The 46,157-nt window shown below is 65.4% G+C and carries 47 protein-coding genes and 2 pseudogenes; 25 read left to right on the forward strand and 24 right to left on the reverse strand.

What is annotated here, in order from left to right:
• Window positions 1–123 precede the first annotated feature (123 nt).
• The 4 genes and pseudogenes from RQI43_RS23445 to RQI43_RS23460 all read left to right on the forward strand — a co-directional run.
• Window positions 124–267 (forward strand): annotated as a pseudogene (locus RQI43_RS23445) (recombinase family protein); the annotation flags it as partial.
• 582 nt (window positions 268–849) lie between these two features.
• Window positions 850–1,539: a ParA family protein gene (locus RQI43_RS23450; protein WP_227440582.1), complete on the forward strand. Its 690-nt coding sequence runs from the start codon at window positions 850–852 to the stop codon at window positions 1,537–1,539.
• A 999-nt stretch (window positions 1,540–2,538) separates the two neighbouring features.
• Window positions 2,539–3,330, forward strand: a complete 792-nt coding sequence (locus RQI43_RS23455; protein ID WP_227440580.1) for a hypothetical protein — start codon at window positions 2,539–2,541, stop codon at window positions 3,328–3,330.
• 444 nt (window positions 3,331–3,774) lie between these two features.
• Window positions 3,775–4,326 (forward strand): hypothetical protein, encoded by a 552-nt coding sequence (locus tag RQI43_RS23460; RefSeq protein WP_227440578.1) that lies wholly within the window; start codon window positions 3,775–3,777, stop codon window positions 4,324–4,326.
• Window positions 4,327–4,382: 56 nt separating this feature from the next.
• Here the strand turns inward: RQI43_RS23460 and mobF are convergent, their stop codons facing one another.
• Both mobF and RQI43_RS23470 read right to left on the reverse strand, forming a co-directional pair.
• Complete coding sequence (gene mobF / locus RQI43_RS23465) at window positions 4,383–7,766, reverse strand: MobF family relaxase (RefSeq protein WP_227440576.1); 3,384 nt, start codon at window positions 7,764–7,766, stop codon at window positions 4,383–4,385.
• Window positions 7,767–7,775: 9 nt separating this feature from the next.
• Window positions 7,776–8,042 carry a hypothetical protein gene (locus RQI43_RS23470; RefSeq protein WP_227440575.1) on the reverse strand — a complete coding sequence of 89 codons (267 nt, stop codon included), beginning with the start codon at window positions 8,040–8,042 and terminating at the stop codon, window positions 7,776–7,778.
• 302 nt (window positions 8,043–8,344) lie between these two features.
• Here RQI43_RS23470 and RQI43_RS23475 point away from each other — a divergent pair, with 302 nt between their 5' ends.
• Genes RQI43_RS23475 through RQI43_RS23485 form a run of 3 tightly spaced genes read left to right on the forward strand, consistent with a single transcriptional unit; the run spans window position 8,345 to window position 10,271 of the window.
• Window positions 8,345–8,791, forward strand: coding sequence for a hypothetical protein (locus RQI43_RS23475; protein WP_311276766.1), 447 nt, complete (start codon window positions 8,345–8,347; stop codon window positions 8,789–8,791).
• Window positions 8,788–9,594: a hypothetical protein gene (locus RQI43_RS23480; protein ID WP_311276767.1), complete on the forward strand. Its 807-nt coding sequence runs from the start codon at window positions 8,788–8,790 to the stop codon at window positions 9,592–9,594. Before RQI43_RS23475 ends, RQI43_RS23480 begins: the two co-directional genes overlap by 4 nt.
• On the forward strand, window positions 9,591–10,271 hold the full coding sequence (locus tag RQI43_RS23485; protein ID WP_311276768.1) for a hypothetical protein: 681 nt from the start codon (window positions 9,591–9,593) through the stop codon (window positions 10,269–10,271). The genes RQI43_RS23480 and RQI43_RS23485 overlap by 4 nt, the downstream gene beginning before the upstream one ends.
• A 13-nt stretch (window positions 10,272–10,284) precedes the next feature.
• On the opposite strand, the gene RQI43_RS23490 is transcribed toward RQI43_RS23485, so the two are convergent.
• The 4 genes from RQI43_RS23490 to RQI43_RS23505 all read right to left on the reverse strand — a co-directional run bounded on the left by RQI43_RS23490 (window position 10,285) and on the right by RQI43_RS23505 (window position 13,200).
• Window positions 10,285–11,103, reverse strand: coding sequence for a hypothetical protein (locus RQI43_RS23490; RefSeq protein ID WP_311276769.1), 819 nt, complete (start codon window positions 11,101–11,103; stop codon window positions 10,285–10,287).
• Window positions 11,104–11,138: 35 nt separating this feature from the next.
• Window positions 11,139–11,711 carry a GNAT family N-acetyltransferase gene (locus RQI43_RS23495; protein ID WP_311276770.1) on the reverse strand — a complete coding sequence of 191 codons (573 nt, stop codon included), beginning with the start codon at window positions 11,709–11,711 and terminating at the stop codon, window positions 11,139–11,141.
• On the reverse strand, window positions 11,708–11,959 hold the full coding sequence (locus RQI43_RS23500) for a DUF1778 domain-containing protein (RefSeq protein WP_311276771.1): 252 nt from the start codon (window positions 11,957–11,959) through the stop codon (window positions 11,708–11,710). The genes RQI43_RS23495 and RQI43_RS23500 overlap by 4 nt, the downstream gene beginning before the upstream one ends.
• A gap of 398 nt (window positions 11,960–12,357) precedes the next feature.
• Entirely contained in the window at window positions 12,358–13,200 is an 843-nt protein-coding gene (locus RQI43_RS23505) for a zincin-like metallopeptidase domain-containing protein (RefSeq protein WP_311276772.1), read from the reverse strand.
• A 289-nt stretch (window positions 13,201–13,489) separates the two neighbouring features.
• Between RQI43_RS23505 and RQI43_RS23510 the strand changes: the two genes are divergently transcribed.
• Window positions 13,490–13,759, forward strand: a complete 270-nt coding sequence (locus RQI43_RS23510; protein WP_311276773.1) for a hypothetical protein — start codon at window positions 13,490–13,492, stop codon at window positions 13,757–13,759.
• 231 nt (window positions 13,760–13,990) lie between these two features.
• Here the strand turns inward: RQI43_RS23510 and RQI43_RS23515 are convergent, their stop codons facing one another.
• Complete coding sequence (locus RQI43_RS23515) at window positions 13,991–15,169, reverse strand: ATP-binding protein (RefSeq protein WP_311276774.1); 1,179 nt, start codon at window positions 15,167–15,169, stop codon at window positions 13,991–13,993.
• Window positions 15,170–15,315: 146 nt separating this feature from the next.
• On the opposite strand from RQI43_RS23515, the gene RQI43_RS23520 reads away from it, so the two are divergent.
• Window positions 15,316–17,862, forward strand: coding sequence for a S8 family peptidase (locus tag RQI43_RS23520; RefSeq protein ID WP_311276775.1), 2,547 nt, complete (start codon window positions 15,316–15,318; stop codon window positions 17,860–17,862).
• A 31-nt stretch (window positions 17,863–17,893) separates the two neighbouring features.
• On the opposite strand, the gene RQI43_RS23525 is transcribed toward RQI43_RS23520, so the two are convergent.
• The 4 genes from RQI43_RS23525 to RQI43_RS23540 all read right to left on the reverse strand — a co-directional run bounded on the left by RQI43_RS23525 (window position 17,894) and on the right by RQI43_RS23540 (window position 20,684).
• Window positions 17,894–18,985, reverse strand: a complete 1,092-nt coding sequence (locus tag RQI43_RS23525; RefSeq protein ID WP_311276776.1) for an IS630 family transposase — start codon at window positions 18,983–18,985, stop codon at window positions 17,894–17,896.
• Window positions 18,986–19,076: 91 nt separating this feature from the next.
• Window positions 19,077–19,400, reverse strand: a complete 324-nt coding sequence (locus tag RQI43_RS23530; protein ID WP_311276777.1) for a hypothetical protein — start codon at window positions 19,398–19,400, stop codon at window positions 19,077–19,079.
• A gap of 183 nt (window positions 19,401–19,583) precedes the next feature.
• Window positions 19,584–19,937, reverse strand: coding sequence for a hypothetical protein (locus RQI43_RS23535; protein WP_311276778.1), 354 nt, complete (start codon window positions 19,935–19,937; stop codon window positions 19,584–19,586).
• 303 nt (window positions 19,938–20,240) lie between these two features.
• The gene (locus RQI43_RS23540) at window positions 20,241–20,684 is read right to left on the reverse strand and encodes a hypothetical protein (RefSeq protein WP_311276779.1); all 444 of its coding nucleotides are present in this window, start codon (window positions 20,682–20,684) and stop codon (window positions 20,241–20,243) included.
• A 659-nt stretch (window positions 20,685–21,343) separates the two neighbouring features.
• On the opposite strand from RQI43_RS23540, the gene RQI43_RS23545 reads away from it, so the two are divergent.
• The 6 genes from RQI43_RS23545 (at window position 21,344) to RQI43_RS23570 (ending at window position 26,487) form a co-directional block, all read left to right on the forward strand.
• The gene (locus tag RQI43_RS23545) at window positions 21,344–22,435 is read left to right on the forward strand and encodes a hypothetical protein (protein ID WP_311276780.1); all 1,092 of its coding nucleotides are present in this window, start codon (window positions 21,344–21,346) and stop codon (window positions 22,433–22,435) included.
• Window positions 22,436–22,572: 137 nt separating this feature from the next.
• Window positions 22,573–22,830, forward strand: a complete 258-nt coding sequence (locus tag RQI43_RS23550; RefSeq protein ID WP_311276781.1) for a helix-turn-helix domain-containing protein — start codon at window positions 22,573–22,575, stop codon at window positions 22,828–22,830.
• A complete protein-coding gene (locus RQI43_RS23555; RefSeq protein WP_311276782.1) occupies window positions 22,827–23,291 on the forward strand; it encodes a hypothetical protein in 465 nt (154 codons plus the stop codon). The genes RQI43_RS23550 and RQI43_RS23555 overlap by 4 nt, the downstream gene beginning before the upstream one ends.
• On the forward strand, window positions 23,288–24,232 hold the full coding sequence (locus RQI43_RS23560) for a toprim domain-containing protein (protein WP_311276783.1): 945 nt from the start codon (window positions 23,288–23,290) through the stop codon (window positions 24,230–24,232). The genes RQI43_RS23555 and RQI43_RS23560 overlap by 4 nt, the downstream gene beginning before the upstream one ends.
• Window positions 24,233–24,314: 82 nt before the next feature.
• The gene (locus tag RQI43_RS23565; protein WP_311276784.1) at window positions 24,315–26,009 is read left to right on the forward strand and encodes a hypothetical protein; all 1,695 of its coding nucleotides are present in this window, start codon (window positions 24,315–24,317) and stop codon (window positions 26,007–26,009) included.
• Between the two features lie 316 nt (window positions 26,010–26,325).
• Window positions 26,326–26,487, forward strand: a complete 162-nt coding sequence (locus RQI43_RS23570) for a hypothetical protein (protein WP_311276785.1) — start codon at window positions 26,326–26,328, stop codon at window positions 26,485–26,487.
• Window positions 26,488–26,533: 46 nt separating this feature from the next.
• Here RQI43_RS23570 and RQI43_RS23575 read toward each other — a convergent pair whose 3' ends face one another.
• Together RQI43_RS23575 and RQI43_RS23580 are read right to left on the reverse strand one after the other, a co-directional pair.
• Window positions 26,534–26,980, reverse strand: a complete 447-nt coding sequence (locus RQI43_RS23575; protein WP_311276786.1) for a hypothetical protein — start codon at window positions 26,978–26,980, stop codon at window positions 26,534–26,536.
• Window positions 26,980–27,576 carry a recombinase family protein gene (locus RQI43_RS23580; RefSeq protein ID WP_311276787.1) on the reverse strand — a complete coding sequence of 199 codons (597 nt, stop codon included), beginning with the start codon at window positions 27,574–27,576 and terminating at the stop codon, window positions 26,980–26,982. The genes RQI43_RS23575 and RQI43_RS23580 overlap by 1 nt, the downstream gene beginning before the upstream one ends.
• A gap of 496 nt (window positions 27,577–28,072) precedes the next feature.
• On the opposite strand from RQI43_RS23580, the gene RQI43_RS23585 reads away from it, so the two are divergent.
• From RQI43_RS23585 to RQI43_RS23605, 5 genes are read left to right on the forward strand one after another with little or no spacing between them, the layout of a single operon-like run.
• Entirely contained in the window at window positions 28,073–28,456 is a 384-nt protein-coding gene (locus tag RQI43_RS23585) for a hypothetical protein (RefSeq protein ID WP_056186085.1), read from the forward strand.
• 13 nt (window positions 28,457–28,469) lie between these two features.
• The gene (locus RQI43_RS23590) at window positions 28,470–28,979 is read left to right on the forward strand and encodes an RNA polymerase sigma factor (protein ID WP_018044293.1); all 510 of its coding nucleotides are present in this window, start codon (window positions 28,470–28,472) and stop codon (window positions 28,977–28,979) included.
• Window positions 28,976–29,785 (forward strand): anti-sigma factor, encoded by an 810-nt coding sequence (locus RQI43_RS23595; protein ID WP_056186082.1) that lies wholly within the window; start codon window positions 28,976–28,978, stop codon window positions 29,783–29,785. The genes RQI43_RS23590 and RQI43_RS23595 overlap by 4 nt, the downstream gene beginning before the upstream one ends.
• Window positions 29,782–30,672: a LysR substrate-binding domain-containing protein gene (locus tag RQI43_RS23600; protein ID WP_056186080.1), complete on the forward strand. Its 891-nt coding sequence runs from the start codon at window positions 29,782–29,784 to the stop codon at window positions 30,670–30,672. The genes RQI43_RS23595 and RQI43_RS23600 overlap by 4 nt, the downstream gene beginning before the upstream one ends.
• The gene (locus RQI43_RS23605; RefSeq protein WP_056186077.1) at window positions 30,669–31,040 is read left to right on the forward strand and encodes a YidH family protein; all 372 of its coding nucleotides are present in this window, start codon (window positions 30,669–30,671) and stop codon (window positions 31,038–31,040) included. The genes RQI43_RS23600 and RQI43_RS23605 overlap by 4 nt, the downstream gene beginning before the upstream one ends.
• Before the next feature lie 2 nt (window positions 31,041–31,042).
• Here RQI43_RS23605 and RQI43_RS23610 read toward each other — a convergent pair whose 3' ends face one another.
• From RQI43_RS23610 to RQI43_RS23630, 5 genes are all read right to left on the reverse strand, one after another.
• Complete coding sequence (locus tag RQI43_RS23610) at window positions 31,043–32,128, reverse strand: sulfite oxidase (RefSeq protein ID WP_056186076.1); 1,086 nt, start codon at window positions 32,126–32,128, stop codon at window positions 31,043–31,045.
• Between the two features lie 79 nt (window positions 32,129–32,207).
• Window positions 32,208–33,191 (reverse strand): beta-propeller fold lactonase family protein, encoded by a 984-nt coding sequence (locus RQI43_RS23615; RefSeq protein ID WP_056186073.1) that lies wholly within the window; start codon window positions 33,189–33,191, stop codon window positions 32,208–32,210.
• Between the two features lie 185 nt (window positions 33,192–33,376).
• Window positions 33,377–33,715 (reverse strand): cytochrome c, encoded by a 339-nt coding sequence (locus tag RQI43_RS23620; RefSeq protein WP_056186069.1) that lies wholly within the window; start codon window positions 33,713–33,715, stop codon window positions 33,377–33,379.
• A gap of 11 nt (window positions 33,716–33,726) precedes the next feature.
• Window positions 33,727–34,950, reverse strand: coding sequence for a molybdopterin-dependent oxidoreductase (locus RQI43_RS23625; RefSeq protein ID WP_056186066.1), 1,224 nt, complete (start codon window positions 34,948–34,950; stop codon window positions 33,727–33,729).
• 491 nt (window positions 34,951–35,441) lie between these two features.
• Window positions 35,442–35,675: a hypothetical protein gene (locus tag RQI43_RS23630; protein ID WP_018044302.1), complete on the reverse strand. Its 234-nt coding sequence runs from the start codon at window positions 35,673–35,675 to the stop codon at window positions 35,442–35,444.
• Window positions 35,676–35,889: 214 nt separating this feature from the next.
• On the opposite strand from RQI43_RS23630, the gene RQI43_RS23635 reads away from it, so the two are divergent.
• Entirely contained in the window at window positions 35,890–37,041 is a 1,152-nt protein-coding gene (locus RQI43_RS23635) for a TDT family transporter (protein WP_311276788.1), read from the forward strand.
• 26 nt (window positions 37,042–37,067) lie between these two features.
• Here the strand turns inward: RQI43_RS23635 and RQI43_RS23640 are convergent, their stop codons facing one another.
• Window positions 37,068–38,165 carry a YeiH family protein gene (locus tag RQI43_RS23640; RefSeq protein ID WP_056186060.1) on the reverse strand — a complete coding sequence of 366 codons (1,098 nt, stop codon included), beginning with the start codon at window positions 38,163–38,165 and terminating at the stop codon, window positions 37,068–37,070.
• Between the two features lie 309 nt (window positions 38,166–38,474).
• On the opposite strand from RQI43_RS23640, the gene RQI43_RS23645 reads away from it, so the two are divergent.
• Together RQI43_RS23645 and RQI43_RS23650 are read left to right on the forward strand one after the other, a co-directional pair.
• Window positions 38,475–39,227: an IS6-like element ISMex25 family transposase gene (locus tag RQI43_RS23645; protein WP_043768345.1), complete on the forward strand. Its 753-nt coding sequence runs from the start codon at window positions 38,475–38,477 to the stop codon at window positions 39,225–39,227.
• Window positions 39,228–39,290: 63 nt separating this feature from the next.
• Window positions 39,291–39,404: pseudogene (locus RQI43_RS23650) on the forward strand (cytochrome c biogenesis protein CcdA); the annotation flags it as partial.
• A gap of 54 nt (window positions 39,405–39,458) precedes the next feature.
• Here RQI43_RS23650 and RQI43_RS23655 read toward each other — a convergent pair.
• The gene (locus RQI43_RS23655; RefSeq protein WP_056160311.1) at window positions 39,459–40,508 is read right to left on the reverse strand and encodes a YeiH family protein; all 1,050 of its coding nucleotides are present in this window, start codon (window positions 40,506–40,508) and stop codon (window positions 39,459–39,461) included.
• A gap of 132 nt (window positions 40,509–40,640) precedes the next feature.
• Between RQI43_RS23655 and RQI43_RS23660 the strand changes: the two genes are divergently transcribed.
• Window positions 40,641–40,919 carry a hypothetical protein gene (locus RQI43_RS23660; protein ID WP_244478466.1) on the forward strand — a complete coding sequence of 93 codons (279 nt, stop codon included), beginning with the start codon at window positions 40,641–40,643 and terminating at the stop codon, window positions 40,917–40,919.
• A 48-nt stretch (window positions 40,920–40,967) separates the two neighbouring features.
• Here the strand turns inward: RQI43_RS23660 and RQI43_RS23665 are convergent, their stop codons facing one another.
• From RQI43_RS23665 to RQI43_RS23680, 4 genes are all read right to left on the reverse strand, one after another.
• On the reverse strand, window positions 40,968–41,294 hold the full coding sequence (locus RQI43_RS23665) for a hypothetical protein (protein ID WP_056160309.1): 327 nt from the start codon (window positions 41,292–41,294) through the stop codon (window positions 40,968–40,970).
• An 11-nt stretch (window positions 41,295–41,305) separates the two neighbouring features.
• Window positions 41,306–42,499, reverse strand: a complete 1,194-nt coding sequence (locus RQI43_RS23670; protein WP_056187088.1) for a molybdopterin-dependent oxidoreductase — start codon at window positions 42,497–42,499, stop codon at window positions 41,306–41,308.
• A gap of 35 nt (window positions 42,500–42,534) precedes the next feature.
• Complete coding sequence (locus RQI43_RS23675; protein ID WP_056160302.1) at window positions 42,535–43,392, reverse strand: amidohydrolase family protein; 858 nt, start codon at window positions 43,390–43,392, stop codon at window positions 42,535–42,537.
• 62 nt (window positions 43,393–43,454) lie between these two features.
• Complete coding sequence (locus tag RQI43_RS23680) at window positions 43,455–44,843, reverse strand: MFS transporter (RefSeq protein ID WP_056187145.1); 1,389 nt, start codon at window positions 44,841–44,843, stop codon at window positions 43,455–43,457.
• Between the two features lie 249 nt (window positions 44,844–45,092).
• Here RQI43_RS23680 and RQI43_RS23685 point away from each other — a divergent pair, with 249 nt between their 5' ends.
• A complete protein-coding gene (locus RQI43_RS23685; RefSeq protein ID WP_082508010.1) occupies window positions 45,093–45,977 on the forward strand; it encodes a LysR family transcriptional regulator in 885 nt (294 codons plus the stop codon).
• The last annotated feature ends 180 nt before the right edge of the window (window positions 45,978–46,157 follow it).

The following is a 46,157-nucleotide window of genomic DNA, read 5'->3' on the forward strand; positions in this document are numbered from 1 at the left end:
CGATCGTATTCACGACATTAGAGATGGATCAGGTCCGAGCGGCCTCGAACCGCCCTATTTTTGTCGGGAAAATATGACTGGATTTCTATTGCCAGATAAACGCGCTTGATCCACTAAGCCGACATGCTCGTTGGATATGCCCGTGTTTCCACCCTCGACCAGAACCTCGACCAGAACCCCGACCTGCAGCGTGACGCGCTGACCAAGGCCGGATGTGAGCGTCTGTTCGAGGAGAAGAAGTCCGGCAAGGCTGGTACCAAACATCCCGAGGCAAACACATGAAACGAATTGTCCCTTGAGCAAGCCGGCCATGTAGGCGTCGTCCAAGCCGACGCATGAGGACCTTGCCCTCGGATCGATGCCGTGGATCTGAAGGACGTACTTCGCCAGATTTGGGCCGATGGTGCTGACCATGTCCCATGGACGCCTCCTGTCGATGAGATCAACGACCTCATCCTGGCACAGCGATGCCATAGCGAGGGCCGTCCACCCCGTCAGGCTCCTATGTCACGGCTCGTGTTAGGCCACTCCAGCATTACGCTCGGACAAGCTGCTCTAGAGTTTTAAGTGCCTTCCTGAAAGCTTTTGGCTTTCTGTTAGAACTCGGACGGCTTTCTACTCTCGCCCGTGGCACCCTAGAGGTCAACGTCATTCCGAAAACCAGAAAGCTTTCTGGTAGCCATTAAGGTTCTGGAGGCTTCCTGCTTCCTCACGGCTTCCAGACAGCTTTCTGATTTCCTTCCGATAGCGGTTAGCTTAACAGGCTGTTAAGAGAAAGCTGGCAGCTTTCTATTACCTAAGGGCTTTTCGACGGCTTTCCGAAACCAGACAGCTTTCAGCGAGGAGCACATGCCCGTCATCACCTTCTCATCGCCTAAGGGCGGCGCAGGTAAAACTACGGCCGCTTGCATCCTCGGCAGCATGCTGGCCGAGCAAGGTGCGACCGTCACCATCATTGATGCTGACCCTAATCAGTTCGTACAGGAGTGGAGCCAGTTGCCGGGCCTTCCACCAACCCTTCGGATCGTTGGGGGTGCAACGGAAGAAACCATTATGGACAAGATTGACGAAGCCGCGAGCACCGCCGCGTTCGTCATCGTCGACTTAGAGGGCGTGGCAAGTCTAATGGTTAGCCACGCAATTTCGATGTCTGACCTTGTAGTGATTCCAGTTCAAGGCTCGCAGTTCGATGCTTCACAGGCAGCACGCCAGATTGGCCTCATCAAACGCACAGAGAGAAGGGGAGGGCGGAACATCCCCTACACCGTACTAGTCACGCGCACGAACCCAGCGATCATGCCGAATACGCTCAAGCACATTCTTCTGAGCTTCGAAGAGCGTGCAATCCCTGTCCTGAAGACCCGCCTCTGCGACCGGGAGGCTTATAGAGCGATGTTCTCATACGGTGGCACGCTGCAGGGCTTAGCAGGCAAGGGGATCAGCAACATGGCAGTAGCGATCAACAACGCCGCCGAATTCGCCGCAGAAATCGTTCAACGCCTGCGTGACGACCGGGCCCAGACTAAGCAGGTTGCATAATGCCAAGCGAGCCTAAACCTGGACGTACCGATCCGCTTGGCAAACTCGACCTAGGTGACTTTGCGCCGACGCCCTTGTCAGCGCGGAAAGAAAACCCCGCTTCGGAAGCCATCCGCGCTGTATCCGAAGATCAAGGCTTTCCCAGCCGTGAGCCAACACCGCGCGAGAAAACGGTAGCGGCACCACCTAAGGTTGAACAGCGACGCTATCGCACAGGCCGTAACAAGCAGTTGAGTCTCAAGGTAACGGAAGAGACCGCCCAGAGGTTTACACGGCTCGCCGACGAGCAGCGCTTGGTGTTAGGCGAGCTCTTGGAACGAGCCCTCGACGCGTACGAAGCGGCAGGTACAAACGGGAAAGCTTCCTGAAACCCATTAGAAACCTGTTAGAAAGCTAACAGGTTTTTTTGGAAATCATGACCCACTTGTTCATGGAGTCAGCCTTGCTCAGTCACTGGGCGCTACTTGCTTTTACTGAACTTCCGCATCCGATCAGGCGATTTCCGGACTGACACTGGCTCCATTCCATTGATTCGTACCTCTTCCAGAGGGAAGGCCGCATAAATCGACTCGCGCGGACTTGCCTAGCAAGAGCTTCCGCGAAGGAACGGCTGCGGCGACTCCAAACCGTCTTCGAAGCTGCGGGCTCGGGAGCGAGGCGCTTCATCAACCGCGAAGCGTTGACTTCACCCTGTGCGACAGCCGACATGGCATGTCTGGTTGCGCTCGCTCTTCGGAGCGAGTCGTGGGCCAACCACCATCAGGAATGAGCGCCGCGAGAAAGACCTAAGCCCAAAACGCCAACGGCCCCACCCCGGCAAGGGTGAGGCCGTCGAAATCGATGAGGTCCGGGGGACCCAACTCCAATTCCCCAGACATCATAACACCGCTCAGGTGTCAATCGGGATCGCCTCCCGAGACGATGGCGCTTTGCCTTTTGACGGGGACAGCTCTGACTGCTCCCCCTGCTTTGCCGCGGCCCAAGCAGGGACCGAGGACGATGCTTCACGCCGCCATGCAGGCCGCGATCGAGGGCGCGCGTACGTTCGCGCAGATGGACGAACTGGGTCGCCAGCTCTGGCAAGGACACGGTGCGGGCGCCTTGAGTGACGGAGAGGCCCAGACTTTGGCCGAACGGCTGCACGGTCGCCGCAACGCGATCCGTGATGGGATTAGGCCTTTGCCTATCCCTGGCCTCCCCTCGCCTCGCGTGAGTCTGTTCCCTCCGCGCCGGAACCAAGTCACCCCGGATCGCCGTGCCTCACGCGACCGCCGCCGCCTACTGGCCGCATCGAGTCCGTTGCCACCGGCCCTGGCCACGCGCTTCACCACGGGTCAAATTGCTGTCCTACGCATCGTGGCCGACGAGGTCTCGGCGAAAGACGTGTGTGGCCTATGCATCGACGCCATCGCCGCGCGCGCCGGGGTCTGCCGCCGTCTGGCGCAGGGGGCCATCCGCCTCGCGGAGGGGGATGGACTGCTGACGGTCGAGGAGCGCCGCCATCAGGGTCGAAAGAACTCGCCCAACCTCGTGCGCATCATCAATCGGGACTGGCAATCCTGGATGCGTCGCGGCCGGCGCGGAACCCGGCATGATTGCACCGAGGCGGGCTCCCAGCCGCAAAGGATAGGATGCAGATCAATTCATCCCACGGATACGGGTCTGTTAATTTTGGGGAAAACCGAAGCTATCGGGAGCCTCGCAGTGCTTCCGAGAAAGCAGGTTCACCGCCCCGGCACAGCCGTTTCGGTACTGATGGCGGTTCGCACCGACGCTGAACCGCCGATGTGACGCTCGTTGACCGACAACCAAAGAAAATGATGGCAGCAAGCTTGTCGGTGACGAACAAGGGAAGGGGCGGCTGTCCAGAACGGGCGGAACAGCACCAGACGGGACGGAACCCGGATCGCTCTAAACCCCGACACCCTGTCGGACGAACCGCACCTTCTCGTCCAAGGCGGTTAGCTGCGCGAACCGGGAAACGGCTCCCGAACCGTAGCGGACCCCCCGATTCGCGCGAGCAGGGTCTCCGAAGGCCGGTTTCAGCCCATTGAATGGCCTGTGCGGGCTCGCGCGGTGCGACTTTCCAGCTGCACAGGAGCGTGAAAGCTCCCGGCCATCCCACTTTTTTGCAGGCGCGTCCGATTTCTGGCCCCGCGGCCCAGGGTCCGATTTTCATCGTGGCAGCATTGCTGGACCGCGGTCGCCGACCCCGGCTTCACCCCGAGGCCCACCATGCCCATCTCGCCCTTCCTGCGGTCCGATTTCCAGGCCGCAACCGCCCACCTGAAGGCCCTGGAGGCCTCGCCCAACCCGAAGACGTTCGCCGCCTACTCCGCGGGCGTGACAGCGTTCTCCGCCCTGGAGAGCGCTTTCATCCCCGTCGGTCAGACCGACACGCTCCTCCAAGAGGAAGTCCGCACGCTGCTCAAGGCAGTGCCGGTCTCCCCGGTCGCCGAGGAGCTGCAGCACGCCATCCTGCGTCGCGTCGACGAGAGCACCGGCGAACAGAAGCCCGAGGAGTGGGTCCTGCTCGACGTCCTCGACGACATCGACAAGCTGATGTCTGGCAGCCTCTCGGCGCTCTCGCTCCGCCGGCTGCGGATCACGGCCTACGGCGCCATGGTGGCGTATGGCCCCGCCGGCGCGGCCCTCCCGACGAGGCCGGACCCGCTTGTGATCGATGTCGGGCTCGTCCCCGGCAACAGGGCCCGGATCCGGTGGTGCGATGCCGACAATGATGTGGATGCGGGCGTGCCGATCTCCATGCTGAGCGTGCGCCGCTGAAGGCCGGCAGGGTGGGCGCTTCCAACCCAACCCTGGACGGGATCGACGCTACGGCTTCACCGCCGTGGCGCCGATGCTGGCGTTCGTCTCCCACCGGGGCGAGGCTGGCTCTTCGGCTCGGTGAGCTCAATGTCTGCGGCATGGACGAGAGTGCGGCCGAGGGCGGCCACCTTTGCGGAAACCTGGACGAGGAGTTGCGCCCGAGCGGCCAGACGTGCCGCAAGGGGCTCCAACGCGAGGGCGAGACGCTGCCGGCGACCCTGACCAGACAGAACGGTCGGTGCCAGCCCACGCGCGGTCCTGGCCTCCAGGCGCGCGAGGCCGCGTCGGAATCCGTCTTCGGCCGCATGCCGGATGCCAGCGGCACGGTCGAGGAGGTCGAGGGCCCCCTCGCTTGCTGGGCGCCGGCTGAAGGTGGCGGCGGCATGGCTCCACAAGTCCGCCGCACGGATCGGGCGTGCGTCGCCGATACTTCTGCGCGCGGCCACGGCGCGGCGTTCACCGGCTTCGCCGAGTACCAGCCAAGACGTCGCCCGGTGGCGTGTCAGCCCTACGTAAAAAGCTCCGGCGCCGACACCTTCGGAACCTCGTGGCATTGCAAGGATGCATTCCTCGGCGGTGGCTCCCTGGGCAGCCGAGAGGCTCTGGCACTCGCCGGGACCCAACTTGATGCGGCCGGTCTCGCGGTCGCGCAGCGCGGTCCATGGGACGAGTCCCTCTCGCCCGCTCGAAGTGCGCAGGACAAGGCCGGCAGCCTCGACGGCGCAGATCTCCACCAGCGAACCGTTGACCCCAAGCTGTCCGCGACCGGCGCCGCGTGCGTGCGTCTTGCTGTAGAGCCTGACGCGATCACCGACGGCGATGGGCAGGGTGTAGAGGTCTCCGGCCTGGTCGGTGGCATCCAGTACCGCGATGTCAGGGCCGATGCGTCCTGCCACGCGCTTTCGTCGGCGGATGGCGAGGCTAATGGTCCGGCAGTCCTCGCGCGTCGGTGCAACGACCAGGACGGCGCCCTCGCCGGTTGCCACGACCCGTTCCTGCCACAGGTCCGCGACGGCCTCGGCGGCCTCGGTCAGGGTGCCGGGGGCGAGGCGGGCCCTTCCCTGGTCACGGAGGGCGTCGAGCACATCGGCCGCCCGGCCGGCCCGGGCGAGACCGGCGAGTTCACGTTCCTGGGCGGAGCGTTGACGGACAGTCGACGTCACCTCCGCCACCTCGCCATTGAGGGCACGACCGAGGAGACCAACAACGCCACCCGCCTCTACGCTTCGGCCCTGGCGCTCATCCCCGATGGCGAGAAGCGTGCATCCAACCGCTTCGCGCAGTTCCAGAAGGGCAAGTGCATCCTTTGCGGAGGCGAGGCTCGTTTCGTCGATCACCACCACGCTGTTCGCGTCGAGCTTCAGCGTTCCAGCGCGTACGCGGGCCATGAGGGCAGCGAGGGCGAGACACCGCTCCTCGGGGATTCCTGCATCGGCCAGTGCCTGCGCCTGTCTCCATGCGACGGCGGTGCCGAATACCGTCCGTCCCTTCGCGGCCCAGGCGAACTGCAGGCCACGCAACAGATAGGTTTTTCCGGATCCGGCAGAGCCCGTAAGGCTGGAGACGCGGCCGCCGGACCCCAGGACGTACATGGCCCGAGCCTGCGCCTGACCATGCGCGCCGGTGAGATCGAGACCTGCGGCAGCGGTACCAGCGTCGATTTCCTCGGCTGTGAGGGCAGCGGAGCGGTCCTCGGCGGCCGCGCGCGCCAATGCCACGAGGCGCGTCTCGCGGTCGAGATGGGCACGCGTCGTGAGCCGAACAGCAGTCGCGCCGCGCGGGCCCCGCACCTCCCGCGTGATGACCGGGGTGTGGATACCATCCTCCTCGATGCCGCCCGCGAGGAGAGCGCGGGTCACGTCGTCGATCTCCTCCGCGTCCTCGATGCCGGCGGCCACCAGGCCACGCGCCGCCGCGATCCTGGCCGCGCTTTCGTCGACGACGGCCTCGCCCCTGAAAGCCTCCGCGAGGAGAGGTGCCGCTGCGGCGCGGGCGATCTCCGCCCGCTCGCCAGGGCCGGGGAGGGGAATGGGCTTGTCCAAGTTGGACAGGGGGCCTGGCCGCCATCCGAGGGCCTGGGCCTCCCGGCGCCATGCGTCGAGATCACCGCAATCGTCGGTTTTCGCGGCGCGCCTGTCGCCCTGGACGCCCTGCTTGAGCAAGCCGATGCGCCGGCCGGCATCGAGGCTATCCCAGTCGAGGCCCTGATCCTGGGCATAGGCCCTGGCGGCGGCTTCACCCTGGTTCGTGCGCTTGCTGAATGCGGCGCGCACGCGCTCGGGCACTGCGACGATGCGGGCGGCGCCCGTCTTGGGGTCGAGCCTCGCGTCGATGCCGATCCGGCGCAGGCCAGTGGCAACGCGGGCCTGATAGAGGGCCCCCCATACGTGAACCTGGCCGTGGAGCTGGGCGAGGTCGACGGTGCCGATGTGGCCCGAATCCGTGAGGACGTGCGCGAGGCAGCAGACGTGGCTGTGCACCTGCGGCGTCCCCGCCACGCGCACCGTCGCGAGGTGCGTGTAGGCTTCGCCGGTTTCAGGATCGTGGGTCGAGATCTCCGTCGTCGGCCGCGATGTCAGGTGGTCGAACGCGAGCCAGGCCAAGCGGCCCGGTTCGTATCCGCCCCGTCCTCCCTTGCCCCGCCGGGCCCGGCCGAGCGTCCCCTCAATGGTGCGCATCGTCGCCGCCACGGCATCCCGATGGATGGCGTGGAGGAGGGCGCGTTCGGCTTCCGTCTCGGCGAAGGCCCACGCGATCGAGAAGCTCTTGTCGGCCGAGAAGCACAGGTCGACGAACCGAACCGGAGCCTTGCTGGCGGTCAGCCCGTCGAGGATGGCAGTGGGGCGCAGGGGCCCGCCATCGGCGCGGCGACCCTGGGCGACCGCCGCCACGACATCGGCGTCCGGCTCGGCGTCACCGGCGCCGAGGAGCCGGAGCAGCCGGGTCCGCAGGCCTGCGGCGCGCTCCGCTGGCAGGGGGCCGCCCGTCCCGGCATGTCGGCCGGCGAGGACCTGCGCGACTTCCTCGGCGGTCGGCAGGCGGTCGGCGGCGAGCCCCGTCTCGGCCGACAGGGAGGGGGTCGCTTCCCGCTGCGCGCGTCCATCGACCGGCTCGCCATCGGCACGTCGGCCAGCGAGGAGATGCGCGATCGCATCGGCATCCAAAACCTGATGCGGGTCGAGCTTCAACAGAGCGGCGAGGCGCGGGTCGAGGTCCTCGCGGATGCGAGGGACGGTCGCGGTGAAGGCCTCGGGCCCCGCCGATGCGGCACCGGGCGAACGGGCATAGTAAGCGGCAACCTGGGCCATCTCAGGCGGAAGGGTGGCTTCGAGGAGATGGGCCGCCATGGCGCGGGCCCCGCTCAGGCCCCCGGCGCTCCCGACGCGGTATGTCAGCAACTGCGCCTCCTACCGACCAGCATGGACGGCAGCGGCCACCGCGCCGGGGATCGCGTCGAGGCCAGCCCGCATGCCGTCCAGGCTGTCGCCCTGGGCGTCGAGGCTATCCGCGATCCGGCCCAGTGCCTCGGCGAGACCGTCCCCGCCACCTTCCGCGCCGAGGTCGGTCACGGCGGCGAGGAGCGCGTCGAGGAGGGCGGTCTGCGCCTGCTGGCCCGCGAGCATCTGCCCCATGCCGGCGCCCAGCGCGGCGACTTCCACACGAAGGTCAGCCATCTCCGCCACCAACGCTCCGAAGGCTTCCCGCTCCGCCACTGTTCCGACCCCCGAACCCCTGTCCCGGCCTGCGCGCCGGGCAACGATTCGCATTGTACCTCCATCCCACCTTGGGTGCCTTGGTCTGTAGGGACCACAAGGCCTTCGACACGTCCCGGTCCTCTCCACGTGAGGCTCCACCCGGCTCCCCGTGCCGCCCTGCTCCTCCGGTCGGGGCTCGAACGCTGATGCCGCGTCGGGATCCAGGAATTGCCTCCGCCTTCGCGCGGGCCCGAGCCGGTGATCGGAGGCTCAGCCCGTGGATGGCGCGCCACCACGACGAGCTGGTGCACGAACTCGGTACCGGCCGGATTGAGTGGGCGGCGGCCCTCGTTGTTTTCGGCTCTCTCGGGCTCACGGATGACCATGGCCGGCGTCTAACCCGGGACACGGCGTCGAGGACATGGCGGCGGGTCCGGACGGCGGTGGCGGCCGCGCGTCAGGCTGAGGCGCGTACGGCACCCCGCCCGGGTGAGCTGGTCCGTGGCGTGCGCCAGGTCGCGCCGCCACCGCCAAGCACACGCACCGCGCCTCCCCCGGCTTCGCCCGTGACGGCCCCCTCGATCAACGGCGTGGACGAGGCTACCGAGCGCATCGCGGCCGTCCTCGCCGGCATGGGGGCCAGCCGGGTGCCCCTGCCGTCTCAACCCGTCCGCCAGCACCAGCCGGTACCGATGCGCCCGGCTCCCGACGAGGATTTCCCATCATGACGAAGACCAAAGCTGCTCGCCTCGACGAACCCTCGCCCGAGCCCTCGCCCGAGCGCTCGCTCGCGCCCGAGAGCCGGCCCAGGCTGATCCTGCCGATGGGACGTGGATCGCGCGGGAAGACCCTCGTGTCGCGCTGGATGATCGACCGCGCCATGAATGCCGGCCGCACGCCTGTCATCGCCGACGGCGACCGGACCAATCAGACCCTCGCGCGGTACTTCCCCGATGCCGTGAGCCCGCCCTCGGCCGACGACGCGGATGTGCGGGGCTGGATCGCCGGCCTCGTGGAGGCGCAGATCGCCGGCCGACACGACACCATCCTGGATCTCGGCGGCGGGGACCTGACCATGAAGGCCCTGGCCCGCGAAATGGACCTGCTGTCCTGGCTCACGAGCCTGGGCGTCGATGTTGTGCCCGTGCACCTGCTGGGCCCGTCGATCGACGACGCGGCATACCTTCAGAGCGTCGAGGCGGGTGGTTTGCTCGCTAGCCCGAAAACGATCCTGGTGCTGAACGAAGGCACAATCGCTCCGGGGCGCAGCGCCCATGCAGCGTTCAGCGAGACGGTGCAGACGATGCCCATTTTCGCGGCCACGGTCGGTCGGGGCGCGAGGCTCGTCTCGATGCCGCGCCTGGAATGCGCCCCTGACCTGGAAGAGGGGAGTTTGCCGTTCCTCCTCGCGACGCAGGGATACGGGCAGCCGGGTGGGCGGGCGCTCGGCCCCTGGAAGGCGCAGCAAGTCGTGATCTGGCTCCGTCGGATGGAGGCGAGCTTCGCCCCGGTCGCGGATTGGCTCCCGTGAGCCGCGGCGCCGCGCCGATCCCGCGACGCGCCTCGCCCGAGGCCCGATCCACCGACGCGGCCGACGCGCTACGGGAGTCGGCGCGCGCGAGCGGACTTCAGCCGGGGGACCCGCTCTCGCCCCTCGTCGAGGGGTTGGCGGGGGGTATCGAGCACCTGGACGAGCGTCACGACATGCTCGTGGCGGCCACAGCCGAAACGGTGGACACCCTACGCATCGTCCTCGCGGAGGGACGCGAGACCGCCGAGGCCGAGGCCAGCCGCTTCCGGGCTGAATGCCAGGCGACCGAGGCCGAGACGGTGCGCAGCCTCTCCACCGTCCTGGCCGACACGGCGGAGCGGGCCCTGACGCACCGAGTGCGCGCCCTGGACCGGCGCACGGCAGCCTTGGTAGGCCTCGGCGTTGCCGGTGCCCTCGCGCTTGGCATGGGTGGCGGTTGGTGGGCCGGCGATCGATCCGCTCGGGCGAACATCACAGCGACGGAGGACGGCCTCCGCGCGGCCTTCCGGCACGGTCCTGAAACCGCTCGGCTATGGCTGGACCTGATGAGCTGGAACGACGCACGCGTGGCCGTCGTACGCTGTCGGGACTCGGGTCAGATCCGCGAGGAGAGCGGTCGCAAGGTCTGCAACTTGTTGCTCTGGGTCTCGGCCCCGCCTGCGGTGCCACCCCCGTGAAAGCGCCGCGCCCTTACTGCCCGGTGAAGCCGAGCGGACCCTTGGCGGCCACCTTCCTGACGGGCACCAACATGATATTGCACTGAGAATGGTGCTGCACGACTTCGACCGGGCCACCGTCGTCGTCGGAGCCCTTCAGCGCGATCATCTCCTTGCTCAGGGCTTCGATGCTCTGAACGAAGAAGCATGGCCCACCGGGGGCAGAGACCGAGACCATGGCCGCCTCTCGGTCCGTCGACAGTTTGGCCCGGAAGGCGGCTAATCGCTCCTGAACAATTTCAAGTGCCGTGTCGGAGGGACGCGGGATTCGAGCGGTGACAGCCGCCAAATCTTCGGCAATCGGCGTCGCGGTGCCGACCTTCACCCCGCCTGAAAAGAGGCCCGCAGACCGCGAGGCCGCTCCTGGAAAGCGCTCCTGGATCGCGGCAATCGAGCCAGCTCCAGCCAGGCCGCCGAGGCCGCCAGCTACAGAAAACGACTTCAACCGTCCCTCTATTCCTGCCGCCAAAGCCAGCATGGCCGGTTGGCCTGGGGTCCAGTCGCCACGCAGGCTGCTGTGCATGCGTAGGACGCCATCGGCGAAGGGCTCTAGCTCGTCCTCGCTCACGGCCAAGGCCTCGGCATACTGAACCGACGTTCCATCTGCCTTCGTCGCCGTTTCAGAGAGGAGAGCGCGAGCATAGTCGAGCTGCGTTGGAAGGGGGCTGCCACTGAGGTGTTTGGCCACCTTCCCGTAATCACCCGCTTTGACGCGGCGACAGGAAAGCGGACCAAGGCTCGCCGTGTGGATCCTGACCTCCATCAGAGGCGCCTCGTCCGTTCCCTCGGCCATGACTGATCCTTCGGTCGTAGGCCGCGAGCGGCCGGTTAAGCGCTCCGGGCTGCCTGTGGCGCGGTCCGGGTGACCGCCGCCCGCACCACCTTCATGCTGATGAGCATGCGGGGCTCATGGCCTGGCAAGTCGACGAACCCGAGGCGCCGGTACAGGCGGGCAGCGTCCTCGTTCAGGGCGTCGAGCACCACGAAGGCGGACCCGGACAGGTCGGCGATGGCGACGCAACGTCGGAGCGCGTGGCTCATGAGGAAGCTACCGATGCCGTTCCCCTGGTAGTCCTGGTGCACGCCCACGACTGAGAGGTAGACCGCAGGGACGGTCGGATACTTCCCCACCTTCTTCTGGAGGGGCTCCGGCAGGGTCGCGGTGTCAATGGCGTGGTTGTTCAGGGCGTAGAAGCCGACGATCTCGGCCTCGGCCTGACCAACTGCCGGGTCGAGGCAGGCCACGACGCATCGCGTCGAGTCCGTATCCTGGAGCCCGGCTGCATTCGTCCGCAGGAAGTTGTCGACCCGGGCCACCCCAGACGAGAAAGCCGCCCGACCGTGTTTCTTCCGGTCGAGCGGCTCTATCCGCAGGCGCCCCAGGAGGGCGCGATCGATCATGCGGCTTGAGTAACCTCGGCGTGAAGGCTCATCAAGTCGAGAAGCGCGGGTGTGGGCTCGGTCGCATCGAAAGCGGCCATGAAAGCCTTGTGCGCCTCGGGCTGGAGCGCGGTGCGCTCGTAGCACTGAAGCGTGTCTCGGGCGGCGCGCGTGGCCATGACGGTCACGAACTCCGAGGCGTTGATACCGAGAGCGCGGGCGGCGCGCTCGATCAGGGTCTTCGCCTCGACCGTTGTGCGCTGCTCCATGCGCTCGGAGCGAGGCGCTGGTGCGCACACGTCGTCACAGTAAGCGAGCATCGGGACACCCCTCCTTGGGTGGGCGAACTCTGTACGGCATATCCCGTACAAGTCAACAGTTCGACAACGGGTTCCCGTGAGCCCTTTCTGTACGCCTCTCCGTAGGCCTTTTCTGTAGACCCCTTCCGTAGCTCGTCCTGGTGACCGCCTCCCTGGATCGAATGCCTGCGAAAGTTTCGCACCCTCAGGTCCGGAAAGTTTCCGGAGGCCAGGGGCCCAATGGTGTCGCCGAGAGGCGCGGTCCCTGGCATGGTGCCGGCTACCTGGGCGAGACTGCAAATGGCGCGGCAATTAGGTACCACATGGCGGTACCGGGACGCTCCGTAGAACGGCCCGGCTGCTTCGGGTCAGTCCCGCATGTCCGCGAGGTACTGCGCTGCCTTCGATGCGGCGCCGGCCGCGGTGAAAATGGCCCGGCTGTCGTCCCGCAGGAGCTTGAGCCAGGAGGCGATGTAGCTGGCGTGCGTCGGGTGCGGCTCGGGCGCGAGGCCCATCTCAGCCATCAGGAAGGCGGCCCCGAGTTCGGCGACGAGCTCCTCGGCGGCGTAGCTCTGAGACCGGAATCGTCCAGACAGATCCCGCGCGAGGCGGGTCGGTGCGCCGGTCCAGTGCGTCAACTCGTGGCACATCGTCGACGCGTAGCCATGGGCGGTGTGGAAGCGCTCCCGTGGGGGCATCACGATTCGGTCGGCGGTCGGCTGGTAGAAGGCGGCATCCCCACCGTGCAACACCTCCGCGCCCGTGTCGGCGACGAAGCGGTCGAAGCTCTCCGGCAGGTGCCAAGCGCTCGCCGGCTCCGAACCATCGAGCCCAGGGGCGCCGTCGACCTGAGCCGCGTTGAAGGCGTAGGACCCGCGCGCCACGAAGCGCGGGCGCTCATCCGCATCGGCCTCGCCAGGTGACAGGTCCTTGAAGAAGACCACGAGGGTGCTGCGCTCGCCCTTCCGGACCTGGGCTCCCATCTCGGCCCATTGCTTGTACGTGGCCCAGCGATCGTCGGTGTACCCGGCTGCCTGCGCTCCGACCCAGAGAGAGAGGACGTTGATCCCGCGATACGCCTTACCGGTGACGGCGTTGCGGGGCAGGGCGCCCCCGGTTCGGTGCCAGGGACAGGTCCAGGTTTCGGAGGCGTCGTTCTCCAGCGCTGCGATGATCCGATCCGTAACCGCCTGGTGGACGTCGAAGGCCATGGTGCTCTCCCGTCGAGCCGCCCGGTGCGGCCTCGTGGGGGCCTGGGGGCCGGCCGGCGCGACGCGCACCGAAGGCGGGAACGGCAGTGGACGACGGCGCAGCCGTTGCGGGGATCAGCGTCGGCCGGCCTACGACCCCCGATCAAGAGGCCGTACGGGCAGGACAGGAGAGCTTGGCTGGCGTCTTCATGGTGTCAGGGCGAATGTCGCCGCAAGTAGCAGGTAAATATACTGGCCGGGCTCAGGGGTGGGTATACTGTATATAGTAGCCAAAACAAAAGGAGCTCCCATGGCAACTACAGCACTACCCAAGGACGCGCACGGCCACATCATCGTCAGCCTGCGCCTCAACAACGGAGACCGCGACTGGCAGACGGAGGACCCGGACGGGTGGCTCCATCCGCTTGGCCGCCTCTACCACCTCGGCGGCGGCCACTTCTGGTTCGTCGCCTACGGGCCCGACGCGGCCCCCTGCACCGGATGGATGGGAACGGAGGCGGACCTCCTGTGCCGGATCGTCCGCAGGCTGAAGGGATGGCTCCCGGTGACGCCGGTCTGACGGAGCGGAACGGGCGGGGCTCTGCGTGCCGGGGCCCCGCCCTACCTGTCCGGTTCCCGCCCGTCCCTTGTGCCAGTCAACTTCGCAGCCTTCTGGCGAGGCATGCCACATGAACCATGGCCGGCCCAAACATAAACGGCGCCAGTGGTTCCCCCTGTTCCGGTGCCGGGCGCGGGCGACCTGCTCAGGGAACCCTACGGGTGAGGCATAAACCCTCGTCGAGCCAAAATACTACTCAGATTTCTTGCCGACTGTCCGACTGATCGTCGACTTGTCCTTTCCGGCGATGCCGCCAATTTCTTCATAGGAAAGGCATAGCTGCTCATCTTGATGCATTATCCTAAATAGTTGTGCCGCATCAGAAAATAACAACTCGCGCCGCTTGGGATCAAGGCGTGCACTATTGAGCGTGGCGAATTTTCTGATTGTATCAAGTAATTTGATAGGCTCATCTGCCTTCGAGAGCAGTGATCGTTTATAAGTCCGAATTATTGATTCGATTTCAGCACCAGTGGCTCCTTCTGTAAACCAAGCTATCAGCTTTAAATGGGCTTCGGGCACCTTGAATGGAGCTATAAAATTATTTGCAATTTGTACACGAACATCAAATTTTGGCCGAGGTATCTCTAGCTGAACTTCAAAGCGGCGCCAGACAGCAGGATCAAGCAGTCTCGGATGATTAGTAATGCCGATCGTGATGCCCACGTCCCGTCGCGAGTCGAGGTTCTGCAGCAATGCATTGACGACCCGTTTGATTTCGCCAACTTCTTGAGGATCATCTCGCAGTTTTGCTACCGCATCAAACTCGTCAAGTAGAAGTACGCACCGATACTTGTTCGCAAAAGCAAAAAGATTTCCTATGTTCCTCGCTGTGGTCCCAAGAAACGACGAAATCAAACCATCAATTCTTACAAGGATGACTGGAAGGTCTGTCTGGGATGCTATCCACATAGCCAGGCGTGTCTTTCCTGTGCCTGGGGCCCCATAGATCAGACAGCTCCTCGATGGCTGCATTCCATTTTCTTCCAGAACGGAAAGATTATTCCATTCTTCTATAATGGACTGAACAGCAACCTCGATTGCTTCGTCGAAGATTGGAGGCTGAGAACTTACTTCTGGAGGAAACACAATCTCCGCCAGCGCAGCGGCCGTTTCGCGGTCAACCGGGACAGGTGTATTGCGCGTCAGCGTTTCTCCCGGGACTTGAGCTCGCGACTGAGCGATCCGGCTTGGGCTAAGCTCGACAGTACGCTCGGCGGCCGTGAGCAAGCCGGAAAGAACACCCGAAGATTTTGTATCGCCGTCCCGCGAAACGGCGTCTCGGAGCCTTTCGACTTGCTTGCGAATTGCAGGCGTTGGCTGCGAAAGCGCAGCCCGGCACAAGGCCTGGATGATCGGAAAGTGTTCCAAATTGCGGCACCGTTGCGCAGGTACGTTCTACGAATGTTCTTTCACACAAAATCGTTGCGTTGTAAACCTAATGTGGTGCACGATATGATGAAATCGTTGCACTGTGGCGGCCGGTACACCTTCCGGACCGCTGGAAGGTCTCTACCATGGTCGGCCCGATCCAGATCATCCTGAACACCGACAATTTCGACGAGAGCCGCGACGTGGGCGGTGGTGGCCCGAAGAAGGATTTCTTTGCCGGCCGCGACGCTGTGTTCCGCGCCCATAAACAGTCGCTGATCAATCAGTTGAGCGCGGTTGGCGAGGTACTGGCCGCCCAACCAAACGGCAACATCGGCTTCATCAAGGTCTTCCTGAGACGCGAGGCCTGGGCCAAGAGCCATCGGCCGCTTCGCGCGATCTTCCATCCCGACCGCATCCCCCTGGTGGGCGGCGGCGATATCGGTGAGATGTACTTCGAGGCCCAGCCGGCCGTCTTGAGCGCCGTCGCGCGTGAGATCGCCAAGGCTGAGGAGACCACGCGCCTCAAGGTCGACGAAAACTCGGGGCGCGAGATACCTAACCCCTCGGCTGCGAAGAGCGAAGCTGGGGCTATCGATCGGATCGAGCTTTACGGACCGAACGACCGGCGGAAGTTCTCCGTCGAGGAGGCCCTGAACTGGCTGGCCAACCCGATGACCGGCAGCAGCTACCAGGTGGAGATGTTCGAGGTCCCTCCGGCGCGAGGCCGCTGGGATGCTGTGGGGGCAGACCGGCAGCGGCTCTATGCCAGCTTCCTTGATGGGCTGGCCGCCATCGGGCAGGGGCTGGCCGTTCAGCGCCTCCAGACTGGAGAGAAGGACCAGCCTCAACTGGCCCTGCGCCTAGCACGCTCTGCCGAGCCGCCGATGGTGCAGCTCACGATCTCGCCATCCGCAGACCGTAAGCGAACCCGTGAGTTGGCCCCCTTCGACGCGGATCTGAAGCGCCATCGTCGCCTACTCTCGTTCCTTGATCACCATCCTCTGGTGCGTCGGGTCGAACTGCCGCCCATTGTGACCCGCACAACCGTCGGAGGACGCCTTTCCGCCCGTTCTTCAGCGGGCGTCGGTCACTCTGGTTCTCAGCAGGCGTCTCTTCCGCAGCGGAGTACGAGCCGCACCTACCCGAAGCTCGGCATCATCGACGGCGGGATTGGGGCGTCGCTGTCCGATTGGGTGATCGACCGCTGGGACATTCTGAACGACGTCGATATCGATGCGGACCACGGCACCTTCATCGGCGGCCTGGCGGTCGGAGGTGACACATTGAATGGTCCTGAGATCTGCCCGGAGCCAGACGGTGCCGAACTCGTCGACATCGCGGTGTTCCCGACGGAGGACAATCCAGCTGCCTTCACCAGCTACTATCCCGACGGGCTTCCGCAGTTCTTCGATGAGATCGGCTACGCTGTAGCCGACGCAAAGGCGCGCCACGATGTGCGAGTGTTCAACATGAGTTTGAACATTCAGCACCCTGCTGAGCCTGACCGGTACAGCGGCTACGCCAAACGGCTCGATGACCTTGCGGACGCTCACAACGCCATTTTCTTCATCTCGGCCGGCAATACAGCTCCTCAATCCCTACGACCGGAATGGCATCAGGATGAGACGCAAGCGCTCGTCGCTCTCGCCTCGGCACGCAACGACGGCATGCTGATGCCTGCCGAGAGCGTCCGGAACGTATCTGTCGCGGCATTGAATCCGCCGGGGCTCTCGAACGTCGTGCCGCATGCACCCGCGCGCTACTCACGCCGCGGGCCAGGCTTGCGTGCGGGGGTCAAGCCGGATCTCGCCCATATTGGTGGCTCCGGCTCACCGCAAAGCCCACTCGGTCATGGCCTTTCGTCCGTGAAACCCAACGGCGATGTCTGTGACGGTTGCGGAACGAGCTATGCATCACCCCTGGGAGCCAAAACTGCCGCCGTGCTCGACCACAGCATTGAGGGTGAGGTTTCACGAGAGACGCTGATTGGCCTCTTGCTGCACCACGCCCGCCTGCCCGGGGTACTTGCGGGCAAAAGCCTAGCAGCAGTCGCACGCGATCTCGCTGGCTTCGGGATGCCGCCGTCTGCCCGCGAGATCCTCGAAGGGAACGATCATCAGATTACTCTGGTCTTCGCCTCGCGCATCCGCCCCAACCAACAGATCGAGTTCCAGTTTGCGTGGCCCCCCTCGCTTGTCACCCCAGAAGGGAAATGCCGAGGCAGCGCGAAGCTCACACTCGTTTCGACGCCACCTCTCGATACGCGCTTTGGCTCAGAATTCGTCCGGGTGAATGTCGATGCATCGCTGCAACAAGAGGATTTCGACGCTGAGGGGAAACCACGCTGGAAGGGCCGACTTGACCCTGTGTACCTGCCGAAGAACAACGAGGGCGCTGCCTTCGAAGCCGAGCGGATCGAGCACGGTCTCAAGTGGAGCCCTGTCAAGGCCTTTGCCAAGACGATGCCTCGGGGTGTCGGCAAGTCTTCGAGCTGGCGCATGTTCGTCAGCTATGTGACGCGCGCCGGCGAGCAGATGCCCGAGGATGGCGTTCCATTCACCGCGCTGCTGACCATCTCCGATCCCCAGGGCGCAGCGCCCGTGTTCAACGACATGCGCCAGACCCTAAACGCTCTCGGCGTGCGCATCGAAGACATCCGAACGGCAGCACGCGTGGCTACGCGGATTTAGCCCGCAGTCACGCTCTTCAGACCAATATCTGCTAGTGGTCTGAGTTGGAAGTTCTCTGACAGAAACGTCCGACGCTGGCGAGGATCGCATCAGCGGGTTTGGTCCAGATGAAGGGCTTCGGGTCGGCGTTGGTCTGAGCGATGTAGGCGTGGATCGCAGCTTCGAGATCGCTGGTCTGTTGGAAGGCACCACGCTGCAGGCGTCGACGGGTGAGAAGGGCAAACCAGCCCTCGACGAGGTTGAGCCATGATGCGGACGTCGGCGTGAAGTGAAGGTGCCAGCGCGGACGTTTTACGAGCCAGTCGTGGATCAGCTTGGTTTTGTGGGTGGCAACGTTGTCGAGCACGAGGTGCACGTCGAGATCGTTTGGTACGGCTGCCTCGATCTGATCGAGGAAGGCGCGGAACTCAATCGAGCGATGCCGGCGTGTGCAGCGGCCGATCACCGTCCCGGCCTGGACGTCGAGGGCGGCGAACAGATCGGTCGTACCCTGGCGACGATAATCGTGAGTTCGGCGCTCCGGCTGGCCGGGCCGCATCGGCAGCACGGGGGCCGTACCCGTCAGCGCTTGGATCTGCGGCTTCTCGTCGACGCACAGCACCACGGCACGATGCGGCGGGGCCATGTAGAGGCCGACCACGTCCCGGACCTTGTCGACGAAGGCGGGATCGGTCGAGAGCTTGAAGGTGTCGGCCTTGTGCGGCTGCAGCCCGAAGGCACGCCAGACCCGCGAGACCATGCTCTGGCTCATGCCGACCCGCCGGGCCATGGCGCGGGTCGACCAGTGGGTGGCGTTCTCCGGCTGGCTCTCCAGCGTGAGGGTGACCATCCCTTCGATGGCCGTGTCCGTGACGGCACGTGGCGCACCGGAGCGGGGCAGGTCGACGAGGCCGTCGAGGCGATGGGCGAGGAAGCGGGCGCGCCACGTCGTGACGCTCGCCCGGCTGACGCCGAGATCACGGGCAACACCACTGTTGGTCGATCCCGGCTCAGCGCAGGCCAGCACGATCCGCGCGCGCTGAGCCAAGGCTTGGCCGACTTTGCGGCGGCGGACGAGCCCTGCCAGGCGCGTTCGCTCGTCCTCGGTGAGGTGGAGAGGAACAGGTTTGGAACCACGGGCCATCGGTCACCTCCGTGCGGACATCCCCCACACGTAGGTGCAAGCTCAAAATCTGCAACCGAACTTCTAACTCAGACCACTAGACACTTCCTGGCTACATAAGCCCTGGGATCGTGCCGCCCCTCAAGATGTACGCGGTCGGGCCCCCGACCGCCTCGTGCCAGGCGAAGGCGTGCAGCGCCTCGGCCACTGCCGTTCCGGTGTCGTCGGCCTGTCCACGCCCGGCCGGCGTCTGCGCGAACCTTGCGAGCACCCGGATCCCGAAGGTGTCGGGCGCCAGGAGGGCTACGGCAAAGTCGGCCTGCCCCTCCTCCCGAACTGTGATTAGCCCGACGTCAATCCCGGCCCGGGAGCCGTAGACGTGGTTTGGCGCTGCCGATCCCGGTTCATTCCCAAGTAGGGTCACGACCTCGCCCATGACGCTGCTCCTTCGCCGGTTGTTGTTTGCCCGGCTCCGTCCAGAGGGAATCCAGGGGTTTGCGGGGTTTGAGGGGTTCATCCAGGCCGGTGCTCAGAAAATCGCAGCCACATCGACCTTGCCACTTCCGGCGAAGGTGCTGCGCGCGACCCCTTAAACCCGTCAAACCCCTCGCCCCGCAGTTCAGTATTGCCGGGGAAAGGACTTGCCGGTACCGGGCAAGTAGGCGCGGACCGCGTGCAGGGGAGTGGCGGTCAGGTCGAGACGCAGCACGGCCGACGGCATCCTCGACAGGGTTCCCGCCATCGGCGGGGGCACGATGATGCCCTTCCCGTCGGAGATGGCTATGCGCATCGCGATCCGGGCGGCTGCGGCAGCATCGGCCCTAGGATCCGGTCGGATCCCAATGGTCAGGGCTTCAGCCGCGCCGATCGCCGTGCCGAGCATCGAGTCCAAAAGGACATCAGGGCCGCCACGCTCGATAATATGGCGGACCGCTATACTGGGCGGCATCATCGCCTCCTTCAGCGTGGTCATTGATCGGAGGCGTTTCCAACCGGCCCAAGGGTGGTGGCTCCGGGATGCGCACGCAGCCTCCGGCTGCAGCTGAGGCGGGCGCCTCAGCGGGGCGAGCGGGATCCCGAGGGCGAGCAGGACATAGTCCTTGGCCGCCTGAATGTCGTTGCTCGTCCGAAGCGTCACGTGGAGCCCGCCCCAGAGCCAAGGGGCGGGCGAGATGATGAGGGAGCGGTCCCCTGCCGTGTACCCCCAGCGCAGGGGACCGCACCTGGCCGGCGACCGCCACGCCTGCGAGGAGCTCGGCGACGCGGTAGAGGTCCATCACGGCCTACCCGGCGGACGCACGGTGGCGATGGTGAGCGGCTTGCCCCGAGCGACCAGCCCGAAGAACCCCGTCCAGTTCGCTTCCTGTTCGGGGCGGGTCTCGACGATGAGGGACGAGGCCCCCCACCGGGCGAGCAGTGCGGATCGGCCGTAGACACGCTCCAGCGGCTCGCAGGAGATGACCGCGATCTCGCAGACGGATCGTGCGAGGTCGGCCACCGAGGCGGCGTGGAACCCAGCGGGACCGAGAGCCTTGTCGGTGTCGTCGCCGATGATGGCGATGAACACGGGCATGGGCGGTCGGACGAAGGGGCAGCGATCCTGGTCGAGCAGCATTACGCCACAGGAACAGTCCTGCATCGCCTGGAAGACGGGCTTCATGTGAGGAGCGCTCCGGTTGACCAGCCGGGCGGCCTCTCTTGGGGTGACGGGCAGCATCATGGTGATCTCCTGTCGTCCTGATGGCCGGGGTGGCCCTGGGACGAGGGGATCAGGCGGGAACGGCCGGCTTAGATGAACCGACCGAGCATCGGCGTTTTCTCGAAGGTTTCGGGTCGGCTTTTACAAACCACTGATGTTTCGGAGATTTTCGCGATTTGAGCCGTGTCGAAGTGGGGCGGTCGCGGCTTCCTTTGGCCGATTTCCACAAGGCCGGACCCGCGAAGGCGAAGCCGGGTCTGACCCCGATCGTTGCCTCCGCCGCGCGACAGGCGCATCCCCAAGGATCCCAGAAGCAGGCGACCTCGAAGCGTGCCTGGGGCGGCGGTGGAAGCCCGGATCGCCCGCGTGGCCCTGGTGCTTCCCAGGACCAAACGAATCCGGCATGCCGGGCCATGGGCGTCGTGAGCGCCCGCGTCTCAGGAGACGAACGGACCCCTTCGAAACCTTCCAGTGACCAAGAACGAACGTCCTGGAACGAAAAACCGCACAACAAACCCCGGACTTAACCCCAATCCTTCGAAGACTTGCGACGAACTTCGTCTGCGGGCTCGCGAGCGCTCGTCCTAAGCGAGCCATCGTCGCCCTACCGAGACGAAGACGAGATCAACCCACGCGGAACCATCTACCCCCCGCTGCCACGGACATCACAAGGAGCGCCCATGGACCTGCTGCCCCCGCCCAACCACATCCCCGTCAGCATCGCGGCGGTCTACCTGATCGGCCAGATCCTGGCCGCGGAGACCCAGCGGACGGGTGCCAAGACCGACCTCCCTTCCTTCCTCAAGAGGGAGCGGCCGCCCTTCGCGATGCTGAGCCCCGAGATCCCCGACGAGGATCCCGAGGAGCACGACACCGCCGAGCGTTTCGAGCTGACGGCCACGAAGGTCGAGATCCTCACAGCCCAGTACCGGCCCGACGACCTCGTCTCCGCCAACGGCGTGCGGATCTTCCTCACGTCAAAGGATGGCCGGTCGTTCTACAAGCAGCTCGGGTCGGGATACCCCGCCCGCGACGTCGTCGATGTCAACGTGATGCTGCGGCCGCCCTACAAGACCTGTCTCCACCCCAACCGCGTGCGGGACGGCCTCAACAAGGTCGGTCTTCGGTCCCTGCAGCCTTCCAAGATCGAGGGACGGTTCGCGCTGGTCTGCCCTTCGGCGATGGCCGCGTCCGCGGGCCTGGCGCTGAAGCAGGCGTTGGCCGACGAGATCGTTGCGGCGATCGTGATCGAGGAGGACGGGACCACCACGTCAGTGCCGCCCGGGTTCTGGCGCACGCCGAAGGCGGAGGTGGCATTGACCCAGGACGTCCTGGTATCTGTGCCGCTCGAAGGTCGCGTCGCCGTCGGTCACGTGTACATGAGCGCCGACGCGATCCGGGACGGCTGGGCGCAGATCCTGCGCTTCGTGCGACCCAAGGACCCGAAGCACCTGTTCAGCCCCTCCATCGAACTCGCGATGGTGGTCTCCAACAATCTCGGTCTGGTCAACGGCCGCGACGAGATTGGTGCACGCTTCCCGAAGGTGAAGGTGCTGGCGGAGATCGAGCGCCTTTGGGCGAAGTACATGCCCAAGGACCTGAACCGTCTCGAACAGCGCAAGTCGTACGTAGCGGCTTTGATCCGCCATCCGGAGGACGACACGGGCGGCTACATCTCCGGCAAACCGGTCGAACCCAAGGCCGAGGCGGTAGCTCCCAAAGCGCGTCGACAAGCACGCGCAGGCGCCGTTAAGCGGCGCAAAACCGCATGATCTTGCAGTGAGTTAAGCGAATTTCCGGAACCTCCCCAGAAACGTCGAAGCTAGGAAGGTTCATGTAGTTCGACGTTTCCCGCTTCCTCCTGTGCATCCGGCGGCCATCCGAGCCCCCGGAAGCACAGGAGCTCACGATGACGACGAGGATGCCCCCGACCGGGGAAGTGACCCTGAAGACCAAGCAGGCGGCCCGCCGTCTCGGCGTCTCGGTCTCCTACCTCAACAAGGCGCGCGCCGCCGGCTTCGGTCCCCGAGCTTTCCGGTACGGCCGAAGGATCGTGTACCGCGCGGCGGACATCGCCGCCTACGCGGCCGCCCACATGCAGGAACCGGTCGCAACCGACGCTCCCGCCCCCTCGCCGTCCAACGGCAACGAGGGAGGTCAGGCGTGAAGAATACGATCCACACCCTGATCGACGCGACTGAGCTGCGACGCATCCGCCAGGGGACCGGAGCACACATGCGGCCGGTCTGGTCGGCGCTGCGCGCCGGCTGCAGCGTCCTGCTGCTCGGCCAGAACACCCTGGCCTTCGACCCGCCCCCGTCCGACACGGGCTCGGTCGTCATCATCGAGGACGACACCGAGGAGAGCACGAGCGGGCCGGACGGTTTCGACACCGCTTCCGTCACGTGGCTCGCGCGGAACGTGGACACGATCACGATCCTGTCCGGTGCACCGCTCGCTCATGCGTACGTCGACGCCGCGGCCGAGGCGATGATGGGGGGATCCGCCCTCATCATCGAGACGAGCCCGGAACAGGAGATCGCCTGGCTCTCGGCAATCGCGAGCGCCGTCCCCGGCAAGCTGATCGGGCTCGACCCCAACGGTCCGTTCTGTGAGGCGATGCGATGAACCTGCGCCTCATCGCCCATCTCCTCGGCGGTACTATCGTCGCGGGTCAGGTTCGCGCGCCCGGGCCGGGGCGTTCCGCTACGAGCCGGTCGCTCACGATCTCGCTCGCTCCGAACCTTTGGGGCGGCATCCTGGTCCACGACTGGGCCACCGGCGACCACATGGGCTCGAAGGCCTACGTCCTCGACCGGCTCGGCCTGCCATCGGCGCCCCTCGGCGCCGGTCGTGGAACCTGGAGGCCATCGCCGCGCGACGCGGCGGCCGAGGAGGCAAAGCGGCTGAAGGCCGAGGCCGACGAGGCCGGGCGGCGGCGGCGTGCCCTCTCGATCTGGTACGATAGCCGGTCGCCCTACAGGACAGCGGTCGAGCGCTATCTCGTCGAGGAACGCGGGCTCGTGCTGCCGCCTGAAGCGGCCGGTGCGACGCTACGCTACCATCCCGCATGCCCCTTCAACGGCGAGCGCGTCCCCGCGATGGTCGCGCTCGTGCGCGACGTCGGCACGGACGAGCCTCTCGGGGTCCACCGGACGGCCCTGGACCGGGAGGGCCGCAAGGTCGAGGTGAAGGGCGCCGACCGCATGAGCTGCGGGCCGATTAAGGGCGGCGCGATAAAGCTTACGCCCGCAGACGCCGTGGGCAACACCCTGGCCATCGGCGAAGGCATCGAGAGCGTGCTGTCGATCCGTCATCTGCCCGGGGTGGCGGTCCGTTCGACCTGGTCCCTGATCGCAGCTGGAGGCGTCGAAACCTTCCCTGTGCTGCCGGAGCTGGCGGCCATCTGGTTCGCGGTGGACCACGACGTGGCTGGTCTGCGCGCCTCGGCGGCCTGTGCCGCACGCTACCGCCGATTCGGCGTGAGCGCCCATCTGGTCGTGCCGTCCGAACCTGGAACCGACCTCAACGACCTCATCAAGATCAACACGGGGGCCAACGATGCCTAAGGCTGTGAAGGAATTCACGATCGAGCACATCCCGGCCGAGTGCCCTGGGGACGTATCCTCCAAGGCTGAGGGCGCGTCGTCCATGGCTTTCGTCCAGATCGGTGCGTCTGAGCTTACGGGCGATCTGGAGGTCGGGAACGAGGTGCCGATGCCTGTGTTGCCGGGCGAGGCGGACGTGGACGTGCCCACCATCCGGTTGCGCGCGGGGCGGCTGGACCTGGCCGCGGACGCGGCCGCCAAGGCGCTGGTCGCCGCCCACGTGCCGATCTACCGCCGCGGCGACCGGCTCGTGCGCCCGAGCATGGAGGTCGTCGATGCGGCCGACGGCGCCAAGACGGTGACGGCCAAGTTCAGGGACGTTTGTTCTCCGGCGCTGACCTACACCCTGGCGCGTCACACGATCTTCGAGCGCTATGACCTGCGCAGCAAGGCCTGGGTGAGCATCGACCCATCCGAGAAGGTCGCGGCCATGCTGATGTCGGGGGTCGGTGACTGGCCCCTGCCGACGGTGGCAGGCATCATCACCGCGCCGACGCTGCGCCCGGACGGCAGCCTCCTGTCGCAGCCCGGATACGACCTGCAGACCCGGCTCTACCTCGTCGAGGATCCGGGGTTGCGGCTCCCGCCGATCCCCGAGGCCCCGACCCGGGACGAAGCGCTCGCAGCCCTCGAAACCATCCTTACGCTGCTGGCCGAGTTCCCGTTCGTGGGGCCGGAGGACCAGGCGGTGGCACTCTCGGGGATCCTGACGACGGTGTCGCGTCCCGCCCTCATGGCGTCGCCCTTGCACGCTATCCGGGCCCATACGCCGGGCACGGGCAAGTCGTACCTGGTCGACATCGCGTCAGCCTTCGCCATTGGGCGCCGCTGCCCGGTGATTGCGGCGGGCCGGACCGAGGAGGAAACGGAGAAGCGCCTCGGCGCCATGCTCATGGCCGGCATGCCGATCGTCTCGATCGACAACGTCAACGGCGAGCTCGGCGGCGACGCCTTGTGCCAGATTACGGAGCGACCGCTCGTGCGGGTCCGGGTGCTCGGTAAGAGCGAGACGGTCGAGATCGAAAGCCGCGCCACCGTTTTCGCGACGGGCAACAACCTGATCCTGGTGGCCGACATGACGCGACGCACGCTGCTCTGTCGGCTGGATGCGGGCGTGGAGCGACCGGAGATCCGCGAGTTCCAGAAGAAGCCCGTCGACCTCGTTCTGCAGGACCGCGGTACCTTCCTCGCCGCAGCGCTGACGATCCTGCGCGCTTACCAGGTCGCCGGCCGACCCAATCAGCTGCCGCGGCTCGCCTCCTACGAGCAGTGGTCGGATACCGTACGGTCCGCGTTGGTGTGGCTCGGCCAGGCAGATCCCGTCGCGACCATGGAGGCGACCCGGGAAGGGGATCCGGAGGCGCAGGCCATCCGTCAGCTCTACGCCCATTGGCGTGAGACGCTGACCCTCAGTGCCGGTTACACCAGCGCCCAGCTCATCGCCCAGGCGAACGTCCTCGATGGTCCGATGGGCGACGGCGTCTATCTCCACGAGGAGTTCCGGGACCTCCTCGTGCGCCAGGCCGGCGAAGGGCGGACGATTTCGACGAAGCGCCTGGGCAAGTGGCTGACGCGGGTCTGCGGTCGGGTCTTCGACGGCGTGCGTCTCGAAGTCCGCACCGACCCGAGCAACGGCAACAAGTACAGCCTGCGGCGGGTCGACGACGCGCCGATGACGGGCTCTCCCGATGCGGAGGCGGCGGCCGCCGCCTACCGAAGGGCGTCGCAAGGGGTTTGAAGGGTGTCAGGGGTCCATCGAGGACCCCTCACCCAAACTTGCAGCGTGGCTCTGGTCGACACTTTCGCAGCTTCGCCCCACGCAAACCCCTGAAACCCCACCAAACCCCTAGATCCTCATTCTTTGTATGTTCTGAGATTAGGCAGAGTCTATGACCCAAATTCCCCTGATAGATGGAACTCAGGGTCGGCGGTTCCCGATTAAGCCGGCTTACAGCGCGCCCTGCAACGGCTGCGGCTTCTGCTGCGCGACCGAACCGTGCGGCATCGCGCGCACATACATCCCCGATCATCCTGTCGAGGGACCGTGCCGTGCCATGGAGTACGAGGACGGCCGGTTCGTCTGTGGCATGATCCGCCACCCGAGCCGCTACATGCCAGACCTTCCGAATGATTGGGCCGACGGATATCTCGGCTCGCTGTTCGCGCAGGCCCTAGGTGCCGGTAAGGGATGCGATACGGACGATGCAGATGCGTAGGTCTGCCCGAAGTTGCTTCGCTCACGCTCGGACATGTTAAGGGCCTTCAAGGTCCGCGAGTATGAGCTCCGGCGTATGGACCGTGGAACAGGTCTCCCATCGCCTTCCTCCGGAACAGGGTCCGCCAACGCCTGCGCTGATGTTCCGGGCGGTCATGGTTCATGTGACAGCGCTGGCAGAAGGCTGCGAGGTTCGTGCCCACGTTGTTGGCGGTGTCGTGATCGCGGTGGGCTGCTGCCAGCACGACCTTCGTTGCGCGGATGACGCCAAGATCCTCGATGGTCGGAAGGGTTCGGAGCGTTCGCCCCTGCCCATCACGCCAAGTACCGATGCCGGCATCCCACCATCGTCCGTCGCCGAGGTGGTAGACCGTCTGTCCATGCGGCCGGCCACAGCCCTCACAAGTGCCGCCGGCTCGGCGGAAGCGGATCGTCGCCGAGAGCTGAGGCCAGTCGATTGGGTAGAAGAAGCGGTGCTCGCGCCGGATCGGCATCAGGACGATCCCTGTCGTACCGCATCCGCCTGACTGCGGGCCCGGGCCTGTGGAAAATAGCTGTAGAAGGTGTCCCGGCTGACCCCGAGCCGCTTAGCGATGGCTGCGATCGAGATGGTACCTGATTGCAGCAGGGCACGCCCGACCTCGATGTCGGCTGGCGTGAGCTTCTTCGGCCGGCCACCCTTGCGTCCGCGCGCCAGGGCGGCCTTGAGCCCTTCCATGGTGCGCTCGCGGTTGAGGTCGAGGAAGTACTCGGCCATAGCCCCGTGCATCTGCAGGGCGAACCGTCCATGGGCGGTGTCGCTGTCGAACTGCTCGGTCAGGCTGCGGAAGTGGATCTCCTTCTTCCGGAGGCTGTCGATGGTCCGCATCATCTCGACGAGCGAGCGGCCCAGGCGATCGAGCTTCCAGACCACGAGGACATCGGTCGGTCGTAGGTAAGTGAGAGCGGCCTCGAACTCGGGGCGCCTGGTCCCGGCTTTGCCGCTCTTTTTCTCCTCGAACAGGCGGTCGCAACCGGCGCGTGTCAGCGCGTCCCGTTGCAGGTCGAGGTTCTGATCGAGGGTCGAGACGCGGGCGTATCCAACAAGCATGTCGGGATAGTGATTCAGACGCGTTTAATCCGCAATAGAAAACCGGTCATATTTTTCCGACAGAAACGGGGCGCTCTGGGGTGGCTCCGACCCGGCACATTGAGAATGTCGTGAATACGATCGAATACCGGACAGCTATACGGTTAGGACGAATATCCCGATTGGGTGGGATGTGGAAGTTGACCGACCGCCCGTAAGCGGAAATTCCGTCTGCGACCCAACTACGCCGTAAGAGCAAGCCAACGTATCTCTTGAAAGCAGACGTTGCAGTCGATCTCGCCGTGCGAGGGCATGATCTCGGATCTCCGCCTTTCAGAGTGGTGACGCCGCCGCATCATTCCTCTGACTGCTCCTGGGTGACGGCCGTATGCCGTGGTTGAGGACGAGTCGGCGGTCACGCTGACGTCACCAATCTTTTTCGTGTGTCAGTGGAATAGACGCGCCCGTTCGGCATCTCTCCCGATGCGGTCATGGTCGACCGCCGGAGACCTCACTCATGCACACCATGCTGATCCGCGCTGCCTTTGCGGCCTTCGCCTTCTCCGCCGTCGCCGCCCAGGCCGCTGCGCCTGCGATGACGGCCGAGACTGCCAAGGGGCCGGCGCTCGTCGATTCCAAGAGCATGACCCTCTACACCTTCGACAAGGACATGGGCGGCAAGTCGATGTGCAACGGCCCCTGCGCCGCCAACTGGCCGGCACTGATGGCCGCCTCCGGCTCGGCTGCTAGTGGCGACTGGACGATGGTGACGCGGGACGACGGGACGATGCAGTGGGCCTACAAGGGCAAGCCGCTCTACACCTTCGCCAAGGATACGAAGCCCGGCGACATCACCGGCGACGGATTCCTCAACGACGCGTGGCACATCGCCAAGCCCTGATCGGTAAAGCCTCGTGGACGAGATCGCCGCCCTCATCGAACCGCAGATCCCAGCGTTGCGGCGCTACGCAGTCGCACTGTTGCGGGACCGCGAAGCGGCGGATGACCTCGTCCAGGACACCCTGGAGCGGGCGTTGTCCGGCTGGTCCGGACGTCGCCGCGACGGCGACCTGCGAGCCTGGCTGTTCACGATCGAGCGCAACCTGTTCCTCGGCACTGTTCGACGCCGGGGCCGGCGCGGCATCGATGTCGGCGCTGAGGCTTTGGAGCAGGTGCCCGATCCGGGTGCCGACCCCGAGGCCGTTATGGGGGCACGCGACGTGCTCACCGGACTCGACGCCCTGCCCGAGGAGCAGCGCTCAGTGCTACTGCTCGTCGCGGTCGAGGATCTGTCTTATGCGGAAGCGGCGCAGGTGCTCGGAGTACCGCTGGGCACGGTGATGTCGCGGTTAAGCCGAGCCCGGGAGCGGATGCGAAGTTTTCTGGAAACGGGCCGAACCGGCTTGTTGAGGAGGGTGAAATGAGCGGGGATCCGCGCCCGGTCGGCGAGGACGACCTGCACGGCCTGATCGACGGTCATCTTGAACCGGAGCGGCAGGCGCTGGTCGAGGCATGGCTCAGGGGAAACCCCGCGCGGGCGGCCGAGGTCTCGGCGGATCGCGCCCTGCGCGAGCGCTTGCGTACCCGCCTCGCGCCGATTGCCGAGGAGGCGATCCCGGCGCGGCTCCGGGTGGCCAACATCCGCTCGCGACATAGCCCAATAACCGGGCGCTGGCTTCCGGTCGCGGCTGCGGCCGTGTTCTGCCTCGCGGTCGGCGGTGCCGCCGGCTGGTTCGGCCATGCCGCGCGGCAGGTACCCACGGTCACGCTTGCGCGAACCGAGCCGGCGACCGACGACGCAGTGGCGGCCTTCCGCACCTACGTGGTCGAGGCGGTGCATCCGGTGGAGGTGCGCGCCGACGAGAAGCCGCACCTTGTTACGTGGCTCTCGAAGCGCCTCGGCCGGGCGGTGACCACCCCCGACCTCACGGCCTACGGCTTCCGCCTGATGGGCGGGCGGTTGTTGCCCGCTGGGTCCGAATCCGCAGCGATGCTGATGTACGACGACGACCACGGCACCCGGCTGACGCTCTACAGCCGCGTGGGCGATGCGGATGGCCGCACAGTGTTCCGCTTCGCCCGCGAGGGCGACGTCGCCGCTTTCTCCTGGGTCGATGGCGGCATGTCCTACGTCGTCACCGGTCGGACCGACGAGGCCCGGCTGCTCACCGTCGCGCAGGCGGTTGATGCGCAGGTCCGCGGCCTCGCGCCGGATCGGCAGCAGCCATGACCCTCGACCAGCTCCGCATCTTCGTGGCGGTGGCCGAGCGGCAGCACGTGACGCGGGCCGCCGAGGCACTGAACCTCGTTCAGTCGGCGGTCAGCGCGGCGATCGCCAATATCGAGGGGCGTCACGCCACCAAGTTGTTCCACCGGGTCGGCCGCGGGATCGAGCTGACCGAGGCGGGGCGCACGTTCCTTGTCGAGGCCCGTGCCGTGCTCGCCCGGGCGGAGGCCGCCGAACTGGTGCTCGCAGACCTCAGCGGCATGCGACGAGGGACGTTGGCGCTTTACGCCAGCCAGACCATCGCCAGCGACTGGCTGCCGCGCCATCTCGTTGCCTTCCGCCGGGCCTACCCCGAGATCGCTATCCGGCTGGCGGTGGGCAACACCACCGACGCCGCCGACGCGGTGCGCGCGGGGCAGGCCGAACTCGGCTTCGTTGAGGGAGCGCTGGACGACCCGACGCTCGCGAGCACGACCATCGCGCGAGACCAGCTTGTCCTCGTAGTCGCTCCTGGCCATCCCTTCGCCGGGGCTACTGCCCTCGAACCCAAGGAGCTCGCAACGGCCAATTGGGTGCTGCGCGAGGCGGGATCGGGAACCCGCTCGGCTTTCGAGGCGGCGCTGACGGACGCCGGCCTCGCTGCGGCTCAACTCCAAGTCACACTCGAATTGCCCTCGAACGAGGCGGTCCGCGCCGCCGTCGAGGCCGGGGGCGGGGCCGCCGTGCTGTCCGAGACCGTGGTCGCCGCAGCGCTTCGAGCCGGGACCCTGGTACGGGCGGCGTTCGCCCTGCCGAGCCGTCCTTTCCGGGTGCTGCGCCACAAGGAGCGCTACTGCAGCCGGGCCGCCGACGCGCTTCTCGACCTGATCGCGACGGCGAACATCAAATGAGTGAGCCCGCGAAACCCGTGCCCCCCGACGATCCCCGGGTGAGGCTCGCCGAGGACCGGACGGTGCTGGCAGCCGAGCGTACGTTCGTGGCGTGGCTTCGCACCGGGCTCGCCTTCCTCGGCGTCGGCCTGGCTGCGCAGCGCTTCCTGCGGGAGGTGCTGGCGGTTTGGCCGCTGAAGGTGCTGTCGCTCACGCTGATCGCCTGTGCGCTCGCCTCGTTCGCCGGCGCCGCATGGCGGGATCGGGCGATTCGAGCGCGTCTTGCCCATACCGAGATCCCGATGATGCCGCGCATCCTCACCGTCGGGATCGCGGCCCTGCTGATCGCGATCTCGGGCCTTGCGGCCACCGCCCTACTCTGGGCGTGAGGTCAGGCCACCGTGACCCGTACCCGGTGCCAGGCGGCGCTGAGGTAACCCTTGTAGTTCCAGGTGTCGTCCGGCGCCGCAGGCTGGGTCTGGCCGGCTGAGTCCCAGGCCCGCACCGCGAGTTCGTGTTCGCCCGCGGTCAGCTCGCAGTCGATCTCCCAGAACGTCCAGGCGTAGGGTGCGTCCGCATCGCGGTCGATCCGGGCCTGTGCCCAGCTGCGACCGCCATCCGTCGAGACGTCGACGCGGGCGACCGCGCGGTCGCTGGCGATGGCGTAGCCGCGGATCGCGTGCCGGCCGGCCTTCAACGCTGCGCCGCGGGCGGGCTCGCAGATCGCGCTGTTGAGCGGCATCGCCTCGATGGTGATGCCGTGGGTGGGGTCGGCGGTCTCGGCGGTCACGTCGGGCGGAAACAGCTTGTAGTCGTCGGCCTGCATCGGATTGTCGGAGGGCCGGTCCTGCACCGTGATGCGGGCGAGCCACTTCGGGCTGCGGATACCGGCAAATCCCGGCACCACCACGCGCAGGGGGTGGCCATGCTCGGGGGAGAGATGCTCGCCGTTCATTGCGAAGGCGACCAACGTATCGGGGGCCAGCGCCTTGGCGAGCGGGATCGAGGCGCCGAAACGCGTGTCCGTGTCCGCGATCCGGTCGTGGCTCTCGAAGGCCACGTGGCGCGTATCGCCCGCATCGATGCCGGCCGCGCGCAGCACGTCGGCGAGGCGCACCCCAGTCCATTTCGCGTTGCCGATGGCGCCGGGCGCCCACGGGTCGCCGGAGACCGGGGCCACCGCTAGCATGTCGGCCCGGCGGTTGCCGGCGCATTGCATTACCGCCGTGACGGTGACGGGCGCGAACCGCGTCTTCAGATCGGCAATGGACAGTTCGAGCGGCGTCGCAACCATCCCGTCGACGGTCAGGCGGTAGCTGTCGGCGTCGAGATCCGGGATATTCCCGTGGCTGCGGACGTAGAAGTCGGCCTGCTCGGTGAGGAAGGCGGCGCGTAGGCGATCGAGCGGTGGCTCGGCGTTGTAGGGCGCCTTTCCGTGGACGATGAGGCGGTCCTTGCGCTGGAACAGGCCGAGCATGGGGTCTTTGTCCTGCGTTCGTGACGTGTCGACGACGAGAACGCGCCGGGAGCCGAGAAGGCACCCGACGCGCGACGCCTCAGGGCTTCATGGTCGAGATGACCGCGTTCTTCGCCCGGTCCACCACGGCGACGCTAAGGTCGCGGTTGAGGACGTAGGCGTGGGCGTTGTCGGCCGAGAACGCGATCGCCTGGCGCGGCTCGTTCAGGCCGGTCACCGTGGCGACGACCTTGAGGGTGCCGGTATCGATCACCGAGAGCGAGTTGTCCTTGAGGTTGCCCGAATAGACGAAGTGCCCGTCCGGGGTCAGCGCGGCGCCGTAGGGGTCCTTGCCCACTGCCACCTCGGAGGTGACCTTACGGGCGGCGACATCGACCACGCCGATGGTGTTGCGGCCGCTGTTGGCTGCAAACAGCGTCTTTCCGTCCTTGGTGATCGAGATGGCGCGCAGCTTGTCGAACCCGGCGATCTCGCCGGTGATCTTGTTGGTGGCGGTATCGACCAACGTGATCTTGTCGCCGAGGAAGTTCGTCACGAACACGGTCTTGCCGTCCGGCGACAGCTTCACGCCCTGGCGCGGCTGCGCGAAGCCGGGGATCACAGCCTCGGCGAGCATGGTCCTGGTGTCGAACACGGTCAGCGTGCTTGCGGCCTCGTTATTGACGTAGAGCTTGCCCCCGTCGGCCGAGAGCACCGTACCGAACGAGCCGGGGCCCGCGGCGAGAACGCCGGCCTCCTTGCCGGTGGCGGTCTCGTAGACCGTGATCCGGCCGGTGCCGCTGTCGGAGACGTAGAAACGGGCGCCGTCCGGCGCGAACACGATGTTTCGCGGCGTGACGAAGCCGTCGAGGCGGCGCAGCACCGTGCCCTTGGCGACGTCGTAGACGACGACGGCGCTCTCCTCGCTGTTCGACACAGCGGCGACGGTCCCGGCGGCGTTCAGCGCCAGTGCGTTGTTCTTGATCGCGCCGTCGAAGCCGGCGGCGAACCCGGGCTGGGCCTGCGCTAGGAGCAAGGCGGCTCCGGCGAGGAGGGTGCGGAGGCTGGTGCGGATATGGGTCATGAAGCGGGTCTCTCGGGCATGCGCGCTCGTTCGGCGGCCGGGGCCTACCGTGAGGGCTGGTTCGAAATCGGAAATCCGTGGTCTAAGGCCGGGCCGGCCGTGCATCGCCCTGGGGAGACGCCGGAAGGCGCGGTCTATTCCCCGAGGCCGGCGAAAAAAGCGCGGCGGCCTCGGGATTCGGGGGTTCAGGGTGCCGGCTTCAACGCCGTCAGGTAGTCGACGATGGTCTGCACGTCGGCCTGATCAACGGGCGCATTGTAGACGTGGACCATCTTGTTCACGGTCTCGGTCCACTGCGCCTTCGTGAGCTTGGGTTGGGTTAGCACCATCCCGGCCGAGTGGCAGGCGAGGCAGTTGTTGTTGACCGCCTCGGCCCCCTGTCCGTCGGGGAAGGTCCGGTCGGAGGTCGGCATCGCGATGGATTGTGAGGTGAAGCGCATCGGCTCGGGGGCCGGGGCGGCAAGCGCCACCAGAGGAGACAAGGCGAGCGCGGCGATCAGGGCCGCCGGATGGATCGGGTTCATGGCTGGTCTCCTCAAGCGGCCTGGAAGGATACGGCCTCGATGCCGTTCTGCATGAAGCCGGCCCCGTTCCAGATCCGGTCCATGCCCTGCGCGACGCCGTTGGTGTTGGTGCAGCGGACCCTGACCGTGTGGGTGCCGGCGGCCAGCGCCGGCAGGCTGCCGTCGAAGCGGCGGAAGCTGTAGGGGCCCTCGTCCGCGCCGAGTTGCGCCGGAAACCACGTCGCCCCGCCGTCTCTGGAGAACTCGACCGCCTTTACCCCGCAATCGCCGCCGAAAGCGATGCCGCGGATGGCCACCGGCGTTCCGGCTGCCACCTTGGCGTCGTCCTGCAAATTGGTGATGAACGAGCGCGGCACCATCCTGTTGATCGGCACCGTCTTGAAGCCGGTCTGGCCTGGTTTGATGTTGGCGCCCGGCACGTCCGGAATGCGGTAGGCGGTCTTCATCCAGTATTGCTCGTCGGGCTTGTCCAGCACCTCGATGTCGGACAGCATCTTGACCCAGTAGGTCGAGTACCAGCCCGGCACCACGAGGCGGAGCGGGAAACCGTTGAGCAACGGGAGCTGCTCGCCGTTCATCGCGTAGGCGATCATCACCTCACCATTGTTGGCGTGGTCGAGATCGAGGGACTTCTTGAAGTCCGGCGCGTCGTCGACGACCGGCTCGTCGAGGCCGTTGAAGCGCACCTGCACGGCACCGGCCTTCACCCCGGCCTTTTCGAGCACGTCCTTGAGGCGCACCCCGGTCCAGCGGGCGTTGCCCATCGAGCCGTTGGCCCATTGCGCCCCGGGCACCCGCGGCTCGAACAGCCCGCGTGAATTGCCCGAGCACTGGTTCACCGCGGCGATCTCGAAGCGCGGCAGGCCGGCGATGGCGTCGAGCGAGAGCGAGAGTTCCTTATCGACGTGGCCGTGGACCTTGAGCCGGAAGGTGCCGGCATCGACTTCGGTCGGGATCGAGGCCCAGTGCCAGCGCACGTAGAAGCGGTCGTTGGGCGTGAACACGCCCTCGTCGAACACCGAGAACGGCGTCTCCAGCAGCGGCGGATGGGTGCGCTGGAGGATCATCTCGCCTTTGCCCGGAAAGGCGGTGGTCAGCGCCCGCTCGTCCGGGCCGCCGGGCAGCGGAAGCTTCACCGAGCCCGCGGCCCAGGCCGGCATGGCGGCGGCGAGGCTGCCGACCCCTAGGCCACCCAGGACGAGGCGGCGGTTCAACGGTTCGTGCAGATGGCGCATGATGTCTCCCTGGAATCGTTTGTTGGGCCGCGTCGGCCGGTCGCTAGATCTCGGTGTCGCCGTCGGCGGACGGCATTGGCGTCGGTCGAGACGGTTCGGTCTCGCCGCCGGAAACTCGGGTCATCGATCCAAGGCATCCCGGCAAAGAGGCGTCTTCTCCGTGAAGGAGATGCTACGGCGAGACGATTATTCCATCCAATGATCGTTCGAGATCTCAACGATCTCCGATTGCGATCATCCGAAGATCTCCGATCTCCGATCAATGGCGGGCGGCCGGATCAGATGATCGTCAGCCAAGCGGTGCCGACGGCGGCGACAGTCAGGGCGACCGTCCAGAATAGGACCCAGCGCATATGACCGCTGGTCTCGCCCTGCTAGGCCTCGTCGGTGGTCTCGATGGTGGGTCGGGTCATGACGGATCTCCCTGCCATTCGGGTGGTCGAAGGCTTCACGCGCCGCCGGACGGATGCCCGGCGGCCAAGGGGGCGCTGTCAGCGTCCGATCAGTTCCCGCGCCGGGCCGCCGGTCTCCTGGCCTCGGCCACGGGCGTAGGCCGGGAGTGCCGGGTTCTTGGCGTTGGCGCCATCGGCGTCGCCGTAGATCGGTGCGGATGGGCTGGTGATGAAGCGGACCTGCGGAGCGCGGAGGCCCTGGGCCTGCGAGAGGCCCGTCATGCCGACAAGCGCGGAGGCGGCGAGGGCGACGGCGGCGATCGTACGGGTCATGGTCGATATCCTTCTGGTGGGGTCGTCACGCCGGTTCGTGATGACAAGAAGGTAGCGGCCGGAAACCATTCGTACTAATGGTTTGATTAGCTAGTTTTAATCGATTGTTTTGATGATTAAGCGCCGCTTGCGAGTTGCTGTCTATCGCGGCGGCGCGCGATGCGGGGTCGTGCTAGAGCCGGTGCGTTGACCCTCCGAAGCCCAAGAGCGCCCCGTGTCCGAATCCAGTCTGCTGGCGATCAGCACAGGCCTAAAGCCGCTCTCGCGCCTCCAGCATCCGCGGGACGTGGTCCGACAATTCACGCCGAACTGGTTCACCGTGGTGATGGGCACTGGCGTGGTCGCCTTGACCCTCGACCGCCTGCCAGCGACGCATGCCCTGCTGGCCCCTGTGCCGCTCGGGCTCTGGCTCGCCTCCGTCGTGCTCTTCGCCACCTTCTGCTTGGTCTACGGCGCGCGCTGGATCTTCTACTTCGACGGCGCCCGACGGATCTTCGGACACTCGACGGTGTCGATGTTCTTCGGGGCGATCCCGATGGCACTGGCGACGCTTCTGAACGGGCTGCTGATATTCGGTCCGCCCTATCTCGGCGCAGAGACCGTCCGAATCGCACTGCCGCTGTGGTGGTTCGACGTGGCGCTCGCTCTGATCTGTGCTGTCGCGATCCCCTACCTGATGTTCACCCGTCAGGAGCACCGCATCGACCAGATGACGGCCGTATGGCTGCTGCCAGTGGTGACAGCCGAGGTCGTCGCCGTCTCCGGTGGCCTGCTCGCTCCAGCCTTGAGCGGCGAGAGCCAACAACTCGCCGTCATCGTCACGAGCTTCGTACTCTGGGGCGTCTCGGTCCCGCTGGCGCTGAGCATCCTGGCGATCCTGGTGCTGCGCATGGCGCTGCACAACTTGCCACCGCGTGAGATGGCCGCATCGAGCTGCCTCTCCCTCGGTCCGCTCGGAACCGGGGCGCTCGGCCTGCTCGTGCTGGGGCAGGCCGGTGGCCCGATCCTCGCGGCAGGCGGTTTTGCCGGCGCGCCCGAGATCCTCAGGATCACGGGCCTGATCGGCGCGCTGATCCTCTGGGGCTACGGCGCCTGGTGGTTTCTGCTCTCGCTCGCCGTCACCGTGCGCTACCTACGCGCCGGCGTTCCGTTCAACCTCGGCTGGTGGGGCTACATCTTCCCGCTCGGCGTCTATGCCCTGGCCACCCTGCGGATCGGCGAAGTGACGGCACTCAGCGGGTTCGCCTGGCTCGGAGCGGGCCTCGTCGGCCTGCTGACCCTACTCTGGCTGATCGTGTCCGTGCGCACGTTGCGCGGGGCCTATCGCGGGGAGCTCTTCGTCTCGCCCTGCCTCGCCGGGGCCTGACCGGGCCTCGGGCGCATCCGATCGGTTCAAGCGAGGCCCAGCACGCGGATCAGACCGAGGCTGACGGCGCCGAGTGCGACGAGCGAGGCGACCACCGCCAGGGTCACCCGTGCTCCGGCCTTAGCGACGCTGCGCACATCGACCCCGAGACCGAGCGCCGCCATCGAAACCACGGTCATCACGTTGGCAGTCTCCGACATCGGCGCGAGCGCGACCTGCGGGACCAGCCCGGCCGAGCGAAGGCCCGCGAGCGCCAGGAAGGCGAGGATGAACCACGGCACCAGGCGGTGGATCGCGAGGCCGGCGCGAGCAGGGCGGTCGCCGGCGGTGACGCCGGGGGCGGCCTCGTCGGTCTCCTCGCGCAGCCGGCTTGCGCCGAGCGAGAGCATCAGGACGACCGGGCCTAGCATCAGCACCCGGACGAGCTTCACCAGGGTTCCGACCTGGACGCTGAGCGCCGCGACCGGCGCGGTGGCGGCGAGGACCTGCGGAACAGCGTAGACGGTGAGGCCGGCGAGCACGCCGTACTGCATCGGCGACAGACCGAGCAGCGGCACCAGCAGCGGCAGGCCGAGCACCACCAGCACGCCCAGCACCGCGGTGAAGGCGATGGAGGCGGCGACGTCCTCGCCATCGGCGCCGATCACCGGTGCCGTGGCCGCGATCGCCGAGTTGCCGCAGATCGAGTTCCCGCAGGCCACGAGGATCGCCATGCGCGGATGCAGCCCGAGCGCTCGGCCGATGCCGTAACTCGACAGGATCGCCACGACGACGACGCCCGCGATGCCGAAGAGCAGGCCCGGTCCGGCGGCGAGGATCGTCGCGAGGCTGAGCGACGCGCCGAGCAGTACGACCGCGATCTCCAGCACGGTCTTGGCCCCGAAAGCGATGCCGGGAAAGAAACGCTGCGACGGGGTCCAGGCGGTGCGGATCGCGCTCCCGAGCAGGATCGCCAGCACCAAGGCTTCGAGCCAAGCGCGACCGAACAGGTGCGTCTCGACGGCTTCGAAGCCGATCGCTGCGGCGGTGACCGCCACACAGAGGCCCAGTCCCGGAAGGATGGCTCTCGTGCCGGCTAAGGCACGCGTCGAACGAGAGTGGGAGAAAAGTCTGGGCGCGGACATGGATGGCTCCGATGTGATGCCGGAGGATCCCAGGTCCCGTTCATTCACTCCAACGGAATGATTAGATGTTTCCCATCACTGAAATAGATGGAATGATGACCCCTTCAGAGTTTGCGGAGACCCATTTTGTGGGGCCGACAGGCGGATTCACCCGTCGATCCAACGGGCCTTGATCGCCGTGTCCGCAGCAAGCTCATAGATCCTGACGGAGCCCGTCGCGAGTTCGAGGGGCCCTGTCGCAAACCCGTGGCGTTTACCCCGCGTTGACCATAGAGCCCGCATGGCACCTCCTGTTTCGGAGGCCACCCCATGATCCTGTCCGCCATAGCCGCGAAGCTGAAGCAGCGCTCCAAAGCCGATTTCAAGGGCCGGCACTACGAGGCGGCCCTGATCGTTCAGGCCGTCGCCTGGTACCTGCGTTACCCGCTGAGCTATCGTGACATCGAGGAGCTGTTCCTGGAGCGCGGGGTCGAGGTGGACCACAGCACCCTGAACCGTTGGGTGCTCGCCTACGCGCCGTTGATCGAGAAGCGGCTGCGCCAATTTCGCAAGCCGCACTGCGGGTCGATCCGGATCGATGAGACCTACATCAAGGTGCGTGGTGAGTGGCGCTACCTCTACCGAGCTGTCGACAAGCACGGCAACCCAGTCGACTTCCTCCTCACCGCTAACCGCGATCTCGACGCGGCCAAGCGGTTCTTCCGTAAGATGCTGGCGGATCAGCCACTTCTTGCGCCCGATCGGATCGGCACGGATGGTGCCAGCACCTATCCACCCGCGATCGTGGCTGCGAAGAGCGATAGTCTTCTGCCCCACGCGCCGCTCCACTACGTCACCAAACATCTGCAGCAAGGCATCGAGAGCGACCACTTCCGGGTCAAGAAGAACATGCCCCGGATCGGCGGCTTCCGCTCCTTCCATACAGCGCGACGCACGATCTGCGGCTTCGAGGCCATGCTCTGGCTGCGGAAGGGCTTCGGTTTCGCCGGCGCGTGGACGGTCCGCGAGCAGAACCGTCTTCTCGCACTCTGCTTTGGGCTTCCGCAGGCGAACAAAGCGTGAAAGCAGAACGGTAGAGAGCCTTCCGCGGCCTGACACTGAGTTCGCGACAGGCACTTCTCGATCGCCGGCTTGCCGGGTCAGTTCGGAGTCGGCCTGCTTCTCGGCGCAGTCTGGAGCCCTTGCGTCAGGCCGACGCTTGGTGCGGCATCCCTGCTCGTGTCCCAGGAACGCGACCTCACTGCCTCTTGTGCGCCTGAGTAGCCATCCTAGCGACTTTTGACGGTGCGTCGTTCAAGTGATGCCGAGCACGCGGATCAGCAACAGACTGACCCCGATCAGAACAGCCAGCGATGCAGTGACAGCGAGCGTGACGCGCCCACCGACGCGTGCAAGCACACGGACATCGACGCCAAGACCAAGAGCGGCCATCGACAACACGGTGAGGAACCCCGCGAGTTGGGTCAGCGGCTTCACCGCGACGTCCGGGATCAGACCGAGAGAGCGCAAAGTCGCTAGCGCCAGGAAGCCGAGGATAAACCATGGCACCAACTTGGTGAGGCCGAGCCGCCCAGCCTTCCGTGTTGGAGTGCCGGGCTCGACCGGAAGCCGCGAGGCAATCAGTGAAAAGGCCACCACGACGGGGCCGAGCATGAGAACGCGTACGAGCTTAACCAGCGTGCCAACTTGCGTGCTCAGGAGGCTCACGGGCACGGTCGCTGCCAGCACTTGCGGCACCGCGTAGACCGTCAGCCCCGCCAGCACCCCATACTGGTTATCGCTCATCCCGGCCAGCGGCACGAACAGGGGCAGCCCGAGCACCATGAGCACACCTAAAACCGCCGTGAAGGCAATCGAAGCGGCGATGTCCTTGGCTTGAGCCCCGATCACCGGCGCGACCGCGGCGATGGCTGAGTTGCCACAAATTGCGTTGCCACAGGCCACCAGGATAGCCATGCGCGCGGGCAGGCCGAACGCACGGCAAATGAGAAAACTCGTTACGATGCCGAGGATCACCGTTCCGACGATACCTCCCAAGAGCGCCGGGCCAGAAGCGAGGATCGCGCCAAGGCTGAGCGAGACTCCAAGCAGGGTAACGGCGACTTCCAAAAGCTGCTTGGCGGAAAAGGCAATGCCGGTGTGGAAGCGCGCATCGGGTGCCCAGGCAGTGCGCACTGCGATGCCGAGCAGGATAGCCAACACCAGGGCCTCAACATAAGGGTGACCGGAGACATGCTCTTCCAAGGCCTGCGCGGCCATGGCAATGAGCGTGATCACTACGCACAGGCCAATGCCAGGCAGAACCGATGCCGGCGAGACAGGCTTTTCGCGGAGCACTGCCATTGCGGGGGCTTTCTGGGATGCGTCTAGGCTCACGATGCGGCTTTGAGGCGTGTTGGGAAGAAAACGTTCGTTGGTTCTCCATTGCGGAGAAGTACTCTCTCCAGAGGGAGTGAAGTTCGGAAAACCCCTCCCTTGCTTGAGACGGCCTTGGGCGCGACATATCTTGTCATGCGCAACACTCCTGACACGTGGTCATCACCGATCACTTTCGATCCCTTCGGCGAGCCGGTCCCCGAGGGCGTTGCGCGCGCTTACAGATCTACCGCGGGCGACCACACCGCTCGCCGAATCGGCGGTGTGATATTCTGGAGCTTGGCGCTTCTGATCCTGGCTGGACGCATCTACGCCGCTGACCTGCCTGTGGTTCAAACGGTCGCCTCGTACGCCGCAAAGGTCGTGGCTCTGATCTGAGGCCTGAGCTATTTTTCCCAACCCGCGAATGCTGGGCTGTAGAAGCTTTTAATAGGTCGCTGTTAGGTAAGCGGCGATGACCTTGGCGTCGGCCTCAGCGATCGGCGCATGGTAGACTTTGATCATCTTACTCACCTCGGCTTCCCAGAACGCCTTGCCTTTCCCTGGCGGCTGCATCGCAATGTAGTCGACGGAGTGGCAGCTCATGCAGTTGGCTTGCGCCGCCTCGAAGCCGATTATGTGAGTCGTGTCCGTCCCACCTTGGGGTGCTCGCAGCTGTGCCGTGGGCTCGGGTAGCGCGTAACTCCGAGGCTCGGCCACGGCCGTGCCGGCAGCGAGTATGAGTGCGATGCTGGTGACAAGAAATCGCGTCATCCCATTCTCCCTCAAGCCGCCCGCACGCGGGTGCTCTCAACCACGTTGCGCATATAGCCGGCCGGGTTCCAGCGCGGTTCCATCGGCTGGCTCGTGCCATCGTTAGCCGTCGCTTTGACCCGAATGATGTGGGAGCCGGCGGGAAGGTCGACGTCCAGGGTCCAGGCCCGAAAGGCGTAACGCCCAAAATCCTGACCCAGCTTGGCAGGCAGCCAGGTTCCCCCATCGTTGGCGGAGACCTCAACCGTCTTGATGCCGGAGCCGCCGTCGAAAGCGATGCCGCGCAGCGGCGTCGAGCCCGCCTTCACGCTGGCTCCATCGATCAGGTTTGTGAGGAAGGAGCGCACGTTGAAGCGCCCGATCGGTACGGTGCTGGCTGCCGCCTTGCCGGGCTCGGTGCAGGCGCAGGGCGTGTCGGGGATACGGTAGGCGGTCTTCATCCAGAACCCCTCGAACGGCTTGTCGAGTACGGTGATCGCGTTGAGGTGCTTGACCCAGTAGGTGCCGTAGAGCCCCGGCACGACGAGGCGTAAGGGGTAACCGTTGAGCCAAGGCAGTTCCTGCCCGTTCATCCCCCAAGCCAGCATCACCTCGCCGTCGCGAGCGTGGTCGATGTTCAAGGCCTTCGCGAAGTCCGGCGTCTCCGGGATCACAGGTCCATCAAGCCCCTCGAACGCGACCTGGACGGAGCCCGCCTTTACGCCCGCCTTATCCAGCACGGTCTTCAGCGACACGCCGGTCCAGCGCGCACAGCCCATCGCACCGTTTGCGAGTTGGCCACCGGCCATACGTGGTTCGAAGAAGCCGCGGGAATTGCCTGAGCACTGGTTGACCGCGACGACCTCTGTTTGCGGCATTGCCTTGAGATCGGCCAGCGCGAGTGAAACCGGCGCTTCGACGTGACCCTGTACTGCGAGGCGGAAGGTGTCCGGGTCGATCTCTGTGGGGATGTCGGCGAGGTGATATCGCACGAAGAACGCGTCGTTCGGAGTGATCACCCCCTCGTCAAAGACCGAGAACGGCGTCTCGAGCTGCGGCGGCCGGGCCGTCATCTGCAACAGCGGGCGCTTGCCCGGATAAGCCACCAGTGGGCGCTCGCCATTGCCGAAGGGCAGACCGACCTCGGCCGCGAGGACCGAACGTCCGACCAGCGCTAGGGCGCCTGCGCCGAATAGGACCTCACGTCTGGGAATTTCTTTCCTCATTGCACACCTCTCTTGAAAAGCAGCTTCGGAGGTGGTCAGGCGCCGAGGCCGAGCCCCAGCAACCGGTTTGCATTGCGCCAGAGTGCAGCGTCGAGTGCGTCTTCAGAGAGTCCGAGCTGGCGGAAATCCTCCACGCCCTGCCGCATTGGCCTGAACGGGAAGGAGGAGCCAAACAGGAACTGATCCCGCATGAAGCTGTTGGCCGCCTCAACGTAGAGGCCGCCGCCGGGCGCAAAGGTGTACATGTCGGGCGAGACGAAAACGTTCTCGTTGCGGAAAGCCACCGTCACCATTTCGGCGACGTTCGGGTAGAAGCCGTGGCAGCACACGAGCGGCAGCTTCGGAAAGGTCTTCGCCACCCGATCGACCGCAAGCGGGTCATTGAGGCGCAAGTCGGGCGTCGTCGGGCCAGACATCACGAAGGCCGGCACCCCCAATTCCTGACACAGCTCGTAGAGCGGCATCAGGCGCTCGTCGTCGGCGCGCATGGCTTCTCCGTAGAAGCCAGCATCGAGATTGACGCCTTTGAAGCCGAGCTCGGTTACCGCGCGGCGGGCTTCGGCCACGGCAGCATCACGGCCGAGCTCCACTGGGTCTACCGAGGCGATACCGACCAGCCGCTTCGAGTTGTGTCGAGCGACCGTAGCAAGGTCGTCGTTGGCAATCCGCACGCCCGGCACCGAGCGGGCGACCATGACGGCGACGTCGATGCCAGCCCCGTCCATTTCCGCAGAAAAGCCCTCAACGGTCATCCCTCGGGTAAAGTGGTCGATCTCGCGGCCGCCAACACGCCCGTTCAGCCAGCGCACAACGCCGTACTCAGGAGTGTCAGGCGCCCCACCAAAGAACTTGTGCAGGAAGGTCGGGCGGCTACGCATGTCTACGATCGGCATGGCTTCTTCACTCCTTGTTAGGGGGAACCCGGCGCACGATCCTGAGCGCCAGGTTGGTCAGATCAGTGAGAGACCGTCTCCAGCACCTTGCCGCGCGTCTCGACGCCAAGCGTCAGGACGAGGAGAGCTGCGATGAGGAAGCCACCCGCACCGACCTGGAAGGCAGTGGCGGGGCCGTAGTTCTGCACCAGCACTGGCACGATCATGGGCCCAAGGATGGCGCCGATCCGCCCGAAGGCCGAAGCGAAACCAGCTCCCGTCGCCCGGGCACGGGTGGGGTAGAGTTCCGGCGTGTAAGCGTAGAGACAGCTCCACATACCAAACATGAAGAACTGCATCACGAAGCCCGAGACGAACAGCCAAGTCTGATCGACGGCGTTACCGTATAAATATGCAGCGATCGCCGAACAGATAAGAAAGGCCGCCGTAGTGGGCTTGCGCCCGATCTTCTCCAAGAGTAGCGCCGCAGTGAAGAAGCCGGGGATGCCACCCACCGTGATCAGCGTCACGAAACCGACCGAGCTGACGATCGAGAAGCCACGCTCCTTCAGGAGCACCGCGATCCACGAGTTGAGGCCGAAGAAGCCGATCAACGCGAAGAACCACATTCCGAAGGCCATGACCGTGCGCAGGCGGTACTCAGGCGAGAACAGCGTCGCGATTGGGTTTTGATACGGTACGGGCGCCGTGACTGCGTCCACAAGGGACGGCGCTACCGGCGGTAGCGGCCGGCCAGTGGCGCGTTCAACTTCCCGCTCCATCGTCGTCATCACGGCTTCGGCCTCAGCGTGGCGGCCCTTGTCAGCGAGCCAGCGCGGGGATTCTGGCATGGAGCGGCGCACTAACAGCACCACCATCGAAAGCAGGCCCACAATCACAAAGGCCCAACGCCAGCCGAGATAAGGCAGCACGAAGAAGCTGATCGCACCGGAGAGCACGTATCCGATGGCCCAGAAGCCCTCCATGAAGGCGATGTACTTGCCGCGCACGTTGGCCGGCACAATCTCCGAGACCATTGCTTGCGCGACCGGGGCCTCGCCGCCGACCCCGACACCGATCAGGAAGCGGCAGGCCATCAGGACCGGCAAGCTCCAGGCCGCCGCAGCCGCGAGACTGGCAAGTCCCCAGACCACCATCGTGACCTGGAATACGGCCTTGCGCCCGAAGCGATCGGCGGCAGTGCCCGCCACAATGTTACCGAGAAGCTGACCTGCGAAGGTCATCGCCGCGAGCTGGCCTGCCTCAGTGGGCGTGAGCCCGAAGGCGACAACAATCGAACCTAGCAAGAAGGTGAGCAGCGCCACGTCGACCTGGTCGACCAGCCAGGCGGAGGCAATGATTGCGAACACCTTCCGCTGGTACGCCGACATCGGCAGCCGCTCCAGCCGTCCGGCGATGTTGGCCGTGGCAGCAGCAGCGGCTTGGTTTGAAGCGGTGATTTCGATCCCCATACCGATCGGGGGGTCCGTAGCAAGGTGCATGGCGTGTCTCCTGGACGTTTCCTCGTTGGCGTCCAGGACGTACGCCGCGAACGCCGCCTGGACTTTCTTGAGCGTGTAAACAGCCCCTCATCCAATCAGACCGAACGAGTTCGAGGCGGCATCATTTTTCTAATTTTTGCTCGTCCTGCAGGATAACTTTGCTCCCCTTTCCACGATTTGCACTAATATAATTCTATTTTGGCCTTATAAGTTGTGGTTATGGCCCTCAACCTCCACCTCCTGCGTTTCTTCGCGACCGTCGCTCAGACTGGCAGCTTCTCCCGAGCAGCTGAGGAGCTGCACGTGAGCCAACCCGCAATCTCGCAAGGGGTACGGGATTTTGAACTGCAGGTGGGATGTCGACTGCTTGACCGTGGCGCTCGAGGTGTCCGCCCGACTCGGGAGGGCGAAGCCTTGCTGCGACATGCCAGAACTCTTTTCGCCATGGAGAGGGCAGCTGAAGAGGAACTATACGCTCTGCGGGGCCTCGGGAGCGGGATGCTACGGATCGGCGCAAGCACCACAATCGCAACTTACATGATCCCAACTTACCTCGGCATTTTTCATCGCGCGTATCCAGGTATTGAACTCAGCATTATTAGTGCCAATACGCGAGCTATTGCTGCCCTTCTGATTGAGCATGCAATCGATGTCGCATTGGTTGAGGGACCCGTTGAGGATCCGAGTATTGTCAGCGAAGCTTGGCGTCAGGACGAGATGGTTTTAATCACCTCACCGGAGCACACCTTCGCGAAGGCAGCTGAGCCAATTGATCCCGCACGCATTTCGGAAGAAATCTTTATCGTCAGGGAGCCAGGCTCTGGATCACGGGAAATCGTATCCGAAGCATTAAGTGCTAATAAAATCTGCCCAATTCGACGACTTGAAGTCGGAAGCACAGAGGCGATCAAGCAACTTGTGGCAAGCAGCCTTGGAGTAGCAATGGTCTCGGTCGCTACAATTCGTGACCAGATTTCCGTCGGTACAATAGTCGTCGTCCCGATCCGCGATCTGCGGATCGAGCGGGTTCTATGGCGGCTGAGTGTGTCAGGACGCCTTTCTAATCCAGCGACAATTGCATTCAACAAGCTAATAAATTTATAGCTTAAATTTTCATATGCATCGATATTTAAATCGAAGTTTTTATTGATGACTATGAAAAGATCGTGCAGGTAAAACAAAGCTAATTTCCTCTGCTTCGAGCGCAGGAATTATTTTTGTAAATAAAACGATCGTATTCACGACATTAGAGATGGATCAGGTCCGAGCGGCCTCGAACCGCCC

It is taken from the genome of Methylobacterium sp. WCS2018Hpa-22 (assembly GCF_031843785.1).
GTDB lineage: Bacteria > Pseudomonadota > Alphaproteobacteria > Rhizobiales > Beijerinckiaceae > Methylobacterium.

Coding starts and splice junctions, on each gene's coding strand:
- RQI43_RS23585 (WP_056186085.1), top strand. CDS start 28,073: ATGCACACCATGCTGATCCGCGCTGCCTTTGCGGCCTTCGCCTTCTCC.
- RQI43_RS23640 (WP_056186060.1), bottom strand. CDS start 38,165: ATGTCCGCGCCCAGACTTTTCTCCCACTCTCGTTCGACGCGTGCCTTA.
- RQI43_RS23495 (WP_311276770.1), bottom strand. CDS start 11,711: ATGATCGATCGCGCCCTCCTGGGGCGCCTGCGGATAGAGCCGCTCGAC.
- RQI43_RS23520 (WP_311276775.1), top strand. CDS start 15,316: ATGGTCGGCCCGATCCAGATCATCCTGAACACCGACAATTTCGACGAG.
- RQI43_RS23625 (WP_056186066.1), bottom strand. CDS start 34,950: ATGCGCCATCTGCACGAACCGTTGAACCGCCGCCTCGTCCTGGGTGGC.
- RQI43_RS23595 (WP_056186082.1), top strand. CDS start 28,976: ATGAGCGGGGATCCGCGCCCGGTCGGCGAGGACGACCTGCACGGCCTG.
- RQI43_RS23615 (WP_056186073.1), bottom strand. CDS start 33,191: ATGACCCATATCCGCACCAGCCTCCGCACCCTCCTCGCCGGAGCCGCC.
- RQI43_RS23500 (WP_311276771.1), bottom strand. CDS start 11,959: ATGGAGCAGCGCACAACGGTCGAGGCGAAGACCCTGATCGAGCGCGCC.
- RQI43_RS23475 (WP_311276766.1), top strand. CDS start 8,345: ATGGCGCGCCACCACGACGAGCTGGTGCACGAACTCGGTACCGGCCGG.
- RQI43_RS23610 (WP_056186076.1), bottom strand. CDS start 32,128: ATGCTCGGCCTGTTCCAGCGCAAGGACCGCCTCATCGTCCACGGAAAG.
- RQI43_RS23605 (WP_056186077.1), top strand. CDS start 30,669: ATGAGTGAGCCCGCGAAACCCGTGCCCCCCGACGATCCCCGGGTGAGG.
- RQI43_RS23565 (WP_311276784.1), top strand. CDS start 24,315: ATGGCTTTCGTCCAGATCGGTGCGTCTGAGCTTACGGGCGATCTGGAG.
- RQI43_RS23645 (WP_043768345.1), top strand. CDS start 38,475: ATGATCCTGTCCGCCATAGCCGCGAAGCTGAAGCAGCGCTCCAAAGCC.
- RQI43_RS23685 (WP_082508010.1), top strand. CDS start 45,093: ATGGCCCTCAACCTCCACCTCCTGCGTTTCTTCGCGACCGTCGCTCAG.
- RQI43_RS23655 (WP_056160311.1), bottom strand. CDS start 40,508: ATGGCAGTGCTCCGCGAAAAGCCTGTCTCGCCGGCATCGGTTCTGCCT.
- RQI43_RS23620 (WP_056186069.1), bottom strand. CDS start 33,715: ATGAACCCGATCCATCCGGCGGCCCTGATCGCCGCGCTCGCCTTGTCT.
- RQI43_RS23525 (WP_311276776.1), bottom strand. CDS start 18,985: ATGGCCCGTGGTTCCAAACCTGTTCCTCTCCACCTCACCGAGGACGAG.
- RQI43_RS23490 (WP_311276769.1), bottom strand. CDS start 11,103: ATGGCCGAGGGAACGGACGAGGCGCCTCTGATGGAGGTCAGGATCCAC.
- RQI43_RS23680 (WP_056187145.1), bottom strand. CDS start 44,843: ATGGGGATCGAAATCACCGCTTCAAACCAAGCCGCTGCTGCTGCCACG.
- RQI43_RS23480 (WP_311276767.1), top strand. CDS start 8,788: ATGACGAAGACCAAAGCTGCTCGCCTCGACGAACCCTCGCCCGAGCCC.
- RQI43_RS23575 (WP_311276786.1), bottom strand. CDS start 26,980: ATGCCGATCCGGCGCGAGCACCGCTTCTTCTACCCAATCGACTGGCCT.
- RQI43_RS23455 (WP_227440580.1), top strand. CDS start 2,539: ATGCTTCACGCCGCCATGCAGGCCGCGATCGAGGGCGCGCGTACGTTC.
- RQI43_RS23470 (WP_227440575.1), bottom strand. CDS start 8,042: ATGGCTGACCTTCGTGTGGAAGTCGCCGCGCTGGGCGCCGGCATGGGG.
- RQI43_RS23560 (WP_311276783.1), top strand. CDS start 23,288: ATGAACCTGCGCCTCATCGCCCATCTCCTCGGCGGTACTATCGTCGCG.
- RQI43_RS23630 (WP_018044302.1), bottom strand. CDS start 35,675: ATGACCCGTACGATCGCCGCCGTCGCCCTCGCCGCCTCCGCGCTTGTC.
- RQI43_RS23550 (WP_311276781.1), top strand. CDS start 22,573: ATGACGACGAGGATGCCCCCGACCGGGGAAGTGACCCTGAAGACCAAG.
- RQI43_RS23505 (WP_311276772.1), bottom strand. CDS start 13,200: ATGGCCTTCGACGTCCACCAGGCGGTTACGGATCGGATCATCGCAGCG.
- RQI43_RS23510 (WP_311276773.1), top strand. CDS start 13,490: ATGGCAACTACAGCACTACCCAAGGACGCGCACGGCCACATCATCGTC.
- RQI43_RS23540 (WP_311276779.1), bottom strand. CDS start 20,684: ATGATGCTGCCCGTCACCCCAAGAGAGGCCGCCCGGCTGGTCAACCGG.
- RQI43_RS23675 (WP_056160302.1), bottom strand. CDS start 43,392: ATGCCGATCGTAGACATGCGTAGCCGCCCGACCTTCCTGCACAAGTTC.
- RQI43_RS23670 (WP_056187088.1), bottom strand. CDS start 42,499: ATGAGGAAAGAAATTCCCAGACGTGAGGTCCTATTCGGCGCAGGCGCC.
- RQI43_RS23570 (WP_311276785.1), top strand. CDS start 26,326: ATGGAGTACGAGGACGGCCGGTTCGTCTGTGGCATGATCCGCCACCCG.
- RQI43_RS23545 (WP_311276780.1), top strand. CDS start 21,344: ATGGACCTGCTGCCCCCGCCCAACCACATCCCCGTCAGCATCGCGGCG.
- RQI43_RS23450 (WP_227440582.1), top strand. CDS start 850: ATGCCCGTCATCACCTTCTCATCGCCTAAGGGCGGCGCAGGTAAAACT.
- RQI43_RS23665 (WP_056160309.1), bottom strand. CDS start 41,294: ATGACGCGATTTCTTGTCACCAGCATCGCACTCATACTCGCTGCCGGC.
- RQI43_RS23530 (WP_311276777.1), bottom strand. CDS start 19,400: ATGGGCGAGGTCGTGACCCTACTTGGGAATGAACCGGGATCGGCAGCG.
- RQI43_RS23580 (WP_311276787.1), bottom strand. CDS start 27,576: ATGCTTGTTGGATACGCCCGCGTCTCGACCCTCGATCAGAACCTCGAC.
- RQI43_RS23535 (WP_311276778.1), bottom strand. CDS start 19,937: ATGACCACGCTGAAGGAGGCGATGATGCCGCCCAGTATAGCGGTCCGC.
- RQI43_RS23460 (WP_227440578.1), top strand. CDS start 3,775: ATGCCCATCTCGCCCTTCCTGCGGTCCGATTTCCAGGCCGCAACCGCC.
- RQI43_RS23600 (WP_056186080.1), top strand. CDS start 29,782: ATGACCCTCGACCAGCTCCGCATCTTCGTGGCGGTGGCCGAGCGGCAG.